Raw genomic sequence first — 57671 nt, 5'->3', positions numbered from 1 at the left:
CGGGGTGGAGACCCTCGCGGGCGCCGAGCGACTGATCGCCGGCTGGGCCGACGACGCCGCGGCCGACCGCGCCCACACCTTCGCCGTCGTCGACGGTCGCGAGATCCTCGGGCAGATGCGGGTGATGACCGAGATGCGCGCGCACAGCATCGGCTGGGTCTCGTACTGGACCCTCGAGAAGCACCGCGGCCGAGGCGTCGGCAGCACCGGCCTCAAGCTCCTCGCGAAGCACTGCTTCGACGAGCTCGGCCTCTTCCGCCTCGAGACCGGCCACCGCCTCAACAACCCCGCCTCCTGCGGCGTCGCCACCTCCGCCGGCTTCCTCCCAGAGGGCATCGAACGCCAAAAGCTCCTCTACGACGGCGTCCGCTACGACACCGAGACCCACGCCCGCCTCGCCACCGACCCCGACCCCGCCTGACGAGAAGTCAGTTTGGTCGGTCGAGACGGCACGTACGTCGGTCGAGACGTCAGTTAGGTCGGCCGAGACGGCACGTACGTCGGTCGAGACGTCAGTTAGGTCGGCCGAGATGGTACGTACGTCGGCCGAGAAGTCAGATTGGTCGGTCGAGACGTCAGTTGTGCAGATCGAGTCGTCACCAAGTGCCATCTCGGCCGACGGCACTGACGCTTCGGCTGTCGTACCTGCCGTCTCGGACGACAGAAGCGACGTTTCGGCCGTCGTAAGTGACGTCTCGGCCGACAGAACTGACGTCTCGGCCGACAGAGGTGCCGCTTCGGCGGGGGCGAGTCAGTCTTGTACGCGGCCGCGGAGCTGTTTGGTCTGGCTGCGCTGGCGTTTGGCGTCGAGGCGGCGTTCTTTGGAGCCGCGGGTGGGTCTGGTGGGGCGGCGGGTGGGAGGGGGTGGGGCTAGGAGCTCGCGGATGCGGGTGGCGAGGCGTTCGCGGGCGGCGATGCGGTTGCGGTGCTGGGAGCGCTGCTCGTGGGAGACGACGGCGATCGGGCCGGACGTGCGTGAGCGGAGGCGTGCGAGCTGAGTCTCGGAGAGGGCGGCGGAGGTGGCCGGATCCCAGGAGAGCTCGACGCGGGAGTCGGTGGTGTTGACCGACTGGCCGCCGGGGCCGGGGGAGCGGGAGAAGCGTTCGACCAGCTCGGAGTCGGGGATGAGGAGACCTTCGGGCAGCCCGGGGCCGGGCGGTACGCGGAGGTCTTTCACCTGATCAACCCTAGACCGATTAGGGTTTGCGCCGTGAGTGGAGACCTCGTGCGTTCGGCGGCAGAGCTGGAAGAGGTCGTCGGCTCACGTCCGGCGGCGACGATCCTCAAGGTGATCGACCATCTCGACGACCACTGCCGGGAGTTCCTGAACCGCTCTCCGTACGCGGTCGCCACCGTCTTCGACGACAGCGACCCACTCGGTGCTCCCCGCACCGAAGGTGTCGCCGACCCCTCATCCTCTTCCCCGGACCGGCTGGACCTTCCCGGTCTCACCCACGGCGCCGAGGGTGCTTCGGTGGGGGTGGTGGCGCTGGTTCCTGGCTACGGCGAGACGGTCCGGGTGAACGGCCGGCTCGGCCTCGAGGGCGGCCCCCACGTACGCGTGGAGGAGGCCTATCTGCACTGCGCGAAGTGCGTGATCCGCTCGAAGCTGTGGGCCGACGTCCCGGAGGACCAGAAGGATCTCGACGCCTCACCGAGCAAGGGCGCCGACCTGGACGCGGTCCCCGGCGCACGCGAGCTCCTCGCCCGTTCGCCGTTCGTCGCGCTCGGCACGGTCGACGCCTCCGGCGGCGCCGATGCCAGTCCCAAGGGCGACCCGGCGGGCTTCGTCGAGATCCTCGACGCGACGACGCTCGCGGTCCCGGACCGGCCGGGCAACCGGCGTACCGACACGTTCCACAACCTCGTCGAGCGACCCGAGATCGCGATGCTCGCGGTCGTGCCCGGGCTCGAGACGGTCCTGGAGATCCGCGGCACCGCTCGGGTCAGCCGCGACGAGGAGCTCCGCAAACGGATGGTCGTCCAGCGCAACGTGCCCAAGGTCGCCGTGCTCATCGACGTGACCGAGGTCGAGCTGCGCCCCGACCCGGCGATCGCCCGGCTCTGGGCGGCCGAGGAGCGGATCGCTCCCGGCGACCTGCCGCGCGCGGCGCGGATCTGGACCGACCATCTCGCGCTCAACCAGACATCGGGCGAGCCGGCCCCGGTCGCCGAGATGTACACCGCGGAGCAGGCGCTCGCCACCGGGCTCGAGCAGGACTACACCACCGGCGTCTACTGAGGCAGGCGGCTCACCGGACGGTGCCGTGGACCTCGCTGCGGAGCCGGGCCATGGTCGCGTCGAGGTCGGCCGCGGTGCGGGCCGCGGCGCCGAGCTCGTCGCGCAGGGTGGTCGGGACGGTGCCGTCGTACTTGTAGTAGATCGAGTGCTCGACGCTGGCCCAGAAGTCCATCGCGATGGTGCGGATCTGCAGCTCGACCGGGACGTCGACGGCGCGGTCGGAGAGGTAGACCGGCACCTTGATGATCAGGTGGAGGCTGCGGTAGCCGTTGGGCTTGGGCTCGGCGATGTAGTCCTCGACCTCGACCACATCGACGTCGGACTGGCTGCCGAGCATCTCCATGATCCAGTAGACGTCGGAGACGAACGGGCAGACCACCCGGATGCCGGCGATGTCGCGGATCTGCTCCTCGAGCGCCTCGAGGGTCAGCGGGCAGCCGATCTTGCGGGCCTTGGCGAAGAGGCTCTCGCGTGACTTGAGCCGGGTGCGTACGTGCTCGATCGGGCTGTGGTCGTGAGTGTGCTCGAACTCCTCGCGCAGGATCGCGATCTTGGTCGAGACCTCGTCGATCGCGAACTTGTAGCGCATCCGGAAACGGGCCAGCTCCCGCGCCATCTCGTCGCCGCTGGCCGCAACGAGATCGACCAGCCCGTTGACCGGGCTGTCGTCGACTGTGGTCATCGTCCCCTCCTGATGGACCCCATCTTTGCAGGCAACGGCAAGCCCGATAGATTGACACCCCTCGGGGGATCGATGACTGTGTACGGCAACCCCACGACTAGGAACCTCCCCCACATGCGCATTCTGCTGCTCGTCTCGGCATTCAACGGTCTGACCCAGCGGGTCTGGTGTGATCTGAAGGAGAACGGCCACGACGTCGGGGTCCTGCTGGCGCCGGTCCACGACGAAGCCTCGATGACCGAGGCCGTCGACGAGATCGCGCCCGAGCTGATCCTGTGCCCCTTCCTCAAGCACCGGGTTCCGGAGTCGATCTGGGGCCGCTACCCGACCGTGGTGATCCACCCGGGTGCGGTCGGCGACCGCGGCCCGTCCTCGCTCGACCACGCGACGCTCGACGGGCGCGACCGCTGGGGCGTCACCGCCCTCTCCGCCGTCGAGGAGATGGACGCCGGCCCGGTCTGGGCGACCAAGACCTTCGCCATGCCCGAGGTCCCGATCGCGAAGAGCGCGCTCTACAACGGCCCGGTCGCCGACGCCGCGATGGACTGCGTCGCCGAGGTCCTCCGGATGGTGGCCGCCGGTGAGCGTCCGAAGCCCGCCGAGGAGTGGCCGGTCGAGGTCGCGGGCACCGGCGAGCTGCCGCTGCTGCGCCGCAAGGCCTTCGAGATCGACTGGTCGGCCCCGGCCACCGAGATCGCCCGTCGGATCGCCGCGGCCGACGGCGCCCCGGGCGCCCCCGCGACCATCGACGGCATGACCTACTGCCTCTTCGATGCCGCCACGACCACCGAGGACAACCCCGGAGCCACCCCCGGCACCGTGGTCGGCGTGGACACCGACGCGGTCGCGATCGCCACCGGTGAGGGCACCCTCTGGGTCGGCTACGCCGCCACTCTCGCGGCCAAGCGCGGCCCCAAGCTGCCGGCGGCGTGGGTGCTCGAGACCGAGCACGCTCCGTACCGCGCCATGCCCGAGGCCCTTGCCGAGTCGACCTACGAGCGCGAGGGTGACATCGGCTACCTGACCATCCGCTCCTACAGCGGCGCGATGCACACCCAGCAGTGCCACCGGCTGACCGACGCGGTCCGCAAGGCGCTCGTCGAGGACACCGCGATCCTGGTCGTACGCGGCACCGAGCACGCCTTCTCCAACGGCATCCACCTCGGCGTCATCGAGGCGGCCCCGGACCCGGCGGCCGAGGCCTGGGACAACATCCGCGCCATCGACGAGCTCTGCCTGGCGCTCGCGGAGGCCGAGCAGCTGACCATCGCGGCGTTCACCGCCAACGCCGGTGCCGGTGGTGTGATGGCCGGCCTCTGCGCCGACATCACGGTGGCCCGCGAGGGTGTCGTGCTGAACCCCTACTACGACATGGGCATCTTCGGCTCCGAGCTGCACACCTGGGGCCTGCCGAGCCGGGTCGGCAACGAGAAGGCCGACGAGCTGCTCGGTGCGAAGCTGCCGATCTCTGCGGCCGAGGCCGCGCGCATCGGGATGATCTCCGACCTCGGCCCGCGCGAGGCGGCCGCGTTCGACGGCTGGCTGCGGGCGCTCGCGAAGAGCTACGTCGAGCCCGAGGCGTACGTCCCGGCTCTGGCGGCCCGCGAGTCGCGCCGTGCCTGCGCGATGCCGATGTCCTACTACCAGAGCATCGAGCTGGCCGAGATGGCCCGCGACATCTTCGACGACCGCTACGGCTTCGCCGCCAAGCGGAAGGCGTTCATCACCAAGGCCGCGCCCACCGAGACGCCGGCCAAGATCCGCTTCTGACCCTTCCTTCCAGGCCGAGGCGTCACGTACGCCGGTCGAGATGGCACTCAGGTGACCACTCGGCCGACGTGGGTGACGCCTCGGCCTGTTTGCGTGACGCCTCGGGATCTCAGGATCCGAAAACACCAAAATAGTTAATCTCGACTGACTTACTCTGGTTTGGATGGACCAACCCAGAGGAGAGTCATGACGATCCGCCCCACACCCCAGCGCTACACCGTCATCGCCGCCGTGCTCGCGGCCCTGCTCCTGGGGCTGACCGCCTGTGGGGGCGGCGGCGCCAAGGCCACGCTCGCCGCGGACGCGGCGATCCCCGACAAGGTCCCGGAGGGGACCGTCCTGCGCCTCGGCCTCCCCACGACCGAGGTCGCGCTGAAGGCGTCCGGCCTGATCGACGAGGTCGAGGGCTACGAGATCGAGTGGGCCAACATCTCCGGTGGTCCGAAGAGCATCGAGGCGTTCCGTGCGGGTGCGCTCGACGCGAGCTCGGTCGCCGACATCCCGCCGCTCTTCGCGACCTGGACCAACACCCCGGTCAAGATCGTCGCGGCGACCGAGAACCCCGACCCGCTCGAGAACCCCATCTACGAGCTCGGCATCGCCCCGAAGGCGAAGGTCACTTCCCTGAAGGACCTGAAGGGCAAGAAGATCGCCTACTCACCCGGCCAGGCCCAGGGTGCGCTGGTGCTCAAGACCGTCGCCGCGGTGGGCCTCACCCAGGACGACGTCGAGCTCGTCGAGATCCAGAGCGTCGACGACACCTTCTCCAACGCGCTGGCCTCCAACCAGGTCGACGTCGCCCCGCTGGGTGGTCCGCAGCTGACCTCCTACCTGGCCAAGTACGGCCGGGACGGGGCCACCTCGATCCGCACCGGCATCCGCGACGACGCGACCGTCGTCTACGGGCCGGAGGAGACCTTCGAGGACGCCGGCAAGGCGGCCGCGTTCCGGCACTTCCTCGGACTGTGGGTGAAGGCCGAGAAGTGGATCACCGAGCACCCGAAGGAGTGGATCCAGGCCTACTACGTCGACCGCGAGGGGCTGACCTTCGAGGACGGCAAGAAGGTCTTCGAGACCTCCGGCCAGCGGATCATCCCGGAGAGCTGGGACGGGGTCATCGAGCGTCACCAGGAGACCGCGGACATCCTCGTGAAGGAGCAGGGACAGCCCGAGATCGACGTGGACGACCTCTACGACCGGCGCTTCGAGACGGTCATCGCCGGGGCAGTGAAGGGCGGTCGGTGATGGCGAGCGCAGCAGTCGAGGCGCCCGTCGACGCCATCTCGCCGAAGACCGTCGACCAGCGCGTCGTCCGCCGCCGTCTCGGCCCCGGGCCGCGGATCCTCGGCACGCTCTGGATCGGGCCGGTCCTGCTCCTGGGCCTGTGGGTCATCACCTCGGCGACGGGCGTGCTGGATCCGCGTACGTTGTCGGAACCGTGGGTGGTGGTCGAGACCGCTCAGCGGCTGATCGCCGACGGACGGCTCACCGACGCGCTCGCCACCTCGGCCTACCGGGCCTCGCTCGGGCTCGTGATCGGGGTCGCCGTCGGTCTGGCGCTGGCGCTCCTCTCCGGGCTCAGCCGGGTCGGGGAGGCGCTGATCGACGGGCCGGTGCAGGTCAAGCGGGCCATCCCGAGCCTGGCGCTGATGCCGCTGCTGATCCTGTGGCTGGGGATCGGGGAGCCGATGAAGGTGATCACGATCGCCCTCGGCGTACTCATCCCGATCTACATCCACACCCACAACGGTCTGCGTGGCATCGACAGCCGCTACGCGGAGCTCGCCGAAACCGTCAGCCTGCGGCGGGGCCAGTTCGTCCGGCACGTGGTGCTGCCGGGTGCGACCCCGGGCTTCCTGCTCGGGCTGCGGTTCGCGGTGCTGAACGCACTGCTGTCCCTGGTGGTCGTCGAGCAGGTCAACGCGACCAGCGGCATCGGCCACATGATCACCCTCGCGTCCAGCTACGGCCAGACCGAGATCATCGTCGTCGGCCTGGTCGTCTACGCCCTGCTGGGCCTGGTCACCGACGGCATCGTCCGCTTCATCGAGAGAAAGGCACTGGCATGGCGACGCACGCTCGAGAGTCACTGACATCACCCGAAGGACCGGCCGTACGCGTCGAGGGGCTGCGCCGCAGCTTCTCCGAGGCCGGCGGGGTCCTCAACGGGCTCGACCTGACCATCGCCCGCGGCGAGTTCGTGGCGCTGATCGGGCGGTCCGGCTCCGGAAAGTCCACCCTGCTCCGCGCGCTGGCCGGGCTCGACCGCTCGGTCTCGGGGTCGGGGGTCGTGGACGTACCCGAGCGGGTCTCCGTGGTCTTCCAGGACTCCCGGCTGCTGCCCTGGCGGCAGGTGCTGGACAACGTGATCCTGGGGCTGTCGGCTCCCTCGGCTCGGGACCGTGGCCTCGAGGCGCTCGCCGAGGTCGGCCTCGAGGGGCGCGACAAGGCCTGGCCCCACGAGCTCTCCGGGGGTGAGCAGCAGCGCGCGGCACTGGCCCGCTCGCTGGTCCGCGACCCCCAGCTGCTGCTCGCCGACGAGCCGTTCGGCGCCTTGGACGCGCTGACGCGGATCAAGATGCACAAGCTCCTCCAGAAGCTGTACGCCGCCCACAACCCCGCCATCCTGCTGGTCACCCACGACGTCGACGAGGCGATCGCGCTCGCCGACCGGGTGATCGTGCTGGTGGACGGCGTCGTCGGCTCGGACATCCGCATCGACCTCGGGGGCAGGCGGAGCCCTGGCGACCCGCGGTTCGCGGCGCTGCGTACCCAGCTGCTCGCCGAGCTCGGCGTGGTCGAGGAGGAGGTGGCCTGATGGGTGCGCGACAGCTCCACTTCAACCTGTTCCTGCACGACACCGGCCACCACGAGGCGTCCTGGCGGCTGCCCTCCTCGGACCCGCACGCCAACCTCTCGCTTGAGGCCCACCAGCACCTGGCGCGGGTGGCCGAGGACGCCAAGTTCGACTCGCTGTTCCTCGCGGACTCGCCGGCGATGTTCGGCGAGCCGGGGCGCCGGCCGGCGGGACGGATCGAGCCGACCGTGCTGCTGGCCGCGCTGGCGGTCTCCACGCAGCGCATCGGCCTGATCGCGACCGCCTCGACCTCCTACAACGAGCCGTTCAACCTGGCCCGGCGGCTGGCGTCGGTGGACCATCTCTCGGGCGGGCGAGCGGGGTGGAACATCGTCACCACGGCCGGGGACGCCGCGGCGCGCAACTTCGGGCTGGAGGGGCAGCCGCTGCACAAGACTCGGTACGAGCGGGCCGACGAGTTCCTCGACGTCGCCACCAAGCTGTGGGACAGCTGGGCCGACGACGCGGTCGTGGCCGACAAGGAGGCCGGCGTGCACACGCTGCGCGACCGGGTCCGGCCGATCTCGCACAGCGGGGCGTACTTCTCGGTCGAGGGGCCGCTCAACCTGGCCCGCCCGCCGCAGGGCCACCCGCTGCTCGTCCAGGCCGGTTCCTCGGAGGACGGCAAGGAGTTCGCGGCCCGTTGGGCGGAGGCGATCTTCACCGCCCAGCCGACGCTGGCGGAGAGCCAGGCGTTCTACGCCGACATCAAGCGTCGGGTCCTGGCCGCGGGCCGCAACCCCGATCATGTGCTGGTGCTGCCCGGGATCGTCCCTGTCCTGGGCGAGACCGAGGCGGAGGCGCGCGAGCTCGAGGAGGAGCTGGACCGGTTGATCGCACCGGAGTACGCGATCGTGCAGCTGGCTCAGCTGCTGCGGGTGGACCCGGACCGGCTCGACCTGGACGCCGAGCTGCCCGACGACCTGCCCTCGGAGGAGGCGATCGAGGGCGCCAAGAGCCGACGTACCCTCGTCGTCGACTGGGCCCGCCGCGACCGGCTCACCGTGCGCGAGCTGATCGGGAAGCTCGGCGGCGGCCGCGGGCACCGCACCTTCACCGGCACCCCGGTCCAGGTCGCCGACACCATCCAGCACTACTTCGAGAACGGCGCCGCCGACGGCTTCAACATCATGCCCGCCGTGCTCCCCTCGGGCATCGAGGCCTTCACCTCATCTGTCGTACCGATCCTCCAGGAGCGCGGCCTCTTCCGCACCGAGTATGCCGGCACCACCCTCCGCGACCACTACGGCCTCCCGCGCCCCGCCAACCGCCTGGACCCGGCTGCAGAGGAGGCAGCCTCGTAACTCCCCCCGATCGCCGAGTCGGCGCATCTGCCCCGCTGGGGGATGCCGAGTCGGCGCATCTGCCCCGCTCGGATGCGCCGACTCGGCGCGTATTTCTGGGGCAGTTGCGCCGACTCGGCGGGATCTGGGTCGGCGGCGGGCGGCGTGGCGCGCTTTCCCGCCATGGCGGGAAAGTGTCGTCCTGCTGATGTGGCGCGCGTACGGCTGGTGAGGGCGAGCAGATTCCCGCCATGGCGGGGAAATGGGCCCCGGTGAGCAGCGTTCGGCCAGGTGCAGGGTGAAATTTCCCGCCATGGCGGGAAATTGCCCGCCCATCCGCCCCGGGTGCGGGGGCGTGGTGCGGAACCCCGTCGTGGCGGCAAAATGCCCCACCCTGTAACAGCACAGTCTCGGGGCAGATGCGCCGACTCGGCGCGTATTTCTGGGGCAGATGCGCCGACTCGGCGGGGGGGGGGGGAGGTTCGTCAGCGGACGACGTCGGGGGGGGGGGGGGGAGGTTCGTCAGCGGACGACGTCGGGGGTGAGGAGGTCTTGGTTGTCGGCCGCCCACTGCGGCATGCGGTCCTCGCGGACGGCGCGCCAGAGGGAGCGGTCGCGGGAGGGGTCGAGGCGTACGACGGACTGGTCGCCGACCATGCCGGTGCCGTCGGTGGGGACGGTGAGGTAGCTGATGTCGCCGGTGCGCAGGTTGCGCAGGGAGGCGGCGAGGCGGGCCATCTGGGTCGTGGACCAGTCGTCGTCGACAGAGGCGTGCTCGCCGAAGAGGGTGAGCAGGTCGAGGACCCTCGCGGGGTCCTTGCGGAGCTCCTGCTCCAGGGTCTGCTCGAGGAGGGTGCGGAGGAAGGCCTGCTGGCGGGCGACGCGGTCGAGGTCGCCGTCGCGGAGGCCGTAGCGCTGGCGTACGTAGAGGAGTGCCTCGTCGCCGTCGAGGTGGTGGCGGCCGGCCTCCCAGCGGACCCCGCGGGCGGAGTCGTAGACGGTCTTCGGGATCTCGATGTCGACGCCGCCGATGGCGTCGGTGAGCGCTCGGAAGCCGTCCCAGTCGACGACGGCGACGTGGTCGACGCGTACGTCGGTCATCTTCTCGACCGTCTCGATGGTGAGGCTCGGGCCGCCGAAGGAGTAGGCCCAGCTGACCTTGCCCTTGCCGTGGCCGGGGATGTCGACCCAGGCGTCGCGCGGGATGGAGATGACGGAGGCGCCGCGGCGGTCGCCGTCGAGGTGGACGAGCAGCATCGTGTCCGAGCGCGCCTGCCCGGGCTTCCAGCCCGGAGCCTCGGCGCCGGTGGTGGGGGTGTCGGAGCGGGTGTCGGTGCCGAGCACCAGGATGTTCATCGCGTCAGCGGCCGACCCGGAGGTCGGCTTTGCCGGCCGGTCGGCGAGTTCGGCGAAGGGGTCGGGCAGCCGCTGGATGCTGCCGTCCACCTTGGCGTGGAGCCATAGCGCCCCGCCCAGCGCAACGGCGCCGAGCAGCAGGAGACAGACCAGCAGACCGATCAGCGGCTTGCGTGCGCGACGCCATCCGCGAGGCCGGTCCGGCGCCGGATCGGAGTGCGTCGGATCGGACTGAGCCGGATCGGGCGGCACGGGGGGATGCTCGAGGAGGGCCACCGGAGTATCCGACCCGCCGGACCCCTCTTCCAGGGTCCAGATGCTCGCCATTCCTCAATTTCAGGCACCAGTCGGTAACGGCTGGTAACCAAAAATAGGTAGGCAATACGACAGGCATCCTGAGTGAGTAAAGTCCGTGTGCTGTACAGCGCTGCACATGTCGGAAGTGGGGGTCCGCTCGTGTTTGCAGCCGCGGGCCGTGTCTTGGGAGGGCTCGGTCGAAGGTGTGACCAGGGGAGAGCTGTGTCGATGTCAAGAGTCGGAGCCGATCGTGCCCGACTGCACGAGGCTGCCTCGACGCTCGCGGGCGTCCGGGCGGCGACGACGCTCCTCCACTCGCTCGGGGAGATCGGGGAGATCGCGAAGGAACGACGCGCCGCGATGGCGGCGATGGTCGAGAGCGAGCTGGAGAGGCTCGAGCGGATGGTCCGCGAGGAGCAGGACGCCGCGAAGGTGGCGGTCCCCGGACCCCGCACCGACGAGCCGCGCGCCGAGGTGATCGACCTCGATGCGGTGGTCTCGACGATGGTGCTCGCCCACGAGGCCAAGGGCACCGACGTACGCTGGCGGCCCAGCAGGATGCTCGCGCTGGGGGACTCCGACCAGCTGACCGAGGCGCTCAACGTGCTCCTCGACAATGCTGCGGCGCACGGCGCCGGCACTGTCCGGATCGAGGTCCGCGCCACCGAGCCGGCGAGCTCGTCGGTCGAGATCGCGGTCTCGGACGAGGGCCCCGGCGTCCCGCCCGAGCTGCGCCGGCGGATCTTCGCCTGGGGCGTCAGCCGGCCGGGGTCGACCGGTCAGGGCATCGGCCTCCACGCCGCCCGCGACCTGATGGAGCGTCAGGGCGGCTTCCTGGAGCTGGCCGAGGCGGACGAGCGCACCACGTTCGTCCTCGGCATCCCGATGCTCGGCTGTGCCGACGAACGCCCCGACGACCGCCCCGGCGCACGCGCCGACGAGGGCACGCAGGAAGGCGCCGACAGGCGCGACGACCCGAGACATCGAGGCCGCCGTGGTGTCGCCGCGTAAACGGGTCAAGGTCGTCATCGTCGAGGACCACACGCTCTTCGCCGAGTCGCTCGAGCTGGCGCTCACCTTCGAGGGCTACGACGCCGAGCGCGTCGACCTGCCCGAGGAGCCGGCCTCGGAGACGAAGCTGACTTCGATGATCATGCGCCCGCAACCGCGCATCGTGCTGCTCGACCTCGACCTGGGCCATCACGGATCGGGCGTACGCCTCGTCTCACCGCTCGCCCGCGCCGGCGCCGACGTCGTCGTGGTGACCGGGTCGAACGACGAGTCGCGGTGGGGTCACGCCCTGCACTCCGGGGCGCGGACGGTGCTGTCCAAGCGGGTGCCGCTGGGCGAGATCCTCGGCACCGTTCGCCGGCTCAACTACGGCAACAGCGTGCTCGACGTCGACGAGCGCGAGCGCCTGATCCGCGCGTGGGTGGGCCAGGGGCAGGACCTCATCGAGACCCGCCGCCGGCTCGCCCAGCTCTCCCGCCGCGAGACCCAGGTGCTCGAGCACCTGATGGACGGCTTCACCGTCGGCGACATCGCCAAGATCCGTGTCGTCTCGGAGGCGACCGTCCGCACCCAGGTGAAGTCGATCCTCTCCAAGCTCGGCGTCTCCTCGCAGATCGCGGCGGTCAGCCTCGCCCACAAGGCGGAGTGGCGCGCCGCCTGAGCTGCTCGGAGCCCGGACGAGCTCAGGCGGCGACGAGCCCGTCGTCCTCGTGCGGCCCGCGCTGGACGTAGAGGGTCCCGGTCTTCGGACATCGCCAGGCGTCCCCCTGCTGGACCAGCGGCGCGCCCGCGTGGCCGACCCAGCCGACCTGCCGCGCCGGGACCCCGACGACGAGCGCATGGTCGGGTACGTCGCGGGTGACCACGGCGCCAGCGGCGACCATCGCCCAGGCGCCGATGGTGACCGGGGCGACGCAGACGACGCGGGCGCCGACGCTGGCCCCGGTGCGTACGGTCACGCCCACAGCGTCCCAGTCGTCACCGTCCTTGAGCGTCCCGTCGGGGTTGACGGCGCGGGGGAGGTAGTCGTTGGTGAAGACGACGGCGGGCCCGACGAAGGCGCCGTCCTCGAGCACGGCCGGTTCGTAGACCAGCGCGTGGTTCTGGATCTTGCAGCGGTCGCCCACGACGACCCCCGGACCGACGTACGCCCCGCGGCCGATGATGCACTCGCTGCCGACCCGGGCGTGCTCCCGGACCTGTGCCAGGTGCCAGACCAGGGTGCCGTCCCCGATGGAGGCACGGTCGTCGACGTCTGCGGAGGGTTCGATGATGGGTCGGGTCCGGCGCGCGGCGCCGGTCTCCTCGATGGTCATCCCCTCAGGAAAGCGGGAGCGGGCGGCACGCGGGGGAGAGCCCGGGTCACGTACCCGAATCAGCGTAGGACCGCGGGGGAGGAGGCCTCCGGGACGAGCACGCGAGGGGTCGCGGAGGCGGAGGTGTCGAGGGCCCACACGTCGCTGACGGCCTCACCGTCGCGGGCCAGCCCGTAGAGGACGGTGTCGTCGTCGAGCCACTCGATCTGGTCGTCGACGCTGTGGGTCTCGCCCGCGAGGACGGTACGCCGGCCGGTGGCCAGGTCGAGGACCGCCGGGGTCCAGCGGGTGCCGTCCTCGTCGGCCTCCTTGAAGGCGATCCGGGTGCCGTCGGGCGAGAGCGAGGGGCACTCGACGCGGTCGGCGATGGTCGTCAGCCGGCGGGCCTCGAGGTCGCCGCGGGCGAGGTGGGTCCGTCCGCCGGTGGCGACCGTGGCGTAGAAGGTGCGGTCGTCCTCGGCGAACGTGATCCCCCAGATGTTGCGGTCGACCGGAGCGACCCGGCGGCCGTCGATGACCAGGGTGAACTTCTCCAGGTCGCCGTAGCTCTTCCCGTCGATGCGCCGGATGACGGTGCGGGTGGAGAAGCCGCTGACCATGTAGGAGTCACCGTTGACGAAGACGGTCGAGGAGACCAGCCGGCCGTCAGGGGAGATCCGGGTGCGGCTCGGCATGCCGGGCAGGTCGGCGCCGCCGACCTCCTGCCATGCCTCTCCGGGCTCCGAGATCGCCAGGTCGGTCGCACGGTAGCGGCTGACCACCCCGCGCTCGGTCGCCAGGCAGGAGATCGAGCGCGCCTGGGCGTAGACCCGGTCGCAGCTCAGGTCGGTGACCGCCCGGGCGCCGCCGGGGTCGTCCAGCGCCACCGCACCGACGTGGCCGTAGTCGGCGTCCGTCCCGGTGTGCCGGAAGAGGATCCGGGGACCCTTCTCGATCTGCGCCAGGGACGTGGTCTCGGCGGCGGTCGCCCGGGACGTACGCCGGTCGTCCTCAGCGATCGCGGAGAGGGCGTACGCGGTCATGGCGGCCGTGACCAGCACGACGAGCGCCCCGAAGAGCGTGGAGCGGCGGGTCACGGCCTCACCTCAGCAGGCTCTGCCAGAGACCCGCGGCGGAGCACGGCGAACCCGACCGGGATCGCGGCGACCAGCACCGCGCAGACGAGGAGCATCGCGACCTGGGGGCCGACGGCGTACCAGAGCAGGCCGAAGCCGGTAGCGGCCAGGAGCCGGGCGATCGCGGTCGCGGTCTGGGCGGTGGCGATGCCGGTGGAGCGTACGGTCGCCGGGACCAGCTGGCCGGCGACCGCGGCCAGGGTGCCGTCGGTCGCGGCGTAGAAGACGCCGAGCAGGAGCACCGCGGCGCAGGTCGTCCAGAGCGCCCCGGAGCCGCTGGCCGCGCACAGGTACGCAGCGGCGAGCGGGAGGTGGCCGAGCACCAGGACCCGGGCGCGGCCGACGCGGTCGGCGAGGCGGCCCATCGGGACGGCGAGGGCGAGGTAGGCGAGGTTGGTGCCGACGTAGAGGACGGGGAACCACTGGGCCGCGAAGCCGCCGGTCTCGAGCAGCGCCAGGTAGACGAAGCCGTCGCCGACGGTGAGCAGGGCGAGCGCCCCGGACACGCCGGTCACGCGCGTCAGGCCGGGGGTCAGCACGCTGCGCCAGCGGACCCTGACGCGTGGTTCCCGGCGCTCGCGGCGGAGGGCGACGCGGCGGACGGCGCCGGTGCGGAACGGGACGAAGAACGCCATCGTGGCGACCCCGAGGACGGCGAAGCCGAGCGAGACGACCAGCACCGTGTCATAGCCGTCGGCGATCCGCCACAGGATCACGAAGGCGAGCAGCGGGCCGAGCGTCGCCCCGATCGTGTCCAGCGCGCGGTGGACGCCGAAGCTGCGGCCCAGACGGGCCGGGTCGCTGGAGGCGGCGATCATCGCGTCGCGCGGGGCGGTGCGTACGCCCTTGCCGACCCGGTCCAGCGAGATCGCCGCCGAGATCGTGCCGAAGCCGCCGGCGAAGATCAGCCCGAGCCGGGCCACCGCGCTCATCGCGTAGCCGGCCAGCGCCACGGGCTGTGGCCGGTCGGTGCGGTCGGCGGCCCAGCCGGCTGCGATCCGCACCAGCGAGGAGACGCCCTGGTAGAGCCCGTCGATGAGGCCGTACGCGACCGGCGAGAGCCCCACGACCGCGGTCAGGTAGAGCGGCAGGATCGCCGAGACGGACTCCGAGGAGATGTCGGTGAGCAGGCTGACGATGCCGAGGGTGACGACGGTGCGCGAGACCCGTCCGCCGTGAGGCTGCGGCTCGGCGCTCTTCGTCGTGGTCGGACGGTCGCTGAGGGAGAGGTACACCGGCGCTCAGGTCTTCGTGTGGAGCATGGCGATCAGGGCGAACTCGACGGTGCGGCGCGTCGTCTTGGTGACCGAGATGCTCACCGACTCCTCGCCGCGGCGCAGCGAGGCCGCGGGGACGTTCTCGACCGAGCTGGCCGCGATCTCCTCGAAGCCGTGCTTCGCCAGGCTCGCCCGGTAGTGGCGGAGCACGTCGCACGGCCGCCGGCAGGTCGCGGTCAGCGCCACCTGGAGCACACCCTTGGACGGCGAGACGCTGGAGATCTGCACGCCGGCGCGGGAGGGCGGCTCCAGCGCGTCCGGGTAGCCGGCCACGAGCGCGTTCTTGCGCATCGCCTGCTTCGGCAGCGGCTCGGAGATCAGCGCTGCCGGCTCGGTCTTCGTCTTCGGCTTCGTGCTCAGGCCGGGCAGGCCCGACTCGGTCGGGCTCGAGGCGGCCTTCGGGAGGGCCTCGGTGGCGCGCTTGGAGTCCGTCTTCGACTTGTCTCTTGATCCGGACTTCGATCCGGACTTCGCTCCGGGCGAGCCGTCGGCCCCGGGCGCACCGGACTGCGAGGAGCCGGCCGCCGGGGCCTGGCCGTCGTCGCCCGAGGAGGAGTCGGCGAAGCGCCCGGGCACCCAGAAGATCGTGAGGCCGACGAGCACGCCGAGCAGCACGAGAAGTAGGAGGCGCTTGGGGTTCACGAGACCAGTCGAAGCGCTGCGAGGGCCGGTCTCGGCCGATGGGTGGGCTGCGTACTCAATTTCAGGCAGCCTGTCGAAGCGCCTGCGAAGCGCCGCGGCGCATCGTGCGACCTTGCGGGTGCCGGGAACTGTCCCGGCCGTAGCATCCCGGGGGACGGGCCACGTTGAACACAGCCGACTTTCTTCTCGAGCTATCGCCGGAGGAATCGATCGCGCTCGCCGAAGCGGGTCGTGAGTACACCTTCGAAGAGCTGCGGGCCAGCGTGTCCATGCTCAGCGGCCGGATCTCGGTGCTCGGTCTGACGCCGGGTACGCCGATCGGGATCATGGCGCCCAACGGGCTCTTCTGGGTCTCGGCGTACATCGCCGCGCTCCGGCTCGGTCTGGTCGTGGTGCCGCTGGCGGTCACGCTGCCGCCCGAGGAGGTGGTCGCGCGAGTGCGCTGGGTCGGTGCCGACGCGCTGCTGGTCGGACGGTCCCAGGCACAGGCGCTGCGGCTGAGCCTGCCCCGGAGCTTTCCGATGGTGGTGGAGCGGAAGGAGCGGCTGATCCCGAGACAGCGGTCCGCGTCGGTCGACCTGAGCGAGGCGGTCGACGTCGACCCGGACCAGGACGCGCTCTACATGTTCACCTCCGGCACCACCGGCGAGCCGCGCGCCGTGCGGATCACCCACCGCAACATCCAGGCCAACACCACCTCGATCCTCGGCTACCTCGACATCACGCCCGAGGACCGGATGCTGATGGTGCTGCCGTTCGGGTACGCCTTCGGCCTCTCGATCCTGCACACCCACCTGCGCGCCGGGGCGGCGATGATCATCCAGCCGACCTCCGTGCCCCCGCAGGCCGTCGTCGACCGGATGGAGGCCGCTCGCTGCACGGGTTTCGCCGGGGTGCCGTCGACCTTCGCGATGCTGCTGCGCGAGAGCACCTTCGGCACCGCGGCGGTCTCCTCGCTGCGTACCGTGCAGGAGGCCGGCGGCCGGCTCGCGCCCGTGCTCATCGACCAGATCGTCCGCGCGCAGCCGCAGGCGAGCCTGTTCGTGATGTACGGGACGACCGAGGCGACCGCTCGGCTCTCGTATCTGCCGCCTGAGGAGGTCGGCCGGCGGCCGGAGTCGATCGGGAAGGGCATCCCGGGCGTCGACCTGCGGGTGCTCGACAGCGACGGGGTTCACGTCGAGCCGGGTGCGGTCGGCGAGATCTGGGCGAGCGGGGCCAACATCTCGCCCGGTTATCTCGACGACCCCGAGGCGACGACGCGCAAGATGCCCGGCGGGATGCTGCGTACCGGGGACCTGGCGAAGGTCGACGAGGACGGCTACATCTACGTGGTCGACCGGATCGAGGACTTCATCAAGTCCCGCGAGCACCGGATCGCGAGCCTCGACATCGAGGGCGTGGTGCTCCAGCTGCCCGACATCGTCGCGGCGGCGGCCGTGGGGGTCCCGGACGAACTCGCCGGCGAGCGGGTCGAGGTGGTGGCGGTGCGGCGGCGCGGGTCGGTCCTGCGCGGAGCCGACGTCATCGCGCACTGTCGCGAGCGGCTCGCGAAGCACATGGTCCCCGAGGTCGTCCGGTTCATGGACGCCCTGCCGATGAACGCGGCCGGGAAGGTGCTCAAGCGAGAGGTACGCACCATGTGCATGCGCATGGCCGACGAGCCGGGTGGCGGCCAGGAGCGTGCTGACGACGCCGACGCCGACGACGACTGTGTCGGTGTATCAGGGTGAGCTGAGATGTCCGAGGGGAAGGTGCCGGCGTCGGTGCAGCTGCTGGTCGGGGTGTGGACCGCGGTCCTGATCGTCGCGCTCGCCCTGGCAGGGACCTGGTTGACGAGGAGCCCAGGAGTGAACGATCCGGTCGCGGTCTCGTGGCCGTCCGAGCGTGAGCTGCGGACGGTCGGGGAGACCACCGTGCTCTTCGGTCACCAGTCGGTCGGCGCGAACATCCTCGACGGGGTCTCCCGGGTGTACGCCGGGTCGTCGGTGCGCGCGCCGGTGATCGCCGACGTCACGGGAGGCGTCTCCGGCGGCGCGGGGGTCGCCGGGGTCTCGCAGGTGCAGACCGGGGCGCTGCGGAAGGCGGGCTTCAGGCACGTCCGCCTCGGGGTGAACGGCGACCCGGCCAGCAAGCTCGCCGCGTTCACCGAGGTGATGGACGGTCCCGTCGCCGACGGCGTCGATGTGGCCCTGATGAAGCTCTGCTACGCCGACGTCTCCGCCTCGACCGATGTACGGGCCGTCTTCGACGCCTATGTGTCGACGATGGCCGCGGTCGAGGCAGCGCATCCCGGCGTACGGTTCCTCTACACGACCGTGCCCCTCACCGCAGACCGCGGCTGGAAGGCCAAGGTCGGCGCGGTCCTGGGCCGCGACGACACGATGGGTCCCGCCGACAACGTCGCCCGTGAGCGCTACAACGCGCTGATCCGCGAGAAGTACGCCGGCACCGGCCGCCTCCTCGACATCGCCGCCGTCGAGGCCGAGGGCACCAGCGAGCGCAGTCAGGACGGCAACGTCTACCACGTGCTCAACCGGCATCTGACCGCCGACCGCGGTCACCTCAACGACGCCGGCTCGGAAGCGGTCGCTGCCGAGCTGCTCAAGATGGCGGCGACCCAGAGCCCGGTCGGCTGAGATGCCGACGCGAGGGGAGACGGTCATGAGCCTGCAGGGCGTCGGCATCGATGTCGCCGACATCAGACGCTTCGCCCGCCTCCTCGGCATGCGCGGCTCCGCCTTCGCTGCCCGCTGGTTCACCGAGGCCGAGATCGCCCAGTGCATGGCCACCGCCACCCCCGCCACCGCCTTCGCGATGAGGTACGCCGCCAAGGAGGCCGTCTGGAAGGCCCTCGGCCCCGGCGAGTGGACCGGCCCCCTCCCGTGGCGCGGGATCAGCGTGCTCGAGGAACCCTCCGGGACCCTGGTCGTCACCCTCGACGGCCCCGCCGCCGAGCTCGCTGCTCTCGCCGAGGTCACCGTCGTACGCGTCGCAACCGTCCCCGGCCCGCGGATGGCCATCGCCACCGCTGTCGCCGAAGGACGCGCCACCCGCCGGCCCTGACCCCCCACCCGCCGAGTCGGCGCATCTGCCCCGCGGTGGGTCGTCGAGCCGGCGCATCTGCCTCATCGACAAACGCCGAGTCGGCGCAACTGCCCCGAGTGGTCGATTCGGAGCGCGAGTGTTTGGCGCAGTTGCGCCGACTCGGCACTTGTATGTGGGGCAGTTGCGCCGACTCGGCACCTGTACGTGGGGCAGATGCGCCGACTCGGCACCCGTACGTGGGGCAGTTGCGCCGACTCGGCACCTGTACGTGGGGCAGATGCGCCGACTCGGCACCCGTACGTGGGGCAGTTGCGCCGACTCGGCACCCGTACGTGGGGCAGTTGCGCCGAGTCGGGGGGATGGTGGTCTCGGTCAGTCGGGGGAGGGGGTGTGGTTTTTGCGGCGGGCGCGTTTGATCTCGGTGTCGAGGGCGTCGAGGTGCTGGGTCCAGAAGTGGCGGAAGGGGGTGAGCCAGGCGTCGACCTCGGCGAGGGGGCCGGTGTCGAGGGAGTAGATGCGGCGGGTGCCTTCGGGGCGTACGTTGGCGAAGCCGTTCTCGCGCAGGACCTTGAGCTGCATGGAGACGGCCGGCTGGCGGATGCCGAACTCGGCGGAGATCGTCTCGACGACCTGGCCCGAGGTGAGGTCGCCGGCGGCGAGGAGCTCGAGGATGCGGCGGCGTACGGGGTCGCCGAGGACGTCGAAGGCGTGCACGCGCCTACTCTGGCATCGCGGTGTAGGCGGCGACGCAGCGGTCGCCGGCGGCGCGCGCCTGCTCGGGGTCGGTGCCGAAGGCGATGTCGGCCTCGACCCAGGCCGCGGCGGAGCCCTTGGTGTGCTCGATCATCGCGGGCAGGGCCTCGGGGGACATCGGGTCCATCTTCTCGGCCTCGGGATCGGGGAGGTGGAGGGCGAGGCCGAGGAGCATCTGCTCCCAGCCGATGCCGACGGCGCTGGGGCCGAACTCCATCCACTGGTCCGGCGGCACGGGCGCGGAGTGCTCGACGCGGAGCAGCGTACGGCCGCCGGCCCCGGTCAGGGTCGCGTCGACCCAGGAGCTGCGGCCGCCGTAGTCCCAGGTGATCGAGAGCAGCTTGGGGCGGTCGCAGGCGAGGATCTCGCCGCCGGCGTTGCCCTCGAGCTGGTAGTGGCCGCCGACCTCGAAGTCGCCGCTGACCGGCATCAGCCAGCGCGGGATGCGCTCCTTGGTGGTCAGCGCGTCCCAGACCTCGTCGGGGTCGGCGTCGTAGCTGCGCTCGACGATCAGCACGCGCAGCTCCTCGCCGCCGCGGGTGGTCGTGGACAGCGCGCGGTCGACGGCGCCGAGGTGGTTTGCAGGGATGAAGGGTGGTGTGCTCATGCCTGCGACGTTATATCAAGACTCCTTGATATTCAATGGCACCTCGTCGACGAGCATCGGAGCGGAGTGGAGATAGGCGGTCGTACGCCGCTTCTGCACGATGTCGCGGTAGACGCGCTCGACCTGCTCCACGGTGAGCCCGGTCGCCTCGGCGACCTCGGCGGTCGCGATGCCGTGGTTGAGGCCGTAGAGGCACAGATCCATCCGCTGGTAGGGCAGCGAGAAGTAGAACTCCTCCTGCGACTGCTCGAGCGAGTAGGTGTCGGTGGTGGAGGGTCGCGCCTGGATCTCCGCGGGTACGCCGAGGTGGGCCGCCATCGCGTAGACCTGGGTCTTGTAGAGGTGCGCGATCGGCTTCAGGTCGGCGGCGCCGTCGCCGAGCTTCACGAAGAACCCCTGGTCGTACTCGAGCCGGTTCGGGGTGCCGGCGACCGCGTAGTTGAGCCGGTCGGCGTGGAAGTACTCCAGCGCCTTGCGCACCCGCTGCTTGAAGTTCGTCGCCGCCACGATCTCCAGGTAGGCCTCGGTCGTCAGCCGGTGGGTGCTCTGTCGGCCCTGCGGATCCTCGACGACCACCGAGAAGAGCCGGTACGCGTCGGAGTCGACCACGCTCGGCAACACGATCTTCGACTTCCAGCCGGGGCCGTACTCCGGCACGACGCGGCGGACGGCGTCGTCGCGGCGCTGGTAGGCGCCGAGCCCGATCAGCACCGGGGAGATTTCCTCCAGCACCGAGTCGATCCCGAGGGCGTCGGTGAGCATCGTGCTGAACCCGATCGTGTCGTCGGACGACTCCTGCTCGGGCATGTGCAGCGCGAGCACGCGCTCGGGGCCGAGCGCCTTGACCGCGAGCGCGGCGACCACGCTGGAGTCGATCCCGCCGGAGACCCCGAGCACGATGCCCTTGCGCTTGTTGGCCACCAGATAGCGGCGCATCGCCTCCCCGATCCGGATCGCCTCCGCCTCCTCGTCGTAGCTGAGCGTGTCCGGTCCGTAGGCAGCCTGCGGGCTGGTGTCGATGGTCATGCTGGGGTCCTTCCGATGGGCTCGAGGGTGTGGTCGAAGACGGTGAGCGGCTCGGGCGGCGGCGCCGAGGCGAAGACCGAACCGGTGATGAGCTCGCTGTGCAGCAGCTGCGTGGACAGCACGGCGACGAGGCGCATGTTGTCGGTGTTGCCCAGCCCCCGCCCCCGGGTGCGCCGGGCTTTCTCCAGGAGCCGCTGCACGAGCTCCGGGCGGAACATCCCGGCGGCCTCCAGCGCGGCGACGGAGGTGACGTCGCCGACCCAGTCGGGGGTGCCGCCGGCGAAGAACGCCGCGGCGTCCGGCGCCCGGTAGGGCTGCTTGGGCCGGCGCAGGATCTCCTCGGGCACCAGGTCGGCGAAGGCGATCTTCAGCAGGTGCTTCTCGTCCATGCCATGGATCTTGTGGTCCGCGGGCACCCGGCCCGCCAGCTCGGCGACGTGCGGGTCCAGGAACGGGAACCGGCCCTCGATCGAGTTGCCCATCAGCATCCGGTCGCCCTGCGAGGCCAGGATGTAGCCGGGCAGCAGGGTGGTCATCTCCAGCCACTGGGCGCGGGACAGCGGGTCCCACCGAGCGCTCTCGGCGGGCATCACGGCCAGGACCTCGTCGGCCGGGCTCCGGTCGCACGCCGCGCGCACCGCCGGGGTGAGCATCGAGCGCAGCACCGAGGTGGAGTCCCACCGCGGCCGGTGCGAGATCGCCGGGTCGCCGGCGACCAGGTTGCGGCCGAAGAAGCTCTTCGCGAAGGCCGGCGCCTGGTGCGGCGAGCGCTTCATCCACGGGTAGAGCTGCTCCACGGCCGCCTCCGCGGCGGCCGGGTCCCGGGTCCACAGCTCGCGGATCTTCCCCTCGCGGAAGATGTCGTAGCCGCCCAGCACCTCGTCGCTGCCCTCCCCGGTCACCACGACCTTGAAGCCGGACTGGCGCACGAGCCGGGAGAGCAGGAACATCGGCGCCGGGCCGGTCCGCAGCAGCGGCGACTCGGCGTGGCGTACGACGTCGGGGAAGACCTCGGCGATGTCGCGCTCGCGCACCACGACGTCCTCGTGGACGGTGCCGAGCCGCTTCGCCATCAGCGCCTGGTAGCCGCCCTCGTCGAACTCGTCGTCGGCGAACCGCAGCGAGAAGGTGTGCAGCGGTGCCGCCGTGCTGTGCCCGATCCTCTCGGCTGCTATGACTCCGGCCGTGACCGCCGAGTCGATCCCACCGGAGAGGTACGCCGCCACCGGCACGTCGCTGCGCTCGAACCGCAGCCGGGTGGCGGCCACCAGCCGCTCGCGCAGCGCCTCGGCGTTGGCTGCCAGGTCGGTGAGCGGCTCGGCCCCCTGGGGTGAGAAGCCAGGTGCCCAGAAGCGGGTGCTGGTGGACGCGACGGCGCTGCGGCCGAGCACGGTCGGGAAGGTCAGATAGCTGCCCGGGGGCACCTGCCGGACCCCGCGGAAGACGGTCTGCGGCGCGACCGTCGACCACAGCGTCAGCACCTGGTCGATGCCGGCGGGATCGAGCTCGCGCGGCACGTCCGGGTCGGCGAAGAGCGCCTTCACCTCGGAGGCGAACAGCAGCTTGCCGCCCGAGCGCGTGTAGAAGAGCGGCCGCACTCCGAACCGGTCCCGGGCGAGGACCAGGTCGCCGCTGCGCCGGTCCCAGACCGCCAGCGCCCACTGGCCGTTGAACCGGTCGAAGCAGCCTGGTCCCCACTCCTCCCAGGCGTGCACGATCACCTCGGTGTCGCTGCGGGTGCGGAAGCGGTGCCCGCGGGCGCGCAGGTCGGCGGCGAGCTCGACATGGTTGAAGATCTCGCCGTTGAAGGTCACCCAGACCTGCTGCTCGCCGGCCTCGTCGCAACCGCCCATCGGCTGCACGCCGCCGACCGTGTCGACGATCGCCAGCCGGGTGTGGCCCAGCGCGACCCGCTCGTCCCGGTAGTAGCCGCTGCCGTCCGGCCCGCGGTGAGCCAGGACGCCCAGCATCCGGCGTACGAGACCGGGGTCGGGCGCCTCAGCGGCGGAGTGGACCCCGCAGATTCCGCACATGGCTCTCCTCGGTAGACGTCTGCGCGTAGGCCGCCAAGGCTTGTCGCCGCGACGGGGCCCGGGAGCCGCCACCACGGCGTTTATCACCCAATGTCGGCATGTTTCGTGCCGGTCACCGCACCCTCCGGCGCTCGGTCAGAACAGTGGACGTGCAAGCACCCGGCCGGCTGACGCCGGCCGGAATCACGTACGTGACCAGGGAGAGAGCAGACATGGCAGACCTACAGCGAACGATCGAGGCGTTCATCCTCGACAGCCTCCTGCTGGGCGACGAGGAGCGGCTGCCCGCGCCGACGGACTCGCTGGTCGAGTCCGGAGTGATCGACTCGACCGGGATCCTGGAGCTCATCGAGTTCCTCGAGGCGGAGTTCGAGATCACCGTCACCGAGGCCGAGACGGTGCCGGACAACCTCGACGGCGTCGCCAACCTGGTGGCCTACGTGGCCCGGAAGACGGCGGCGGACTCCCTTGCTGGGTAGGTACAGCCTGGGTGAGCACGGCCTGCGGGGTGAGCGCAGCGACTTCGCGGTCGACCTGGCCAAGATGTACGCCATCGTCCTCGGCGGGCCGCGGCCCTCGCTGCTCGCCCGGCTGAGGTTCTGGCTGACCGACTACGAGCTGCGCTGCGTGGCCTGCTACCGCTTCGGCCGCTGGGCCGGAGGCGTCCGGGATCGCCACCGCCTCCTGGGCGTGGGCGTCCTCGGCATCTTCTGGTTCTGGAACCGTCACAACATGCGGATCCACCACGCCGACATCGGCCGCCGCGCGGACATCGGTCCCGGGCTGCTGGTGATGCACCGCTCCGGGGTCATGATCGGCCCGGCCGTGATCGGCAGCAACTGCGTGCTCCACCACAACGTCACCATCGGTCAGCGGATCGCCGCCGGCGACCACGGCGTGCCGACCATCGGCGACGACGTCTGGATCGGTCCCGGCGCGGTGATCTCCGGGGCGATCACGGTCGGCGACGGCTGCACCATCTCCGCCGGCACCGTGCTGTCCAAGGACGTGCCGCCCCGCAGCCTGGTCGGCGGCAACCCCGGCCGGGTCCTCGCCCGCGATTACGACAACGCCGACATGATCAACTTCGTCCTCCCCAACCGGACACTCGACCGGGTCCCGGACGGACCGTCCCCGGTGGCGCCACGGGTGCCGTCACCGATATTGGGTGATGACTGACATCGCCCGCTCCGACCTGCCACGACGCGGCGATGCTCCGATCATGGAGCGTTCACCGGCTGTGGCGAGCGTGGTCGTTCCCGCGCACGACGAGGCGCTCGGGCTGCGTGGGAACCTGACCGCGCTGCTCGAGGGTGTCCCGCCGGGCACCTTCGAGGTCGTCGTGGTCTGCAACGGCTGCACCGACGACACCGCGGCGGTGGCGCGCTCGGTCCCGGGCGTACGCGTCCTGGAGACCGCCTCGGCGTCGAAGGCGCTCGCGGTCGAGCTCGGCAACGCGGCCATCTCGCTCTTCCCCAGGATCCACCTGGACGCCGACGTACGCCTGCCCGGCCCCGACGCGCTCCGCCTGGTCCGGGCGGTCGCGGAGCCGGGCGTCCACGCCGCCGGGCCGGCCCGCGAGGTCCCGACAGAACGTTCGTCGTGGCAGGTGCGTGCGTACTACCGGGTCTGGGAGAGCCTCCCGAGCGTACGCAGCGGCCTGTTCGGCCGCGGCGCGTTCTGTCTCTCGGCCGAGGGCCAGGCCCGGGTGGAGGCCCAGGCCAGGCTCATGAACGACGACCTGGTCGTCTCCGAGACGTTCGCGCCCTCGGAGCGTCGGATCGTCACCGACGCCCGCGTGGTGGTGCAGCCGCCGCGTACCGTCGCCGACCTGCTCCGCCGCCGCACCCGCGTGGCGACAGGCAACTCCCAGGCGGACCAGCACGCCGTCCGCCAGGCGTCCACATCCGTCTCGGATCTGCTCAAGCTCGGGCTGCGTCAGCCTGCGGTCGGTCTCCGGGTCCCGGTCTTCCTGACGATCACCCTCATCGCGCGACGGCTCGCCCGCAGGGCCGTCCGCACCGGCGACTACACGACCTGGCTGCGCGACGAGAGCTCGCGCGCCTGAAACCAGAAGGGGGAACGTCGCATATGTTGCGTCCCAGCTCGAGGAGCCGCAGGCTCCTGGCACCGTTGCTCGGAGCCGTCCTCACCCTCACCGGTCTCACGGCCGTCACGAGCACGGCGTACGCCGCCGGCGACCCCTGCGGCGCGGGCGGCAACAAGATCGCCTGCGAGAACTCCAAACCCGGATCCCCGCCGAGCGAATGGGACATCGACGGTGCCGGCGACGACTCGATCCAGGGGTTCGCGACGGACATCAGCGTGAACGTCGGCAGCTCGATCGACTTCAAGGTCGACACCGACGCCTCCGCCTACACGATCACGATCTACCGCACCGGGTGGTACGGCGGCGACGGCGCTCGCCGGATCGCCTCGGTCACGCCGTCGGCGAGGCTGCCGCAGATCCAGCCCAACTGCACGCGCGAGGCCGCGACCGAGCTGGTCGACTGCGGCAACTGGGGCGTCTCGGCGACCTGGCAGGTGCCCTCCACCGCGGTCTCGGGCGTCTACGTCGCGCTGCTCCACCGCGCCGACCGGAACGAGGCCAGCCACATCACCTTCATCGTCCGCGATGACGCCAGCCACTCCGACGTGGTCTTCCAGACCTCGGACACCACCTGGCAGGCGTACAACCTCTACGGCGGGTCCAGCTTCTACCACGGTGGCGAGAACGGCCGGGCCTACAAGCTCAGCTACAACCGCCCGTTCGTGACCCGGCACAGCCCGGCACGGGACTTCTACTTCGCCAACGAGTACCCGCTGGTGAGGTTCCTCGAGCGCAACGGCTACGACGTCAGCTATCTGGCCGGGGTCGACACCGACCGTCGCGGCGAGCTGCTCACCAACCACAAGACGTACCTCTCCGTCGGGCACGACGAGTATTGGAGCGGACGCCAGCGCGCCAACGTCGAGGCCGCCCGCGACGCAGGGGTGAACCTGCAGTTCCTCAGCGGCAACGAGGCCTACTGGCGCACCCGCTACGAGTCCTCGCAGTACGGCGAGACCGGGAAGAAGGCCTACCGGACGCTGGTCACCTACAAGGAGGCATGGGGTGCCGAGGACCCCGCCGAGGAGAACACCTCGACCTGGCGCGACCCGCGCTTCGCGCCGAAGAGCCAGGGCGGTGGTCTGCCGGAGAACGCGCTGACCGGCACCATCTTCATGTCCAACTACACCGACCTGCCGCTCACGGTGACCCGCGACCAGGGCAAGCAACGGCTCTGGCGCGGCACCGGACTCGACCAGATGACCGGCGCGTCCAGAGCCCTGGCTCCGCACACGGTCGGGTACGAGACGGACGAGGACCAGGACAACGGGTTCCGGCCACCGGGGCTGATCCGCGCCTCGGAGACGAAGGGATTCATCGAGGGCGTGTACATGACCGACTTCGGGCGCAGCACCGGAGACGGCAACACCACCCACTCGATCACCCTCTACCGCGCCGCGAGCGGGGCGCTGGTCTTCGGAGCCGGCACCGTGCAGTGGACCTGGGGGCTCGACAACACCCATGACAGCGCCTTCAACGACACCGCGACGAGCCCGGCGATGCAGCAGGCCCAGATCAACCTGCTCGCCGACATGGGCGCGCAGCCGACCACGCTGATGGCCGGGCTGCAGCAGGCCACGGCGTCGACCGACACGACCGGCCCGACGGTCACGATCACCAGCCCCGCGGCCGGATCCAACCAGGCCAACGGCGCCAAGGTGACGATGACCGGCACCGCCACCGACTCCGGCGGCGGGATCGTCGCCGGGGTGGAGTACTCCACCGACGGCGGCACCACCTGGCACCCGGGTCAGGGCGGCGCGTCCTGGACGATCGAATACATCCAGCACGGAGTCGGCAACACCCCGATCAGGGTGCGCGCAGTCGACGACAGCGCCAACGTCGGCGCCGCGGTGACCCGCTCGTTCAACGTCTCCTGCGGCTGCAGCATCCTGGGCCAGAGCCCGGTCCCGACCACCTGGGACGCCGTCACCGGGCCGGCGACGGCGTCGGCCGACGACCCGAGCTCCGCCGAGCTCGGCCTGCGGTTCACCCCGCTCACCGACGGGTACGCAGCGGGTGTCCGCTTCTACAAGGGCGCCGGCAACACCGGCACCCACACCGGCTCGCTGTGGAGCACCAGCGGAGAGCGGCTGGCCCAGGTCACGTTCACCGGGGAGACCTCCGGCGGCTGGCAGCAAGCGCTCTTCACCTCACCGGTCGCGCTGAGCGCGGGGACGACCTATGTCGTCTCCTACACCGCGCCGAACGGGCGCTATGCGGTGCAGCCGTGGAAGTTCGCGGCGCAGGGGCTCGAGGCGTACCCGCTCGACGTCGCCGGGGGCCACGGGGCGGAGCCGGCCGGCGTCTACGCCAACCCCGGCACCTTCCCGACCAGCTCCCACCAGAACTCCAACTACTTCGTCGACGTCGTCTTCACGACCACCGACGACTCGCCGCTCTCGGCGATCAACCCGTGGCCGCTGGCCGACTCGTCCTCGGTGCCGCGCTCGACGACCATCAGCGCCCGCTTCTCCAAGCCCGTGGTCGCGTCCTCGGTGCAGGTCACGGTCAAGGACGCGCTCGGGGCGACCGTGCCCGGCACGAAGAGCTATGACGCGACCACCAGGACGGTCACCTTCACGCCGTCGAGCCCGCTGGCCGGCTTCGTGAAGCACACCGTCACGCTGGCGGCGACCGACAACCAGGGCACCGCGCTGAGCGGCGGGAAGAGCTGGTCGTTCGTGACCGCGAAACCGCCGGCAGCACCAGGAGTCTGCCCGTGCTCGATCTACGACGACGATGACGTGCCGACGGTCCTGGAGGACTCCGAGCACGCGTCCCTGACCCTGGGCATGCGCTTCACCCCGAACGTGACCGGCACGGTGACCGGCGTGAAGTTCTACAAGGCGGTCAACAACACCGCTCCGCACGTCGGCACGCTGTGGTCGAGCAACGGCACCGTGCTCGCCCAGGGCACCTTCGCCGACGAGAGCACCACCGGCTGGCAGACGCTGACCTTCGCCCAGCCCGTCGCGGTCCAGGCGGGGACGGAGTACACCGTCTCGTACCACACCAACGGGGCCTACTCGGCGTCTCCGAACGCCTTCGCGGCGGCGAACCTGTCCAAGGGTCCGCTCAACGTGACCTCGAGCGCCGGAGCGTGGTCGAGCGGGGAGAGCTTCCCGGGCAACTCCTCGGCGTCGAGCTATCTGGTCGACGTGGTCTTCGAGAAGGGTGCGCCGACGCTGACCATGACGGCACAGAGCCCGGCGCCGGGCGCGGTCTCGGTGGCGCGCGGCACCAACATCACGGTCGGCTTCTCCAGCGCGATCACGACCGGCTACCAGCTCACCCTCTCCGGGCCGAGCGGACCGATCGCCGGGACCACCTCGCTGAACCAGGCGGCGAACGAGATCACCTTCGACCCGACCGGGGCGCTGCCACCGGATGCGAACATCACGGTCAACCTGACCGGGGTGACCTCGGTCGACGGGGCCAGTCTGGCGGCGAAGAGCTGGACGTTCCGCACCCGCGCCCAGGAGGCCGTGAACGAGCAGACGCTCTTCGGTGATCAGACGCCGACCACGCTGGCCGAGAGCGATGCCTCGCCGATCGAGGTCGGCACCGCGTTCAGCTCGTCGCGCGACGGCCGGATCACCGCGATCCGGTTCTACAAGGGGCCGGGCAACAACGGCACCCATGTCGGCTCGCTGTGGTCCGCCACCGGCACCAGGCTGGCGACGGTCACGTTCGTCGGCGAGACCGCCTCGGGCTGGCAGGAGGCCACGCTCGACCAGCCGGTCGCGGTGACGGCGGGGGAGACGTACGTCGTCTCCTACTACGCGCCGCAGGGTCACTACTCGGCGACCGGCGGGTTCTTCAGCACGGCCTGGACCTCGGGCGACCTGAGCGCCCCGGCCACCACCGCCGGACGCTATCGCTACGGTGCCGGCGGCGGGTTCCCGGAGAACTCCTTCGGTCAGACGAACTACTTCGTCGACGTGGTCTTCGAACGGGCCGCCGCGACGATGAGCGTCACCGCACGCGATCCGAGCCCGGGCGCGACGGGAGTGGAGACCTCGGCCAGACCGGCGATCACGTTCTCGGACGACGTCGCCACCGGCTGGAGCATGTCGGTATCGGCGGGCGGCTCCGCGGTCGCCGGGTCGGCGGCACTCTCCGCGGACGGACGTACGCTGCGGTTCACGCCGACCTCGGCGCTGCCCGCGAGCACCCAGGTGAGCGTGCGGGTCGAGGGAGTGGTCTCGACCGAGGGGGCGACCCTGCCGACACAGACGTGGTCGTTCACCACGGCCGCGGCCGGCACCCAGTCGTTCTCGCTGTTCGACACCCTGACCCCGCAGACGGCGTCGTCGAACGACAGCGACGCGGTCGAGCTCGGCACCGCGTTCACCTCCTCGGTGGCCGGCACGGTGACGGCGATCCGGTTCTACAAGGGGACGGGCAACACCGGCACGCACACCGGGTCGCTGTGGAGCTCGTCGGGCCAGCGGCTCGCGACGGTGACCTTCACCGGCGAGACCAGCAGCGGCTGGCAGACCGCGACGCTGCCGACACCGGTCGCGATCACGCCGGGGACGACCTACGTGGTGTCCTACTACGCCCCGAAGGGGCACTACGCGGCCACGCCGTCCGGTCTCGGCCAGGCGCGGTCGGTCGGCCCCCTGACGGCGCCGGGCGGCGCCAACGGCAGGTATCGGTACGGGACCGGAGGGGGATTCCCGGACCGTGCCTGGAACTCCACGAACTACTTCGTGGACGTGCGGTTCCGCCCGGCGTCACCGTAGGCCGTCGAGGCCTGCCGGAGACGGCGGTCCCTAAATGGGGGGATAGGTGGGGCGAGGCTCTTCGGGGCCTCGCCCCTCGCCGTTTCGATGGTCGACATGACTGATGGGGAGCCGCTCGGCGTGGCAGTTGTCGGCGCCGGATACTGGGGTCCGAACCTGGTCCGGAACTTCCGGAACGCACCGGACTGGACGCTGGTCGCCGTAGTAGATCTGGACGTGGCCCGGGCCCGCGAGGTGATCGGTGGCGGCACGGACGTGCTGGCCACCGCCGACCTCGACGAGGTGCTGGCGCGAGACGACGTGGACGCGGTCGCGGTCGCGACCCCGGCCGGTACGCACCGGGTGCTCGTCGAGCGCGCTCTGCGGGCCGGGAAGCACGTCCTGGTCGAGAAGCCGCTGGCCGACGACGTGGAGTCGGGGCGCAGCATGGTCGCCGCTGCCGAGGCCGGCGGGCTGGTGCTGATGGCCGACCACACCTACTGCTACACGCCGGTCGTGCAGAAGATCCGCGAGCTGGTCGAGGACGGCTCGCTCGGCGAGATCCTCTTCGTCGACTCGGTGCGGATCAACCTCGGCCTGGTCCAGCCCGACGTCGACGTCTTCTGGGACCTCGCCCCCCACGACCTCTCGATCCTCGACTTCGTCCTCCCCGGCGGGCTGCGCCCGACCGGCGTGGCCGCGCACGGCGCCGACCCGCTCAAGGCCGGCAAGTCCTGCGTCGGCTACCTGACCCTGCCGCTGGAGGGCGGGGTGATGGCCCACGTCCACGTGAACTGGCTCAGCCCCACCAAGATCAGGCAGATGGTGATCGGCGGGAGCCGGCGTACGTTGGTCTGGGACGACCTCAACCCGCAGCAGCGGCTCAGCGTCTTCGACCGTGGTGTCGACCTCGTCCAGCAGAGCGTGGACCGCTACGACCGCGCTGCCGCGACCGTCTCCTACCGGCTGGGCGACACCTGGGCGCCCGCGCTGCCCGAGTACGAGGCCCTGGGCCGGATGGTCGGCGAGTTCGCCGAGTCCATCCGCGAGGGCCGCTCTCCACGCACCGACGGAGCCGCCGGGCTCCGTGTCCTCTCTGTCCTGGAGGCGGCCCAGACCAGCCTCCGTGCCCGTGGCGCCCTCGTCGAGGTGGCCGCCGAGACCCCGATCCTGGAGCTGATCCGATGACTCACCCCCGTACCCCCGATCTCGACGGCGCGAACGTGCTGGTCACCGGAGGAGCCGGCACGATCGGCTCCACCATCGTCGACCAGCTCCTCGACGCGGGGGCCGCGCACGTCGACGTGCTCGACAGCCTGATCCGCGGCCGCAAGGCCAACCTGGACGACGCGCTGGCCTCCGGCCGCGTCACCCTGGTCGAGGGCGACATCCGCGACCGCGACCTGGTCGGCGATCTCACCGCCGGCAAGGACCTGGTCTTCCACCAGGCCGCCATCCGGATCACCCTGTGCGCCGAGGAGCCGAGGCTGGCCAACGAGGTGCTGGTCGACGGCACCTTCAACGTGGTCGAGGCGGCCGCCGACGCCGGCGTCTCGAAGCTGGTCTACGCCTCCTCCGCCTCGGTCTTCGGGCTGGCCGAGGAGTTCCCGACGCCGGAGGGCCACCACCACAACAACAACGACACCCTCTACGGCGCCGCGAAGTCCTACAACGAGGGGCTCGTGCGCGCCTTCCGGGCGATGCGTGGGCTCGACTACGTCGGGCTGCGCTACTTCAACGTCTACGGACCGCGGATGGACGTGCACGGCGCCTATACCGAGGTGCTGGTGCGCTGGATGGAGCGGATCGCCGACGGGGAGCCGCCGCTGATCTTCGGCGACGGCCGCCAGACGATGGACTTCGTCTGCGTGCCCGACATCGCCCGCGCCAACATCCTCGCGGCCGCCTCCGACGTGCGCGAGGGCGTCTACAACATCGCCTCCGGCACCGAGACCTCGCTGCAGGAGCTGGCCGAGGCGCTGCTGCGGGTGATGGGCGCCTCCTCGCTCGGCATCGAGCACGGCCCGGAACGGGCGGTCAACGGCGTCACCCGCCGGCTCGCCTCCATCACCGCCGCCCGCGATGACCTGGGGTGGACGCCGACGATCGGGCTGGAGGACGGGCTCCGCGAGCTCGTGGAGTGGTGGCGACCGTTGCGCTCCGAGATCGCGGCCGGACGCGAGCTCCAGGGTCGTGTCTCATGAGCCGCGTCGACGTCATGCAGCCCTGGCTGGGCGAGGAGGAGATCGAGGCGGTCGCCGCGGTGCTCCGCTCCGGCTGGGTGGCCCAAGGCCCTCGCGTCGCCGAGTTCGAACGTCGCTTCGCAACCTCTCAGCACGCTGCTCACGCGGTGGCGACCTCGAGCTGCACCACGGCGCTCCAGCTCGCCCTGACCGTCGCAGGCGTACGTCCCGGCGACGATGTCGTCGTCCCGTCCTACTCCTTCATCGCGACCGCCAACGCGCCCACCTACCTCGGCGCGCGGCCGGTCTTCGCCGACGTCTCCGCGGAGACCGGCAACCTCACCGCCGAGACCGTCGCGGCCGCCCTGACCCCGCGGACGACAGCCGTGATCCTGGTGGACCAGGGTGGGGTGCCCGCCGACCTGGACGCGGTCCGCGAGGTCTGCGACCCGCTCGGCATCGTGGTCGTCGAGGACGCCGCGTGCGGTGCCGGCTCCACCTACCGCGGCCGGCCCGTGGGTGCCGGCGCGGAGATCGCGGCCTGGTCCTTCCACCCGCGCAAGATCCTCACCACCGGCGAGGGTGGGATGCTCACCACCTCGCGGCCCGAGTGGGCCGAGCGGGCGCGGCGGCTGCGTGAGCACGCGATGAGCGTCTCCGCCGCCGACCGGCACGCCAGCCTGGTCTCGCCGCCGGAGTCCTACGACGAGGTCGGGTTCAACTTCCGGATGACCGACCTGCAGGCTGCCGTCGGCATCGTGCAGCTGGAGCGGCTGCCCGAGGTCGTCGCCCGGCGTCGCGAGCTGGCTGCGGTCTATGTGAAGGCGGTCGCCGAGATCGACGGTCTGCGCGCGGTCGCGGACCCGGACTGGGGCACGTGCAACTTCCAGTCCTTCTGGGTCGAGGTCTCGACAGGCTCGACCACCGAGCGGGCGTACGGGTTGGACCGCGAGGGACTGCTGGTCGCGCTGGCCGAGGCCGGCATCTCCGCGCGGCGCGGGATCATGGCGGCCCACCGGCAGCCTGCGTACGCCGATGCCGCCGGTGAGGCGCTGCCGGTCACCGAGCGGCTCACCGACAACACCGTGATCCTGCCGCTCTTCCACCAGCTCTCGGACTCGGAGCAGGCGCGCGTCATCGACGTACTCCGCGAGGGGGGAGTACGCCGGTGACCACGCTGATGCTCGTCGCCGCCAGCGGTCTGGCCGGTGAGACGGCGGCCGCAGCGAGCGGCTACGACGAGGTCGTGGCGGTCGACGACGACCGCGAGCGCTGGGGTACGGCGGTCGGCGGTGCCGAGGTCATCGGACCGGTCGAGCTGGTCGTCGACAGCGGCGCCGACCTGGCGATCTGCACCGGAGCGGGGCGGGTGCGCCGCCGGCTCATCGAGCGGCTCCTCGACTACGGCGTGACCGCCGACCGGTTCGCCACGATCATCCATCCCGACGCGACGGTCGCCGCCGGCTGCGAGGTCGGGCGGGGCAGCATCCTGCTCGCCGGCGCGCGGCTGACCTCCCAGGTCACGGTCGGCCGGCACGTCGTGGTGATGCCCAACGTGGTCCTCACCCACGACGACATCGTCGGCGACTTCGCCACGATCTGCGCCGGCGTCGCCGTCGGTGGCGAGGTGGTCGTCGGTGAGGGCGCCTACCTCGGGATGAGCTCCTCGGTGCGCCAGCGGCTCACCGTCGGCTCCGACGCCGTCCTCGGCATGGGCGCCGTGCTCCTGCAGGACCTCCCGCCAGGGGAGACCTGGGCCGGAGTCCCCGCCCGTCCGGTCCGGGTGTCGGCCTGATGCGCAGGTTCCATCGTCCGCGACCGCTGTCGACGCGCCCCTCGGTCAGCGTCGTGATCCCCTGCTACAACTACGGCCGCTATCTGCCCCAGGCGGTGGCGGGCGCCCTCGACCAGAGCGGCGTCGACGTCGACGTGCTGATCGTCGACGACGCCTCCACCGACGACAGCGCCGACATCGCGCGCTCGCTGGCCGCGGCGGACCCCCGCGTCCAGGTCCTCGTCCACGAGCAGAACGCGGGCCACATCCGCACCTACAACGACGGGCTCGCCCTCGCCCGCGGCGACTACGTCACGCTCGTCTCCGCCGACGACGTGCTGATGCCCGACGCGCTCACCCGGGCCGCCGCACTGATGGAGCACCACCGCAGCGTCGGCCTGGTCTACGGCTACGCCCGCTCGTTCACCGACGAGCTCCCGACCGGTCCGACGCGTACCCGCAGCTGGTCGGTCTGGGCGGGCCGGGACTGGCTCGCCACCGCCGCCCGCCAGGGCCGCTGCTTCCTGGCCAGCCCCGAGGCGGTGATGCGCCGGGAGGCGCTGGAGCAGACCGACGGCTACGACCCGCGGCTGCCGCACTCGGCCGACTTCGACATGTGGCTGCGCACCGCGGTGCACTGGGACGTCGGCCGCGTCGACGGCCCGATCCAGGCGGCCTACCGCGTCCACGCCGCCAACATGCACCTGACCGAGTACTCCGGCTGGCTCACCGACCTCCGCGAGCGGCGGCGCACCTTCGACATCCTCTTCGACGAGCGAGCACCCGAGGTCGCCGAGGTCCAGGCGCTGAAGCCGTACGCCATGCGGGCCCTCGCCACCGAGGCGATGCGCCGCGGCCGGGAGGTCGCCCACGGGGACTCCGCGACCGTCATCGACCACCTCCGGTTCGCCGCCGAGACCCATCTCGCCATCCGGCACACCAGGGCGTGGAGCCGCGCCTGGGCGGAGGCCGTCGAGGGTCGCGCCCCCGAGCCGGGGCCGTGGGCTCGCGCCACCGGCAAGGTCCGGCACCACCTGCGGTGGCGGTTCGAGCGCAGGTACGGGACATGACTGCGACGGTCAGCAGCGGGCCGGCGGCCGGCCGGGTGAGCAGAGGTCTCGGCTGGAGCCTCGGCGGCACCATCGCGATGCGGGTCGGCAGCGTGCTCTTCGGCATCCTGGTGGCCCGGCTGGTCGCGCCCGCCGAGTTCGGCGTCTATGCGGTGGCGCTGACGGTCTGGACGATCCTCACCACCCTCGCCGACCTCGGCCTCGGCTCCGACCTCATCCGGGCCCGTGACATGGAACCGCGGGCGCCGACGGTGGCCACCATGGGGCTGGGCGTCAGCGTCGGGCTCGCCACGACGATGGCGCTGGCCGCGGAGCCGATCGCGCTCGCGTTCGGGAGCGCCGAGTCGACCGGCGTGATCAGGCTGATGGCGGTGAGCATCGCGGTCTTCGGTTTCACGATCGTGCCCTCCGCCCGGCTGACCAGGGACTTCCGCCAGGGCGCGCTGTTCGGGATCAACGGGCTCGGCCTGCTCTCCTCGGTCGTCGTCGCGCTCACCATGATCCTCGCCGGAGCCGGCGCCGAGGCGCTCGCCTGCGGTCAGATCGCCTCCCAGAGCGTGATCGCGCTGGGGCTCTACGTGGTCACCCGCACCGTCCCGCGGCTGGGCTTCGACCCCGCGCTGGCTCGTGAGTCGCTCGCGTTCTGCCTGCCGCTGGCCGCCGCCAACCTGCTGTCCTGGCTGCTGCTGAGCATCGACAACCTGATCGTCTCCCGGACGATCGGTCCCGAACAGCTCGGCCTGTACGTGCTCGCCTTCAACATCTCCTCCTGGCCGATGAGCGCGCTCGGCGCGGCGATCAGGGTGGTCGCGCTGCCCGCGTTCTCCCAAGCCGCCACGCCCCGGGCACGCAACCGTGGCCTGGTGCTCTGCATGGCGCCGCTGGTCACCATCGCCACGGTGATCTCGCTCGGCCTGGCCGCTGCGGCCGTGCCGCTGGTGACGCTGGTCTACGGCGAGCGCTGGGAGCCGGCCGCGGCCGCGCTCACCGGGCTCGCGGTCTTCGGTGGCATCCGGGTGCTCTTCGACCTGGTGGCCACGTTCCTGATCGCCGCCGGCGAGACCCGGGCGGTGCTGGCCGTGCAGGTCGCCTGGGTCCTGGCGATGGTCCCGGCGATGATGATCGGCGCCGATCGCTGGGGGCTTGCCGGTGCCGGCTGGGCCCACGTCGCGGTCGTGGCCGTCGTGGTCGCACCGCTCTACCTGCGCGCGCTCGCCCGGGTCGGGGTCCGCACCGGCGACCTGCTGCGCCCGGCCGCGCTCCCGATCCTGGCCGCCGTCCCGGCGGCCGCCGTGTCGGTCTGGGTCGGTGGCCTCGGCGCCGGCCGCCTCCTGACGCTGGTCGGGGTTGCCGGCGTCGTCCTCGTCCTCTACGCCCTGCCGCTGCTGCCCTGGTGGCGCGCCCGGTTCACCCGGCTCCGCCGGCTCGAGCCGGACCCTCTCCCGGAAGGAAACCCCTCATGACAGCTCATGCACACCCCGCCGAGCCGCGCGCCGGCGTCCCGTTCGTGGACCTCCGTCCGCAGAACCAGGTCATCAACGCGGACGCGGTGAGCGCCTTCGCCGAGATCTGCGAGAGCGGCGCCTTCGTCCTCGGGCCGCAGGTGCGGCGCTTCGAGGAGGAGTACGCGGCCTTCGCCGGTGTCGAGCACTGCGTCGGTGTCGGCAACGGCACCGACGCGCTCGTGCTCGCGCTGCGCGGAGCGGGCATCGGGGCCGGCGACGAGGTGATCGTCCCGGCGAACACCTTCGTCGCCACCGCCGAGGCGGTCGCGATGGTCGGCGCCGACCTGGTGCTCGCCGACTGCGACGAGGACTTCCTGATCGACCCGGACGACGTCGCTCGGCGGATCACCGGCCGCACCCGGGCCGTCATCGGGGTCGACCTGTACGGACAGGTGGCGCCGTTCGAGCTGCTTCGCGAGGCGGTCGGGGACGGCGTACTGCTGCTGGAGGACGCGGCCCAGTCGCAGGGGGCGAGCCGCAACGGCCGCCCCGCGGGCTCCTTCGGGGAGGCCGCCGGCACCAGCTTCTACCCCGGCAAGAACCTCGGCGCCTACGGCGACGCGGGCGCGGTGACCACCGGCTCGGCGGACATCGCCGACCGCGTCCGTGCCCTGCGCAACCACGGCGGCGTCGCGAAGTACGAACACCTCGACATCGGCACCAACTCCCGGCTCGACTCCGTCCAGGCCGCCGTCCTCTCGCTCAAGCTCGAGCGCCTCAAGGGCTGGAACACCGAGCGCGACGAGGCCGCGCAGCGCTACGCGGCGCTGCTCGCCGACCTGCCCGGAGTCACCCTGCCGCGTACGCTGCCGGGCAACCAGCACGTCTGGCACCTCTACGTCGCCCGGGTCGCCGAGCGTGACCGGGTGCTGAGCGAGCTCCTCGAGGCCGGCGTGGGCGCCGGCATCCACTACCCGGCGCCGGTGCACCTGTGGCCGGCCTTCTCCTGGCTGGGGCAGGGCCCCGGGTCCTTCCCGGTCGCCGAGGCCCTGGCGCAGGAGATCGTCTCGCTGCCGATGTTCCCCGGCATCACCGCCGAGCAGCAGGAGATCGTCGCGGACGCCCTGGGCAGGGCGGTGCGTCGGTGAGCGGCAGCGCGCTCGGCATCGTCGGCAAGCTCCGCCGCGAAGGAGCCCGCGGCGTGGTGCGTCGTGCGGTCCGGCGGGCCTACCAACACCTGGACGCCGGCGCGCTCGACTTCGGCCTGCTTCCCGAGGACATCGCCGACTCCACGCGCCTCGTGCTGCCGCCGGCGCCGCCGGTCCCGGACGGGCGGCCGCTGGTGATCGGCTGGCTCACCACGCCGCCCGCGGCCGGCTCGGGCGGCCACACCACGATGTTCCGGATGGTCGAGGCGCTGGAGGAGGCGGGCCACCGCTGTGTGGTGCTGCTCTACGACCGGCACCACGGCTCGACCGCGGCTCAGGCCGCGGTCGTCCGCTCCGCCTGGCCGCAGGTGCGGGCGGAGGTGCGCTCGGTCGACGACGGCTTCGACGGCCTGGACGCGTGCGTGGCCACCAGCTGGGAGTCGGCCCACGTGCTGGCCAGCCGGGCGACCCGGCCGCTGCACCGCTTCTACTTCATCCAGGACTACGAGCCGCTGTTCTCGCCGCACGGCTCGGAGCACCAGCTCGCTGCCGACACCTACCGGTTCGGTTTCACCAACATCGCCCTCGGCGAGATGGTGCACCGGCGGCTGCGCACCGACTGCGGGGTCGACTCCGAGATGGTGCCGTTCTCCTGCGACACCACCGTCTACTCCTTCAGCAACCGCGGGGAGCGGTCCGGGATCGTCTTCTACGCCAAGCCGGGCCAGGCCCGGCGGGGACACCTCCTCAACTGCCTGGCGCTCGCCGAGTTCCACCGGCGTCATCCCGAGCAGCCCATCCACGTCTACGGCTGGTCCACGCCGGACCTCGGCGTCCCTGTCGTCGACCACGGCCGGCTGACGGCGGAGGAGCTCAACGCCCTCTACAACCGTTGCATCGCGGGCCTGGCGATGTCGTTCACCAACATCTCGCTGGTCGCCGAGGAGATGCTGGCGGCGGGCTGCGTGCCGGTGGTCAACTCCTCCCGCGACTCCCGCGCGGACCTGGACAACCCCCGCGTCGGGTGGGCGCTGCCCACCCCGGGCGGGATCGCCGACGCCCTGTCCGCCGCGGTCGAGGCGGCGGACGTCCCGGCCCGGGCGGCGGCTGCCGCCGCGAGCGTGCGCAGCGATGACTGGGCTATCCCGCGCGAAGGCGTGCGCCGGATCATCGAGCGCACGGTCCGCGGTGAGGCTCCCGTGGATTGGGTAGCCACGGCGGACGCCGCCGGCACCGGGTCGAACCGTTCCTAAGGTCGTGAGATGACCACCTCAGCCCCAGGGTTCGCGGCCGTCTCGGCGGCGGGCGCCGGTCCGCCGGCGCTCGCTCCTGCGGCGCTCGCCGTGGCGCCCGATGCGTCCTGCGACGGCACCCGTGGCGGGCTGCAGACCGCGACCTGGGGCGGCTTCGAGCCGTTGGCCGACGGCCGGACGCTGATCCTCTCCCGCGAGGTGAGGCGCCGCAACCAGCCGGTCGGGCCGGAGGAGGTCGCCCGGATGCTCGCGACCGGGGACCGGATGGCGCTGGCGCAGATGCTGCCGACCTTCGGCGCGGTGCAGCAGCGCGGACATGCCGTGATCGCGACCACCGACGCCCTCGGCTTCCGTCATCTCCACTACCGGGTCGGCGACGGCTGGGCCGCGGTCTCGACGTCGGCTCGGGTGCTCGCCGGGCTGGAGCCGACCGGGCTGGACCACACCGGGGTCGCCGTGCAGAGCCTGCTCGGCTGGCAACTGCGCGGGCACAGCCTGTTCGAATCGGTGACGAAGGTGCCCGCGGGCCGGTCGGTCGAGATCCGCGACGGCCGCCTCCGCATGGACGCGTTCATCGAGGATCCCGCCCAGCCGGTCGAGCGGGTCGGGATCGAGGAGGCGGTCGAGTCGACGAGCACCATGCTCCGCGGCTATCTCGACGCCTACCTCGACGACCACCCCGACGCCATCCTCCAGCTCTCCGGCGGCCAGGACTCGCGCCTGCTGCTCTCCGCGATCGACCCACGGAGACGGCCCGGGCTGCGGGTGATGACCCTCGGCGCGCCGGACTCGCCGGACGTGCGGATCGCGACCGCCATCGCCCGCCGCTACGGGATGCGCCACGAGATCCTGGGCGTCGACGGCCTCGACGAGCTCGAGCCGGAGGAGGCGTACGCACTGTGCGTGGCGGCCGCCGGCGCGACCGAGCTCTGCGCCGACCCGCTGGCCTGGGCCGCCCTCGAGCTCGCCGAGACCAGGGCGATGCCGGGACCGCGCATCTCCGGCGTCGGCGGCGAGGTCGCCCGCGGCTTCTACTACCACGGCCGCGACGGCAGCGGCCCGGTCACCGAGGCCCGCGCCCGGCGCCTCGCCGACTGGCGGATGTTCGTCAACGAGGCCGTCGAGGGTGCGGCGCTGCGTACGGAGTTCCGCGAGCGTGCCCGGGAGGCGGCCCACGCCGAGGTGCTGGCCGCGCTCGCCGAGGGTGGGCGCTCGTGGTTCGACGCGACCGACGAGCTCTACCTCGGTCAGCGGGTGCAGAACTGGGCCGGAGCGACCGAGTCGCCGGTGAGTGCGGTCCGGCGCATCGTCAACCCGATGCTGGACGACCGCTGGGTCTCGACGATTCGCGCGGTCGACCCCGAGGAGAAGGCGGGCTCCCGCTTCATCGCCCGCGTCCAGATCGAGCTGGACGCCGACCTGGCGCGGATCCCGCTCGACGGTCGTCCCTCGCCCGCGGCCTACGTCGCGCCCGGCTGGCGCAGCGCCTGGCAGCGCGGGTCCACCAAGGCGACCAAGGTCGGACGCAAGGTCCGGCAGCGGGTCCGACGCAGCGGGCGGCCTCCGGTCGGCGGCCAGATCCTCGCCGAGGCGGTGACGACCTACTGGCGCGCCCACCCCGAGGCGGTCGCCGGTCTCGCGGCCGGTGACGTCGTGGAGCCGCGATGGCTCGACGACGTCCTGGCCGGCAGGCACCAGCCCGCCCCCAGCACCGTGGCGTTCCTGCTCAACCTCGTCGTCGCCACCGGGGTCGTCCGCGGGGCCTCGGTCACCGCTGGGAGATGAGCTCCCGTTCGACTGCGGCGACCTGCTCCGGCGGACGCGAGCGGCGCGCCGCGCGGGCCCGGGAGAGCCGCTCGACCCCGATCACGGCGACCACGGTGAGCGACCCGCCGAGCAGGGCGAGCCCGCCGGCCGTACGCGCCCGGCTGCCGGTGATCTGCTGGACGACCACGTCCTCCGGGGCCATCTCGGTGGACATCCGCGACCTGGGGCGGACGTGGAGCTCGCTCTGCCGCCGGTCGAGGATCCGGTCGAGGTCGCCCGCGATCCGGGCGGCCTCGGACTCGACCCGCGCCGCGTCGGGGTCCACGATCTGCACGTCGATCACCGGGTGGTCGTAGATCGGCAGCCACTGGTTGCCGACGTTGCGCATCCGCACGCGCTCGCCGCGGGTGAGGCCCTCGCCGTAGAGGGTGGTCTCGGTGGTGCTCATGTTCAGCGGGTGGTGGCCCTCGTTGTACTCCTCCACCAGCAGCCCCGCCATCGGGACCATGCCGTAGGGGTCCTCGCGGAGCGTGTTGGGGTTCACCGTCTCGTTGGGCGGCAGCAGCACCACCTCGAACTGGGTGTAGTAGACCGGCGGCCGGTCGAGCAGCAGCAGGCCACCTACCGCGGTGAGCAGCGCACAGACCACCACGACGTACCACCTGCGCAGCAGCAGTCCGACGAGCTCCAGAGCGGTCACAGCCACCACTCTGAGCGCGGGAACAGGCCGGTGACCTCGATCGATGCGGTCGTACCACGTCTTGGGTATGGCGCAACGGCTGCGCCGCAGAGCACCGCCGAGGACCTGACGATGGGTGTGGCCGGCACAGCGATGCCTTCACCCACTCTCGAGCGAAAGCGACCGGAACACATGGAACTCAGCGCGGTGTGGAAGGCCTTGGCGCGTCGCTGGTATCTCGTGATCGTCACGTTGGGCATCACCGTCGTCGCCGTCGTGGTGATGATGGGGAGGGTCGGTCCCTCCTACACGGCGCAGGGCACGCTGCTCCTGTTCCCGCCCGAGGGCACCACGCGAGCGGGCGAGCGCGTCGAGGGCAACCCCTACCTCTCCCTGGGCGGCCTCAATCCCGCCCGCGACATCCTCATCCGGGCGATGACCGCGAAGTCGGCCCGGACGGACCTCGAGAAGAGCCATCCCGGGGTCGGCTACGAGATGTACGCAGACATGGCGGTGAGCGGCCCGATCGTCGTGGTCGACGTGACCGGTGACGACGAGGAGGAGACGATCGCCGCGCTGAACTCGCTGTTCGAGACCGTGCCCGGCGTGCTCGCCGACCTGCAGTCGGACCTCGGCATCAAGCGCCGCGAGTACATCACCATCCAGAAGCTCACCATCGACGAGAAGGCGGAGAAGGTCACCAAGGACCAGCTCCGTGCCGGGATCGTCAGCGGTGGTGGCGTGCTGGTCGGTGGCCTGCTCGGCATCGGCCTGCTGGACGGTCTGCTGCTCTCCCGCGCCCGTGCCCGACGCGAGCGCGAGCAGGAAGCGGGCACCGCTGAGTCGCCCGGGCGGTCCGGGCCGTCCCGGCCGTCCGGGCCATCCGGGCCGTCCGAGGCGCCCGAGGCGCCCGAGGCGCAGGGGTCACCGCCCCCGCCGCCGCACAGGCCCGACGGGCGGAACGGGCCGAAGGGCCCGAACGGCTCGAACGGCTCGAACGGGCGGCCGCTGCCCGTACGCAACGGCTATGCCCAGATGGGGACGCGTGGTGAGCAGTCTTCTGGTGCGCAGCGTAGATGAGTCGGCCTCAGGCGTACGCCGGTCGATCGATGCCGCGACCATCCTGACCGTCTACGTCGTCGTCCTGCTCTCGATCCGCTCGGTGCTGGTCGTGCCTGCTCTCGGGACCGCGGGCGCACCGGCGACGATCGTCGCGATCGGCGCCTTCCTGTGGTGGGTCTGGTATCACGTCCAGCGCGCCTACAGGATCGACCTCGGGTTCCAGCCGCTGCGTATCGCCGTCCTCGGTCTCCTGCTCGCGGTGATGGCCTCCTACGTGCTGGCGATGTCCGGCCCGATGCCCGGCAACGAGCTGACCCCGGCCGACAGCGGCCTGCTGCGGATGATCGGGTTGGCGGGGGTGGCCATGATCGCCGCGGAGGGGATCTCCTCGCTCGACCGGCTGCACGCGGTGGCGCGCCGCCTGGTGACCGGGATCGGGCTGGTCGCGATGCTCGGCCTGGCGCAGTTCGTCACCCGACAGCCGCTGGTCGACCGGATCAGCATCCCGGGGCTCTCCGCGCGCGGCATCGAGATCGGGCTCTACGAGCGCAGCGGCATGCCGCGCCTGAGCGGTACCTCCACCCACCCGATCGAGTACGGCGTCATCCTCTCGATGGTGCTGCCGCTGGTGATCGTCTACGCCCTGCACGCCCCGACCCGGCGCTGGTTCTACCGGGTGCTGCTGCTCTGCGTCGCGATCGCGATCTTCATGGTGCTCTCCCGCTCGGCGATCCTGTGCACCGGCATCGCGATCCTCGTGCTCGCCCTGCGCTGGTCCTGGCGGATGCGCCTGGTCGGCCTGAGCTGCGTCGCGGCGGTCTCGGTGCTGGTCTACCTGACGGTGCCAGGGATGCTCGGCGTCCTCACCGGGCTCTTCGTCGGAGCCGGCGACGACGCCAGCGTGGCGTCGCGGACGGGCTCGTACGGTGTCGCCTTCCAGTTCATCGCCCGCGACCCCTGGCTGGGCAGAGGCCCCGGGACGTTCCTGCCGCAGTACTGGATCCTGGACAACCAGTACCTGGGCCACACCATCGAGACCGGGCTGATCGGGATGGCTGCGCTGCTGGCGGTCATCGTCGTCGCGGCGTTCACCGCCCGCAGCGCCCGCAACGCGGCGACCACCGACTTCGACCGCGAGCTCGCCCAGGGGCTGCTGGCCGGGGTGCTCGCCGGAGCGACCGCGATGGCGTTCTACGACCTGTTCGCCTTCCCGCAGTCCTCGGGCTGCTTCATCCTGATGGTCGGGCTGGCCGGCGCCCTGCACCGGCTCGTCCGGAGGCCGCCCGCGGGCCCTCAGCCCGGAGGGACGACGCCGCCGTCCGACCAGACGTTGCCCCGCCAGACGTTGCCGGGCGCCGAGGTGTCGAAGGACGCAATCGGGAACCAGTAGCCGCAGTTCGGCCGCGCCGCGGTGCGCTGGAAGACGTTGTCGACGAAGCGGATGTGGTCGGCATCGGGGTAGGCCTTGCCCTCCGAGGAGCCGCCGTACGCGCAGGCACCGCCGGTGGTCGTCAGGAAGACGTTGCGCTCGATGAGGTTGTCCCGCACCGGCGCGAAGTCGCCGTAGCCGGTCAGGCCTGCCGAGCAGCCGGCGTCGGGCGGGACGTCGGGGGCGTCGCAGGTGATCGTGTTGTGGCGGATCACGCCCCCGGAGCCCATCCGGATGCCGGACTCGTGGGCGACCCCGGTGAGGTCGGTGAACTGGCCGTGCACGAAGGAGTCGCGGACCGTGCAGTCGCGCCAGCAGTTGATCGAGCGGTTGCCGCCGGTGACCTCGACCCGGACCACGGTGAAGCCGACGTTGCTGATGCCGGTGCCGCCGCGGTTGCCGATGCGTACCTCGCTGTCGATGATCTCGAAACCGAGGCCGTCGGAGTCCTCGTCGTTGTAGACGGTGCCGTTGACGACCGAGTTGCGGATCGTGACATCTGCCGCGCGGATCTTCAGCGCGCAGTTCACGGTCTTGCCGTCGATGACGGTTCCGGCGGTGGTGATCGTGCACGGGCCGGTGTAGGGGGAGAGGCGTACGCCCTCGGGCACGCCGGTGCTCGCGGCGTCCGGGAAGCCGGCGGGCACCGAGGTCGGCGGCAGCTTGCTGTCGGTCTCCGCGGGCGGGGTCGTGGCCGGAGGCGCCGAGGAGCTCGGAGCGGAGGACGGGGCCGAGGGAGACGGGCTCTGCGACGGGCTCACGGACGGAGCGGGCGAGGTCGAGGCGCTCGGTGACGGCGACGTCGAGGTGGAGGGGCTGCTCGATCCGGTCGGCCGCACCACGATGTCGACCGCGTAGCTGGTCGCACCGAAGGTGCGGGTGGGGAAGGTGCCGGGCCGGTAGGAGTAGACCCCGGCGCTGACCCCGGCGGAGATGGGGCCTCTCGAGACCGGGCGGGCGAAGAGGTTCTGGTCGGCGGAGTAGCGGCCCTTGGGGGCGGTGTAGGAGACGACGTAGTCGCGACCGGGCCGGAGGAGCACCTGGCGGTCCAGGTCGGCGACCTGGAGGCCGCGCCGGGCCTCCCCGGCGAACCGTGCCTTCGCCAGCTCACGGCCGCTGCCCGACCACAGCCTGCCCGTGTGCGGTCCGGTGTTGGCAGCGCTCTTGTAGAACTGGATCGCGACGGCCGCGACCGGCTCGGTCACCCGGAAGCGCATGCCGAGCTCGACCGGGCGCCGGTCCTGCTCGGTCACGACCGCGGGGACCGCGTCGTCCGGGAAGAGACTGACGGTGTCCGCCCGGCTCTGCGAGACCGGCCAGAGCACCCACGCGGCGATGGCGACCACCGTGATCAGGGCGCTGCCGAGCAGGCCGAGACGACGTCGGCCCGAGCGGAGGCTGAGCGCAGGTCGGAAGGTACGACTTACCGAGGTTTGCATGTGGTTGCACCGATCGGGGGTAGGCAGCGCCGTTGCACTACCCGACCCTGCACAGATCCGGACGGCACAGCATCCTCCATTCACGGTATGTCGGCTCATCTGAGCCGTTTGACCAGTCCTGCCGCGCGTCGCTCGACGCGCTTGGTGAGCGGCTGCGGGATCAGCAGCGTGCTGACGCTCGCGGCGTCGTCGGTCGCGGTGACGCTGAACCGCGGCTGCAGCCAGGCGCCCGGGGCCGCGTGCGTGCGGTCGCTGGTGTGCACCGCCCGATAGCCGAGCGCGCGGAGGTGTCGCAGGGTGGTGCGGTCGTACTGCCCCCGCGGCAGCGCTGCCTCCTCCACCACGGTGCCGGCCGCCGACGCGATCTGGGCGCGGGCCTCCATCAGCTCGCGGCGTACGCCTGAAGGGGTCAGGCCGCGCCAGCTGATGTGGTCCATGCCGTGGGTGCCGATGCCCATCCCGGCGGCGCGCAGGTGGGCCACGTCGTCGCGACCGAGGCTGCCCGGCTTCCCGAACCTGCCCGCGAGCACGAAGAAGGTCGCGGTCAGGCCGCGCTCGAGAAGACCCGGGAGCCCGATCGCGATGTCGGACCGGTTGCCGTCGTCGAAGCTGATCCGCACCTCCGGCCGTCCGACGACGAGGTCGAGGATCGATTCGTACGCGTCGCGGCTGACCCAGTAGCGGGCCTCGCCCGGCTCGAGGTAGCGCTCGGGCTCGCCGATGCCGTGGAAGCAGAGGTTGGTCAGGTTCACTCCGCCACGCTAGGCAGGCGGGCCGGGCATCGAGACGGGCTCGTGCGGGGGCCTACCTGATACGGGGGATAGGGGCCGTGATGGGCCGCCCGCGCGGGCGGTCCGGCGTTGACGATTGCCGGGTGAAGCTCGAGCTGCGTTCCCGACTGGTGGACTCTCCCGCGTCCCTGGGCGCCGCGCTTCGGCTACGTCGCTGGGAGATGTTCACGGCCCTCTTCCCCGACATCGCCGACATGAAGGTGCTCGACGTCGGGGGCACCGCCGAGTCCTGGCTGCGTGCTCCCGTACGCCCGGGCCACGTGGTCGTGCTCAACCTGAACGATCCCGGCGACTGCGACGAGGGCTGGCTGACGCCGGTCACCGGCGACGCCTGCACGGCGCGCACGGCCCTGGAGCGGGCGGCGGCGCCGATGGCGTACGACCTGGTCTTCTCGAACTCGCTGCTCGAGCACGTCGGGGGTCACGCCCAGCGCGTGCGGCTGGCTGCGGAGATCCAGCAGGCCGCGCCACTGCACTGGGTGCAGACGCCCTACCGCTACTTCCCGGTCGAGCCGCACTGGCTCTTCCCCGGGATGCAGTTCCTGCCGATGGCGCTGCGCGCCCGCGTCGCCGAACGGTGGCCGTTGGTGCACACGCTCCCGGCCTCGAGGGCCGAGGCGATGGCGGACGTGCAGTGGACCGAGCTGATCGGGATGACCGAGATGCATGCCTACTTCCCGGAGTCCCGGATCCTCCGGGAACGGGTGCTCGGGATGACCAAGTCGATGATCGCGGTGAGGACACGATGAGGACCGCCTTCCACTCCATGCTGGCCGAGCACGCGGCCGCGCGCCCGGACGCCCCGGCGCTCACCTACAAGGGCGTCACGCAGACCTACGCCGAGGTGTGGGCCGAGGCGGGCGCCGTCGCCACCGGGCTGACCGCGCTCGGGCTGGCCCGTGGGGACCGCTGCGCGGTCTTCCTGGAGAAGCGGCCGGAGACCGTGGCGTCGATCTTCGGCACCACGCTCGCCGGTGGCGTCTTCGTGCCGGTCAACCCGCTGCTCAAGGCCGGCCAGGTCGCGCACATCCTCGACGACTGCTCGGTGAAGGTGCTCATCACCTCGCGGGAGCGGCTGGTCATGCTCCGCGAGGAGCTGAAGGGGTGCGAGGCGCTCGACCACGTCGTGCTGGTCGGCTCCGAGATGCCCGAGGAGGTGGCGCTGGAGGCGGAGGTGCAGGTCTGGACCGAGGTCGTCGCGGAGGCCGGTGGCGTGGCCGGGCCTCCCGGCGGGGTGACGATCGACCAGGACCTGGCCGCCGTCCTCTACACCTCGGGCAGCACCGGCAAGCCGAAGGGTGTGGTGCTCAGCCACCGCAACCTGATGGTCGGGGCCGAGAGCGTCAGCGACTACCTCGGCAACGGCCCCGAGGACGTCATCCTCTCCGTGCTCCCGCTCAGCTTCGACGCCGGCCTCAGCCAGATCACCACCGCCTTCTCGGCCGGTGCCCACGTTGTGCTGATGAACTATCTGCTCCCCGGCGAGGTGCCCTCGCTCTGCGCCCGCCACGGCGTGACCGGGCTGACCTGCGTACCTCCGCTGTGGCTGCAGCTGACCGGGGTCGAGTGGCCGCCGGAGGCGCGCGAGCGGCTGCGCTACTTCGCCAACACCGGCGGCCGGATGCCGCGGGCGACGCTGCAGCGGCTCCGCGAGCTGTTCCCGGCGGCGTCCCCGTTCCTGATGTACGGCCTGACCGAGTCGTTCCGCTCCACCTACCTCGACCCGGCCGAGGTCGACCGCCGGCCGGACTCGATCGGGAAGGCGATCCCGAACGCCGAGGTCCTGGTCGTACGCCCCGACGGGACGCCGTGCGAGCCCGGCGAGGAGGGGGAGCTCGTCCATCGCGGCGCCCTTGTCGCGCAGGGCTACTGGGGCGACCCGGTACGCACCGCCGAGCGGTTCCGGCCGCTGCCGCGGGAGGAGGCGCCGTGGCGTACGCCCGAGCTGTGCGTGTGGTCGGGTGACCGGGTCGTGGCCGACGAGGAGGGCTTCCTCTACTTCGTCGGGCGGCTCGACGACATGATCAAGACCTCCGGCTACCGGGTCAGCCCGACCGAGATCGAGGAGGTCGCCTACGACACCGGCCTCGTCCGTGACGCCGTCGCGCTCGGCGTGCCCGACGAGCGGCTCGGCCAGCGCATCGTCCTGCTGGTCACCCCGCCCGCCGGCGAGACGGACTTCGAGGCCGACCGGCTGCTGACCGCGCTGCGCCGCGCGATGCCGCCCTACATGGTGCCGTCGACGATCGACGTGCACCCGGAGCTGCCGCGCTCGCCCAACGGCAAGTTCGACCGTGTCCTGATCCGAACGGTGCTGGCCTCGTGAGCCGGGTGCGGAGCATCGCCGTCGTCGTGGTGACCTACAACAGCGCTCACCTGGTCGCCGACCTGGCCGCGACCCTGCCGGTCGCGCTGGCCGGCTTCGAGTCGGAGCTGGTGGTCGCCGACAACGCCTCGACGGACGCGACCGTCTTCGCGGTACGCCGCCTGCTGCCGTCGGCGCGGATCGTGGAGATGGGGCGCAACGCGGGCTACGCGGCCGGCATCAACGCCGGCATCGCCGCCGCGACCCCGGGCTTCGACGCCGTCCTGGTGCTCAACCCGGACGTACGCCTCGAGCCGGGCTGCATCGACGCGCTGGCCGCCGAGGTCGGCGCGGACGTGGGGGTCACCGTGCCGAGGCTGGTCGACGGCGAGGGCCGGCTGATCGAGTCGATGCGCGGCGCGCCGAGCCTGCTGGGCGCGCTCGCCGACGCCGTGGTGGGCGCCCGGCGGGCCGGGCGGGTCCGGTGGATCGGGGAGGTCGTCACCGACCCGGCCGAGTACGAGCGCCGTCAGGACACCGACTGGGCCGAGGGCTCGACGCAGCTGATCAGCGCGGAGTGCTGGGCGGCGTGCGGGCCGTGGGACGAGAGCTTCTTCCTCTACTCCGAGGAGACCGAGTTCCACCTGCGCGCTCGCGACCGCGGCTTCCGGGTCCGCTACGTGCCGTCGGCCCGGGCCGTGCACCTCGGTGGCGAGTCGACGACCTCGCCGGGGCTGTGGTCGCTGCTGGTCGCCAACCGGGTCAAGCTCGTCGCCGCCCGCCGTGGGCAGGCCTGGGCGGCGGCCTACTGGCTCGTCGTGCTCGCCCGCGAGTCCAGCCGGGCGCTGCTGGGGCGGGCGACCTCGCGGCGAGCGGTGCGCACCCTGGTCAGCCCGCGCCGGATGAGCGCGCCGCGCGGTCCGGAATGGGTGGCGAGCGCATGAAGGCGGCGCTCTCGCCGATCACGGCCGAGGACCTTCCGGCCGTCTCCCGGTTCATGCACCGCCAGCTGAACCCGAAGGTCGAGGAGCTCCAGTGGGCCCAGGCGCTGCGGGTGCCCTGGGACGTACCTCAGCCCAACCACGGCTTCTTCCTCGCCCAGGGCGAGCGGGTCGTCGGGGCGTACCTCGCCTACTACTCCGAGCGGCAGGTGGCCGGAGAGACGTTGCAGGTCTGCAACCTGGGCGCCTGGTGCGTGCTCGACAGCCATCGCCATCAGGGGCTGCGGCTGCTGACCACGCTGCTCAAGCAGCCCGGTTACGAGTTCACCGACTTCTCGCCCTCGGGCAACGTCGTCCCGCTCAACCGCAAGCTCAAGTTCACCGACCTCGACACCACCACCTCGCTGGTGCCGGGGGTGCCGCTGCCGCGGGGGCGTGGCGTGCGGGTGAGCAGCCGTCCCGACGTGCTGGACTCGGTCCTGCAGGGTGAGGAGCGGGAGCTCTACGCCGACCATCGCGCCGCGGCGGCCGCCCGCCACATCGTGCTGAGCACCGGCTCCGAGCACTGCTACGTAGTGGCGCGCAAGGACACCCGCAAGGGCGTACGTGCTTTCGCCTCGGTCCTCTACGCGAGCAACCCGGAGCTGCTGCGGCGGCATGCGCCCCGGCTGGCCACGCACCTGCTGACCCAGCACGGTGCCGCGGCCACCCTGATCGAGCACCGGGTCGCCGGTGGGGCGCCGACCGGCTCCCATCGGCTCTCGCGGTCGCGGCCGAAGATGCTGCGCAGCGAGGCCCTCGACCCGGCGCGGGTCGACTACCTGTACAGCGAGCTGACATGTCTGGAGTGGTGAGATGACGTACGTCGGGGGAGTCCCCGTCCGGTTGCTGGCCGAGCGGGTCGGGTCGACGCCGTTCTTCGCCTACGACCGGGCCGCGATCGACGCCCGGGTGGGTGAGCTGCGATCGGCGCTGCCCGCCGACGTGCACCTGAGCTATGCGGTCAAGGCCAACCCGATGCCCGCGGTGGTGCAGCACTTCGCGCAGGCCGTCGACGCGCTCGACGTCGCCTCCGGGGCCGAGATGCGGGTGGCGCTGGACACCGGGATCGAGCCGGGGGCGGTGAGCTTCGCAGGGCCGGGGAAGTCGGTCGCCGAGCTGACCTCCGCGGTCGCCGCGGGCGTGCTCGTCGAGATCGAGTCGCCGCTCGAGGCCGACCGGCTGGTCGAGGCCGCGGAGCGGCTGGGTCTTCGGCCGCGGGTGGCGGTGCGGGTCAACCCCGACTTCGAGGTCAAGGGCTCGGGGATGCGGATGGGTGGCGGCGCCCAGCAGTTCGGCGTCGACGCCGAGATGGTCCCGATGCTGCTCAAGACGCTGCACGAGCGCGACGTCGAGGTCGCCGGCTTCCACGTCTTCTCCGGCTCCCAGAACCTGCACGCCGACATCCTGGCCACCGCCCAGGAACGGACGGTCGATCTCGTCCTCCGGCTCGCCGACGACCTGCCGGGGGAGGCGACCTATCTCAACATCGGCGGCGGCTTCGGCATCCCCTACTACACCCAGGATCAGCCACTCGACGTGGCGCTGGTCGGCTCGCGGCTGGAGGCTCTGCTGGCTTCTCGGGTACGCCCCGCGCTGCCGTCCGCGCAGGTCGTGATCGAGCTCGGCCGGTATCTGATCGGCGAGGCCGGGGTCTATGTCACCCGCGTCGTCGACCGGAAGATCTCCCGCGGCAAGACCTTCCTCATCGTCGACGGCGGCATGCACCACCAGCTCGCCGCCTCCGGCAACTTCGGCCAGGTCATCCGGCGCAACTACCCGATCTCGGTCGTCACTGCCTCTGGTCCCGCGGATGTCGCGGAGGAGACGGTCCAGGTCGTCGGCTGCCTGTGCACGCCGCTGGACCTGCTCGGCGACAAGGTGAGCCTGCCGCGGGCGGAGGTGGGCGACCTCGTCGTGGTCCATCAGGCCGGTGCGTACGGCCTCACCGCCAGCCCCACCGCCTTCCTCAGCCACCCGGCGCCGCTCGAAGTGCTCGTCTGAACCCCACCACGAACCGAAGGAGTCCCACCCCATGACCATCGACACCACCGAAACCACCCTCGACCAGGTCGGCGAGGCGATCACCGACGTGATCGGCCCCGACCACAGCGCCGGCGTCCTCACCGCCGACACCCTCCTCTTCGGCTCCCTCCCCGAGCTCGACTCCCTCGCGCTCGTCGAGCTCATCACCGTCCTCGAGGACCGCTTCGGCTTCGAGATGGACGAGGACGACATCAACGCCGAGGTCTTCGAGTCCGTCGGCTCGCTCGCCGAGTACGTACGAGGCCAGCTCGCCTGACCGCCAGCGATTCGCCGAGCCGGCGCATCTGCCCCAGATTCTCGCGCCGAGTCGGCGCATCTGCCCCGCTGTACGTGCGCGAGTCGGCGTATCTGCCCCGGGAATCAGCGCCGACTCGGCGGTTCTAGATGGGGCAGATGCGCCGACTCGGGACTCCTGGGTGGGGCAGATGCGCCGACTCGGCGGTCCGGCGGCGGGGTCAGCCGGCTGCCTCGGCGAGCAGCTGAGCGGCGGCCTGGTCGATCTTCCCGTTGCCGAGGCGGGGGAGCTGGGGGACGGGGACGAGGGTGTCCGGGAGGGAGTCGGGGCGGAGGAGGGTGGGCAGCCGTCGGCGGAGATCGTCGAGCCGGGCGTCGGGGGCTTCGACGAGGCTGACCAGTTCGCCTGCGGGCGTGGCGGCGGTGAAGACGGCGAGCCCGAAGGCCTGCTTGACCTCGGCGTCGAGGGCGTCGAGGTCGACGAAGCTCGCGCTCCGCTTCACCCGGCGTCCCGCACGGCCCAGGCAGAAGAGCTCCGCGCCCACCTTGGCGCCGATGTCGCCGGTGAGGACGCGGTCCGCGCCGTCCCAGCGCGGGAACTCACCGTTCGGAGCGCCGAAGAGATAGCCCGCGGGCAGGTGGGGTGACTCGATGCCGAGCATCTCCTCGTCCACCAACGAGGTACGCCACGCCCCGACCACCCCGCGCCCGATCCCGACGGCGCCGTGGGCCGACGGGAGGCCGTCCCCGGCATCGAAACGAGCCGCGCTGGCGAAGCCGATCGTCTCGCTGGTGCCGTACGTGTTGACGACCGTTGCCACCCCGAGGCCGTAGACGCGCTGCGCGTCGGTGACGGAGAGCCGGTCGCCGCCCGAGCCCCACACCCGCAGGCTCCGCGGGGCGGCGCCGGCCCGCTCGTTGACCGCGAGGTCGATGAACCGCGGCGCCAGCCGGAGGTGGGTCGCCGCGACCCGTGCGCAGAAGCCGAGCGGCCGGAGCCGGTCGCCGAGCGAGGAGGAGACCTGCACCGAGGCGCCGGCGGCCAGCGCGATCAGCAGGTTGGTCATCGCCAGGTCGTAGGAGAGGTGGGAGACCTCGGCCCACACCGAGGAGGCGTCGAGGTCGAGCGCGGCCGCGCCGTGCGGTACGAACTCGTCGATCCCGGCCCAGGCCGACAGCACCCCCTTCGGGCCGCCGCCGGTCGAGCCGGAGGACATCGCGACATAGCCGGCACCGGACCCGGCGCCGGCGCCCTCCCGAGCCGACGACGACTCGACCGCCCGGATCCCCGACGCGTCGAGCACCACGTCAGGATGCAGCGCCTGGACGAGCGAGCGGCGCCGCTCCTCAGGGGCCGACGGGTCGACGAAGCAGACCGAGAGGTCGCCGAGGATCGCGGCCACGAGCGCGACCACCGCATCCGTGGACAGCGGCAGCGCCACCGCGACCAGCGGTTGCGGCACACCGGCGGCCGCGACGAGGGCGTCGCGCAGCTCCTCGGCAGCGTCGATCAGCCCGTCCGCCCCCACCGTCGTACGCCGGTCGGCGATCACGGCGGTGGAGCGGGGGCTGGTGCGTACGGATCGGATGCGCTCGGCCAGCGGGTTCACAGCAAGCGACGCTAGGAGCCGCAGGGCGCCGCAGGACCGGCCTCACCGGCCGCGATCCCCGGATTCGGGGATATGCCGGGCCTCCCCGCCGAGCGGGTCTCGCCGTTCCTCAACCCTGGATCGCATGGTCAATGCCGCCCAGGAAAAGCTCGCCGTCGCCACGGCGCACGTGCTGATCATCGTCCAGAACCTTCCCGTCCCGCTCGACCGGAGGGTCTGGCTCGAGTGCCAGGCGCTGGTCGCGCGCGGCTACGAGGTCAGCGTGATCTGCCCGAAGGGTCCAGGCGATCCCGGACGGCAGCAGCTGAGCGGCGTACGCATCTACAAGTACCGCCCCGCACCGCAGGCCAGCGGCGTGCTCGGCTATCTGCTCGAGTTCGTCTACTGCTGGATTCGCACCGCGCTGCTGGCGAACCGGGTGTGGCGCGACCGCCCGTTCTCGATCATGCAGGCGTGCAACCCGCCCGACACCTACTGGCTGCTGGCGCGCATCTGGAGGCGCCGCGGGGTGCGGTTCGTCTTCGACCAGCACGACCTCAACCCCGAGCTCTTCCTCTCCCGGTTCGGCACGCCGACCTCGCTCTCCGGCCGCGCCCAGCTGGCTGCGCTGCGCTGGCTCGAGAAGCAGACGTACGCAGCCGCCGACCGGGTCATCTCGACCAACGAGTCCTACCGCAAGGTCGCGATCACCCGGGGCGGCATGGATCCCGACGCGGTGACCGTGGTCCGCAGCGGGCCGGACACGTCGGTGATGCGGCCGGTGCGCCCGCACGAGCCTGCTGAGGTTGCTCCGGGGTCCGGCGAGAAGAGCCGCCGGCACACCCTCGCCTACCTCGGGATCATGGGACCGCAGGACGGCGTCGACACCGTCCTCGAGGTGATGGAGGAGCTTGTCCACCGTCGCGGCCGCACCGACGTCGACGCGGTGCTGATGGGCTTCGGCGACTGCCTCGAGGACCTCAAGCGGCGCTGCACCGAGCTCGGCCTCGACGACGTGGTCACCTTCACCGGCCGGGCCGGGTCGGCGCTGATCGCCAAGCACCTCAGCTCCGCCGCGATCGGGCTGTGCCCCGACCTGAAGACACCGCTCAACGACGTCTCCACGATGAACAAGACGATGGAGTACATGGCCTACGCGCTGCCCTCGGTCTCCTTCGACCTGGTCGAGACCCGGGTCTCCGCCGAGGACTCCGCGCTCTTCGTACCCTCCGGAGACGTGGCCGCCTTCACCGACGCGGTCGAGACGCTGCTCGACGACCCGGAGCTGCGGGTCGAGCTGGCGCTGCGGGCTCGGGAGCGGGCGGCGAAGGTGCTCGACTGGGGGCCGCAGTCGGCGGCGTACGTCTCGGTCTATGACTCGATGTGCGCGATCCAGCAGACGACGACGGCGGTCGATGGCTTCGAGTACGTCGACCTGGATGACCCGGACGCGCTGCGTCAGTTCGTCCTGACCCGGGGACCCCTCACAACCTAGCCCATATGGGTGAACGGACGAGCTGTGGCCACATCGGCCGCCGCTGATCCCCTTGGATGGCTCCTTGTGTTGAAAATAGGAGCCATCGGCTCCTAGCAAACTAGGAGTCAACCCCACGTGACCCCCACAGTGCGGATGCTCGGCACCCGCGGAGTTCCTGCTGCCCACGGCGGCTTCGAGACCGCGGTCGAGAACATCGGTCTGGACCTCGTCGACCGCGGCTGGCGCGTCATCGTCTACTGCCAGGACGACGAACCGAGCGCTGACCTGCGCCTCGACACCTGGAAGGGCATCGAGCGCGTGCACGTGCCGGCCCGCCACGACGGCCCGCGCGGGACGATCGAGTTCGACGTCGGAGCGGTGCGGCACGCCGCCCGGGAGGCCGCGGAGGACGGCAGCGTCTGCGTCACCTTCGGCTACAACACCGGTGCGCTCAACTCGGTGCTGCGTGCGCGCCGGGTGCCCAACATCATCAACATGGACGGCATCGAGTGGAAGCGGGCCCGCTGGTCCGGCCCCGAGAAGGCGTTCCTGTGGACCCAGGAGCGGGCCGCCTGCTGGCTGGGCGACCACCTCATCGCCGACCATCCCGAGATCGCGCGTCACCTGGCGACCCGGGTGTCCTCGGAGAAGATCACCACGATCGCCTACGGTGCGCCGCGCGTCGTCGACGCGCCCGAGTGGGCGGTGCTCGACCACGGCCTCGAGCCCGGCACGTACCTCACCTTGATCGCCCGGCCGGTGCCCGAGAACAGCATCCTCGAGGTGGTCCGCGCCTTCTCCAGCCGCCGCTGGGGGCGCAAGCTGGTGGTCCTGGGTTCCTACGACCCTGCCGACGACTATCAGCGCGCGGTCCTCGAGGCGGCCAGCGACGAGGTCGTCTTCCTCGGCGCGATCTACGACACCGACATCGTCTCGGCGCTGCGCTTCCACTCGGTGGCGTACGTCCACGGGCACCAGGTCGGCGGCACCAACCCGTCGCTGGTCGAGGCGCTCGGCTGCGGCAACGCGGTCATCGCCCACGACAACCGCTACAACCGCTGGGTCGCCGACTCCGCGGCGCTCTACTTCTCCGACGAGGCCGGCGTCGTGGCCGCGCTCGAACAGCTGCTCTCCTCCACGGAGCTCACCTCGATGCTCTCCGCCGCGGCTCGGGCGAGGCACTCGGCGGAGTTCACCTGGAGCCGGATCACCGACCAGTACGAGGAGCTCATCCGCGCCCACCTGCGCTGAGGCTGCGTCGTCTCAGACGTCGGTGGCGACCTCGGTCGTCCGGGGCTCGGGCCCGGGCTCGTGGGCGGTGTAGGCGCGGTAGGCGATCACGCAGCCGACGGTGAGGACCGCCGCGACCGCCGCGCAGACGGTGAAGAGGACATACCACTGGTCGCGGTCGGCCGCCGGCCCGGCGACCACGGCCGCGACAGAGCTGCCGATGAAGAGCGAGGCGGCGAAGCAGGCGACGACGGTGCCGCGTGCCTCGGGCACGATCGAGGTCGCCCACGTCTGCAGCGAGGTGTGCAGGAACGCCCAGGTGATCCCGAGCATCACGACCACGCCGATGATCGTCGGCACCGAGACGCGCACCGTCGCCACCGCGTACCCGATCGTCAGCGCCAGCCCGCCGATACCCATCAGCGCCCAGCGGGGGAGCCGCCGGGTCAGCGCCTTGAGCACCTGCGAGGAGAGCAGGACGACCAGTCCGTACGCAGCGGCCGCGAGCCCCGCCCGCGCCGCGTCGACGCCCTGGGCCTGCAGCGCGGGGGCGAGAAGGGTCAGTACGCCGAGGACGAGCCCGCCCTCGACGAAGACGAGCACCCCGACGACCAGCACCCAGCGGTTTCTGAAGGCTGTCCGGAACGAGGCGGCGACACCGTTGTTGGTGGCGCGCGGCGGCTCGGCGAGCGCACGCAGTCCCCAGGCACTGACCAGCGCGACCACCGCCGGCGCGGCGAAGACGACCCGCCAGCCGAGGAGCTGTCCGGTCACGCCCGCTGCAGCCGCGGCGATCGCGGTCCCGACCGCCATCGCGGCCATCAGGTCGGAGAGCGCCCGCTGCCGGTGGGTCGCGGAGACGGTGTCGCCGACGTACGTCAACGACGTCGGCACGATCGCCCCGAAGAACGCCCCCGCCACGACCCGCACGACGACCAGCGTGAGCAGGTTCGGTGCCAGCGCGGAGACCAGCCCGGCGACCCCAGCCCCCACCAGCGCCCCCTGCATCAACCGCACCCGCCCGAACCGGTCCGACAGCGCGCCCCACAGCGGCTGACAGAGCCCGTACGCCAGGTAGTACCCGCTCGCGATCGCCACTGCCTGCCCCACGCTGACCCCGAAGCTCGCCGCCACCAGCACCAGGATCGGACTCACCACGAACCTGTCGAAGCTGCTCACGAACGACGCCACCGAGACCCAACCCGGCGCCCGCCTGACCTCCGTCCCCAGCACCTCCACCACCCCACCAGGCTAAGCCGCCCCCGGCGGTCGGCTGCCCCCGGCGGTCGGCTGCCCTCGGTGGTCGAGCTTGTCGAGACCCCCGACCCGGCACATCTGCCCCATCAAGCAACCCCGAGTCGGCGCATCTGCCCCAGCGTGGGACGTCGAGTCGGCGCGTCTGCCCCGCTTAGGGCCGCCGAGGCGGCGCGAAAATCTGGGGCAGTTGCGCCGACTCGGCGAAACGCTGGTCGAGCCGCCGGAGCCGCTAGGCGGAGGCGTGTCGAGACCAACACAGTCCTGTGAGCGCGGAGGGGAATGTGTTGGTCTCGACACGCTCGCTGGCGCTCGCGGCTCGACCGACGGGGTGAGCAGTTGCGCCGACTCGGCGATGTAC

At 71.6% G+C, this 57671-nt stretch carries 51 protein-coding genes (1 of these 51 running past the window's edge); 35 read left to right on the top strand and 16 right to left on the bottom strand.

From position 1 onward, the window contains the following. Positions 1-421, top strand: the 3' portion of a protein-coding gene (locus IEY81_RS06785) for a GNAT family N-acetyltransferase (RefSeq protein WP_189117711.1). It extends 101 nt beyond the left edge of the window; the window shows 421 of its 522 coding nt (coding positions 102-522); the start codon falls outside the window, past its left edge; it ends in the stop codon at positions 419-421. A gap of 330 nt (positions 422-751) precedes the next feature. On the opposite strand, the gene arfB is transcribed toward IEY81_RS06785, so the two are convergent. Beyond that, entirely contained in the window at positions 752-1177 is a 426-nt protein-coding gene (gene arfB, locus IEY81_RS06780) for an alternative ribosome rescue aminoacyl-tRNA hydrolase ArfB (protein ID WP_189117710.1), read from the bottom strand. 33 nt (positions 1178-1210) lie between these two features. On the opposite strand from arfB, the gene IEY81_RS06775 reads away from it, so the two are divergent. Then, on the top strand, positions 1211-2242 hold the full coding sequence (locus IEY81_RS06775; RefSeq protein ID WP_189117709.1) for a pyridoxamine 5'-phosphate oxidase family protein: 1032 nt from the start codon (positions 1211-1213) through the stop codon (positions 2240-2242). Positions 2243-2252: 10 nt separating this feature from the next. Here the strand turns inward: IEY81_RS06775 and IEY81_RS06770 are convergent, their stop codons facing one another. Continuing rightward, entirely contained in the window at positions 2253-2924 is a 672-nt protein-coding gene (locus IEY81_RS06770) for a GTP pyrophosphokinase (RefSeq protein WP_189117708.1), read from the bottom strand. 114 nt (positions 2925-3038) lie between these two features. Between IEY81_RS06770 and IEY81_RS06765 the strand changes: the two genes are divergently transcribed. From IEY81_RS06765 to IEY81_RS06745, 5 genes are all read left to right on the top strand, one after another. Continuing rightward, the gene (locus tag IEY81_RS06765; protein ID WP_189117707.1) at positions 3039-4694 is read left to right on the top strand and encodes an enoyl-CoA hydratase-related protein; all 1656 of its coding nucleotides are present in this window, start codon (positions 3039-3041) and stop codon (positions 4692-4694) included. A 186-nt stretch (positions 4695-4880) separates the two neighbouring features. Next, positions 4881-5939, top strand: coding sequence for an ABC transporter substrate-binding protein (locus tag IEY81_RS06760; RefSeq protein WP_189117706.1), 1059 nt, complete (start codon positions 4881-4883; stop codon positions 5937-5939). Beyond that, complete coding sequence (locus IEY81_RS06755; RefSeq protein ID WP_229787460.1) at positions 5939-6787, top strand: ABC transporter permease; 849 nt, start codon at positions 5939-5941, stop codon at positions 6785-6787. Before IEY81_RS06760 ends, IEY81_RS06755 begins: the two co-directional genes overlap by 1 nt. Next, positions 6760-7512, top strand: a complete 753-nt coding sequence (locus IEY81_RS06750) for an ABC transporter ATP-binding protein (protein WP_189117704.1) — start codon at positions 6760-6762, stop codon at positions 7510-7512. Before IEY81_RS06755 ends, IEY81_RS06750 begins: the two co-directional genes overlap by 28 nt. Further along, positions 7512-8855, top strand: a complete 1344-nt coding sequence (locus IEY81_RS06745; RefSeq protein ID WP_189117703.1) for an LLM class flavin-dependent oxidoreductase — start codon at positions 7512-7514, stop codon at positions 8853-8855. Before IEY81_RS06750 ends, IEY81_RS06745 begins: the two co-directional genes overlap by 1 nt. 501 nt (positions 8856-9356) lie before the next feature. Here IEY81_RS06745 and IEY81_RS06740 read toward each other — a convergent pair. Beyond that, on the bottom strand, positions 9357-10442 hold the full coding sequence (locus IEY81_RS06740; protein ID WP_189117702.1) for an LCP family protein: 1086 nt from the start codon (positions 10440-10442) through the stop codon (positions 9357-9359). A gap of 273 nt (positions 10443-10715) precedes the next feature. Here IEY81_RS06740 and IEY81_RS06735 point away from each other — a divergent pair, with 273 nt between their 5' ends. Further along, positions 10716-11498: a sensor histidine kinase gene (locus IEY81_RS06735; RefSeq protein ID WP_189117701.1), complete on the top strand. Its 783-nt coding sequence runs from the start codon at positions 10716-10718 to the stop codon at positions 11496-11498. Beyond that, a complete protein-coding gene (locus IEY81_RS06730) occupies positions 11485-12159 on the top strand; it encodes a response regulator transcription factor (RefSeq protein ID WP_189117700.1) in 675 nt (224 codons plus the stop codon). Before IEY81_RS06735 ends, IEY81_RS06730 begins: the two co-directional genes overlap by 14 nt. A 22-nt stretch (positions 12160-12181) precedes the next feature. On the opposite strand, the gene IEY81_RS06725 is transcribed toward IEY81_RS06730, so the two are convergent. The 4 genes from IEY81_RS06725 to IEY81_RS06710 are packed head-to-tail and all read right to left on the bottom strand — an operon-like array spanning position 12182 to position 15848. Then, a complete protein-coding gene (locus tag IEY81_RS06725) occupies positions 12182-12814 on the bottom strand; it encodes an acyltransferase (RefSeq protein ID WP_189117699.1) in 633 nt (210 codons plus the stop codon). Between the two features lie 59 nt (positions 12815-12873). After that, a complete protein-coding gene (locus tag IEY81_RS06720; RefSeq protein ID WP_189117698.1) occupies positions 12874-13890 on the bottom strand; it encodes a TolB family protein in 1017 nt (338 codons plus the stop codon). Next, positions 13887-15164, bottom strand: a complete 1278-nt coding sequence (locus IEY81_RS06715; protein WP_189117697.1) for an MFS transporter — start codon at positions 15162-15164, stop codon at positions 13887-13889. Before IEY81_RS06715 ends, IEY81_RS06720 begins: the two co-directional genes overlap by 4 nt. Positions 15165-15170: 6 nt before the next feature. Further along, positions 15171-15848 carry a hypothetical protein gene (locus IEY81_RS06710; protein WP_189117696.1) on the bottom strand — a complete coding sequence of 226 codons (678 nt, stop codon included), beginning with the start codon at positions 15846-15848 and terminating at the stop codon, positions 15171-15173. A 164-nt stretch (positions 15849-16012) separates the two neighbouring features. Here IEY81_RS06710 and IEY81_RS06705 point away from each other — a divergent pair, with 164 nt between their 5' ends. From IEY81_RS06705 to IEY81_RS06695, 3 genes are read left to right on the top strand one after another with little or no spacing between them, the layout of a single operon-like run. Continuing rightward, positions 16013-17581 (top strand): class I adenylate-forming enzyme family protein, encoded by a 1569-nt coding sequence (locus IEY81_RS06705; RefSeq protein ID WP_189117695.1) that lies wholly within the window; start codon positions 16013-16015, stop codon positions 17579-17581. Positions 17582-17587: 6 nt separating this feature from the next. After that, complete coding sequence (locus IEY81_RS06700; RefSeq protein WP_189117694.1) at positions 17588-18487, top strand: hypothetical protein; 900 nt, start codon at positions 17588-17590, stop codon at positions 18485-18487. 25 nt (positions 18488-18512) lie between these two features. After that, positions 18513-18914, top strand: a complete 402-nt coding sequence (locus IEY81_RS06695; protein WP_189117693.1) for a holo-ACP synthase — start codon at positions 18513-18515, stop codon at positions 18912-18914. A 354-nt stretch (positions 18915-19268) separates the two neighbouring features. On the opposite strand, the gene IEY81_RS06690 is transcribed toward IEY81_RS06695, so the two are convergent. Genes IEY81_RS06690 through asnB form a run of 4 tightly spaced genes read right to left on the bottom strand, consistent with a single transcriptional unit; the run spans position 19269 to position 23315 of the window. After that, entirely contained in the window at positions 19269-19610 is a 342-nt protein-coding gene (locus IEY81_RS06690) for an ArsR/SmtB family transcription factor (protein WP_189117692.1), read from the bottom strand. 4 nt (positions 19611-19614) lie between these two features. Further along, positions 19615-20256 (bottom strand): SRPBCC family protein, encoded by a 642-nt coding sequence (locus tag IEY81_RS06685; protein WP_189117691.1) that lies wholly within the window; start codon positions 20254-20256, stop codon positions 19615-19617. A 15-nt stretch (positions 20257-20271) separates the two neighbouring features. After that, positions 20272-21282 carry an NAD(+) synthase gene (nadE, locus tag IEY81_RS06680; protein WP_189117690.1) on the bottom strand — a complete coding sequence of 337 codons (1011 nt, stop codon included), beginning with the start codon at positions 21280-21282 and terminating at the stop codon, positions 20272-20274. Continuing rightward, positions 21279-23315 carry an asparagine synthase (glutamine-hydrolyzing) gene (gene asnB, locus IEY81_RS06675; protein ID WP_189117689.1) on the bottom strand — a complete coding sequence of 679 codons (2037 nt, stop codon included), beginning with the start codon at positions 23313-23315 and terminating at the stop codon, positions 21279-21281. The genes nadE and asnB overlap by 4 nt, the downstream gene beginning before the upstream one ends. Positions 23316-23527: 212 nt before the next feature. On the opposite strand from asnB, the gene IEY81_RS06670 reads away from it, so the two are divergent. From IEY81_RS06670 to IEY81_RS06610, 13 genes are all read left to right on the top strand, one after another. Continuing rightward, on the top strand, positions 23528-23794 hold the full coding sequence (locus IEY81_RS06670; protein WP_189117688.1) for an acyl carrier protein: 267 nt from the start codon (positions 23528-23530) through the stop codon (positions 23792-23794). After that, complete coding sequence (locus IEY81_RS06665; RefSeq protein ID WP_229787458.1) at positions 23784-24494, top strand: serine O-acetyltransferase; 711 nt, start codon at positions 23784-23786, stop codon at positions 24492-24494. Before IEY81_RS06670 ends, IEY81_RS06665 begins: the two co-directional genes overlap by 11 nt. Further along, a complete protein-coding gene (locus IEY81_RS06660) occupies positions 24487-25383 on the top strand; it encodes a glycosyltransferase family 2 protein (RefSeq protein WP_189117687.1) in 897 nt (298 codons plus the stop codon). The genes IEY81_RS06665 and IEY81_RS06660 overlap by 8 nt, the downstream gene beginning before the upstream one ends. Before the next feature lie 23 nt (positions 25384-25406). After that, entirely contained in the window at positions 25407-30176 is a 4770-nt protein-coding gene (locus tag IEY81_RS06655; protein ID WP_189117686.1) for a DUF4082 domain-containing protein, read from the top strand. A gap of 96 nt (positions 30177-30272) precedes the next feature. After that, entirely contained in the window at positions 30273-31343 is a 1071-nt protein-coding gene (locus IEY81_RS06650) for a Gfo/Idh/MocA family protein (RefSeq protein ID WP_229787457.1), read from the top strand. Then, the gene (locus tag IEY81_RS06645; RefSeq protein WP_189117684.1) at positions 31340-32359 is read left to right on the top strand and encodes an NAD-dependent epimerase/dehydratase family protein; all 1020 of its coding nucleotides are present in this window, start codon (positions 31340-31342) and stop codon (positions 32357-32359) included. Before IEY81_RS06650 ends, IEY81_RS06645 begins: the two co-directional genes overlap by 4 nt. Beyond that, complete coding sequence (locus tag IEY81_RS06640; protein WP_189117683.1) at positions 32356-33510, top strand: DegT/DnrJ/EryC1/StrS family aminotransferase; 1155 nt, start codon at positions 32356-32358, stop codon at positions 33508-33510. The genes IEY81_RS06645 and IEY81_RS06640 overlap by 4 nt, the downstream gene beginning before the upstream one ends. After that, the gene (locus tag IEY81_RS06635) at positions 33507-34133 is read left to right on the top strand and encodes an LbetaH domain-containing protein (RefSeq protein WP_189117682.1); all 627 of its coding nucleotides are present in this window, start codon (positions 33507-33509) and stop codon (positions 34131-34133) included. The genes IEY81_RS06640 and IEY81_RS06635 overlap by 4 nt, the downstream gene beginning before the upstream one ends. Beyond that, complete coding sequence (locus IEY81_RS06630) at positions 34133-35182, top strand: glycosyltransferase family 2 protein (RefSeq protein WP_189117681.1); 1050 nt, start codon at positions 34133-34135, stop codon at positions 35180-35182. Before IEY81_RS06635 ends, IEY81_RS06630 begins: the two co-directional genes overlap by 1 nt. Further along, positions 35179-36645 carry an oligosaccharide flippase family protein gene (locus IEY81_RS06625; protein WP_189117680.1) on the top strand — a complete coding sequence of 489 codons (1467 nt, stop codon included), beginning with the start codon at positions 35179-35181 and terminating at the stop codon, positions 36643-36645. The genes IEY81_RS06630 and IEY81_RS06625 overlap by 4 nt, the downstream gene beginning before the upstream one ends. Beyond that, on the top strand, positions 36642-37775 hold the full coding sequence (locus tag IEY81_RS06620) for a DegT/DnrJ/EryC1/StrS family aminotransferase (protein ID WP_189117679.1): 1134 nt from the start codon (positions 36642-36644) through the stop codon (positions 37773-37775). The genes IEY81_RS06625 and IEY81_RS06620 overlap by 4 nt, the downstream gene beginning before the upstream one ends. Further along, positions 37772-39028, top strand: coding sequence for a rhamnosyltransferase WsaF family glycosyltransferase (locus IEY81_RS06615; protein WP_189117678.1), 1257 nt, complete (start codon positions 37772-37774; stop codon positions 39026-39028). Before IEY81_RS06620 ends, IEY81_RS06615 begins: the two co-directional genes overlap by 4 nt. Before the next feature lie 9 nt (positions 39029-39037). Next, positions 39038-40813 carry an asparagine synthetase B family protein gene (locus IEY81_RS06610; protein WP_189117677.1) on the top strand — a complete coding sequence of 592 codons (1776 nt, stop codon included), beginning with the start codon at positions 39038-39040 and terminating at the stop codon, positions 40811-40813. Here IEY81_RS06610 and IEY81_RS06605 read toward each other — a convergent pair. After that, positions 40797-41495: a hypothetical protein gene (locus IEY81_RS06605; protein ID WP_189117676.1), complete on the bottom strand. Its 699-nt coding sequence runs from the start codon at positions 41493-41495 to the stop codon at positions 40797-40799. The two genes, IEY81_RS06610 and IEY81_RS06605, sit on opposite strands and share 17 nt — an antisense overlap. Before the next feature lie 171 nt (positions 41496-41666). Between IEY81_RS06605 and IEY81_RS06600 the strand changes: the two genes are divergently transcribed. Both IEY81_RS06600 and IEY81_RS06595 read left to right on the top strand, forming a co-directional pair. After that, positions 41667-42554, top strand: coding sequence for a collagen-like protein (locus IEY81_RS06600; protein ID WP_189117675.1), 888 nt, complete (start codon positions 41667-41669; stop codon positions 42552-42554). Beyond that, entirely contained in the window at positions 42538-43926 is a 1389-nt protein-coding gene (locus tag IEY81_RS06595; RefSeq protein ID WP_189117674.1) for an O-antigen ligase family protein, read from the top strand. Before IEY81_RS06600 ends, IEY81_RS06595 begins: the two co-directional genes overlap by 17 nt. On the opposite strand, the gene IEY81_RS06590 is transcribed toward IEY81_RS06595, so the two are convergent. After that, entirely contained in the window at positions 43830-45404 is a 1575-nt protein-coding gene (locus IEY81_RS06590) for a DUF4082 domain-containing protein (RefSeq protein ID WP_189117673.1), read from the bottom strand. The genes IEY81_RS06595 and IEY81_RS06590 overlap by 97 nt on opposite strands. Positions 45405-45499: 95 nt before the next feature. After that, positions 45500-46156, bottom strand: coding sequence for a polysaccharide deacetylase family protein (locus IEY81_RS06585; RefSeq protein ID WP_189117672.1), 657 nt, complete (start codon positions 46154-46156; stop codon positions 45500-45502). A 122-nt stretch (positions 46157-46278) separates the two neighbouring features. On the opposite strand from IEY81_RS06585, the gene IEY81_RS06580 reads away from it, so the two are divergent. From IEY81_RS06580 to IEY81_RS06555, 6 genes are read left to right on the top strand one after another with little or no spacing between them, the layout of a single operon-like run. Further along, the gene (locus IEY81_RS06580) at positions 46279-46944 is read left to right on the top strand and encodes a hypothetical protein (RefSeq protein WP_229787455.1); all 666 of its coding nucleotides are present in this window, start codon (positions 46279-46281) and stop codon (positions 46942-46944) included. Continuing rightward, positions 46941-48521: an acyl-CoA ligase (AMP-forming), exosortase A system-associated gene (locus IEY81_RS06575; protein ID WP_189117670.1), complete on the top strand. Its 1581-nt coding sequence runs from the start codon at positions 46941-46943 to the stop codon at positions 48519-48521. The genes IEY81_RS06580 and IEY81_RS06575 overlap by 4 nt, the downstream gene beginning before the upstream one ends. Then, positions 48518-49444 carry a glycosyltransferase gene (locus IEY81_RS06570; protein ID WP_229787453.1) on the top strand — a complete coding sequence of 309 codons (927 nt, stop codon included), beginning with the start codon at positions 48518-48520 and terminating at the stop codon, positions 49442-49444. Before IEY81_RS06575 ends, IEY81_RS06570 begins: the two co-directional genes overlap by 4 nt. Continuing rightward, positions 49441-50295, top strand: a complete 855-nt coding sequence (locus IEY81_RS06565; protein WP_229787451.1) for a GNAT family N-acetyltransferase — start codon at positions 49441-49443, stop codon at positions 50293-50295. The genes IEY81_RS06570 and IEY81_RS06565 overlap by 4 nt, the downstream gene beginning before the upstream one ends. Position 50296: 1 nt before the next feature. Then, entirely contained in the window at positions 50297-51484 is a 1188-nt protein-coding gene (locus IEY81_RS06560) for a pyridoxal-dependent decarboxylase, exosortase A system-associated (protein ID WP_189117669.1), read from the top strand. Between the two features lie 31 nt (positions 51485-51515). Next, the gene (locus IEY81_RS06555) at positions 51516-51782 is read left to right on the top strand and encodes an acyl carrier protein (protein WP_189117668.1); all 267 of its coding nucleotides are present in this window, start codon (positions 51516-51518) and stop codon (positions 51780-51782) included. A gap of 199 nt (positions 51783-51981) precedes the next feature. Here IEY81_RS06555 and IEY81_RS06550 read toward each other — a convergent pair whose 3' ends face one another. After that, positions 51982-53370, bottom strand: coding sequence for an AMP-binding protein (locus IEY81_RS06550; RefSeq protein WP_189117667.1), 1389 nt, complete (start codon positions 53368-53370; stop codon positions 51982-51984). 124 nt (positions 53371-53494) lie between these two features. On the opposite strand from IEY81_RS06550, the gene IEY81_RS06545 reads away from it, so the two are divergent. Continuing rightward, a complete protein-coding gene (locus IEY81_RS06545) occupies positions 53495-54844 on the top strand; it encodes a glycosyltransferase family 4 protein (protein WP_189117666.1) in 1350 nt (449 codons plus the stop codon). A 117-nt stretch (positions 54845-54961) separates the two neighbouring features. Then, entirely contained in the window at positions 54962-56077 is a 1116-nt protein-coding gene (locus tag IEY81_RS06540; RefSeq protein WP_189117665.1) for a DUF1972 domain-containing protein, read from the top strand. Between the two features lie 12 nt (positions 56078-56089). Here the strand turns inward: IEY81_RS06540 and IEY81_RS06535 are convergent, their stop codons facing one another. Continuing rightward, positions 56090-57247, bottom strand: coding sequence for an MFS transporter (locus IEY81_RS06535; protein WP_189117890.1), 1158 nt, complete (start codon positions 57245-57247; stop codon positions 56090-56092). Positions 57248-57671 lie beyond the last annotated feature (424 nt).

This window comes from Nocardioides luteus, from assembly GCF_014648595.1.
GTDB classification, from domain to species: Bacteria; Actinomycetota; Actinomycetes; order Propionibacteriales; family Nocardioidaceae; genus Nocardioides; species Nocardioides luteus.
Note: the sequence above shows the minus strand (reverse complement) of the source record. Positions and strands in the feature narration are given on the sequence as shown.

Bases quoted from the DNA above. Each gene is read 5' to 3' on its own strand.
- asnB (WP_189117689.1), bottom strand. From the start codon at position 23,315: ATGTGCGGAATCTGCGGGGTCCACTCCGCCGCTGAGGCGCCCGACCCC.
- IEY81_RS06575 (WP_189117670.1), top strand. From the start codon at position 46,941: ATGAGGACCGCCTTCCACTCCATGCTGGCCGAGCACGCGGCCGCGCGC.
- IEY81_RS06630 (WP_189117681.1), top strand. From the start codon at position 34,133: ATGCGCAGGTTCCATCGTCCGCGACCGCTGTCGACGCGCCCCTCGGTC.
- IEY81_RS06590 (WP_189117673.1), bottom strand. From the start codon at position 45,404: ATGCAAACCTCGGTAAGTCGTACCTTCCGACCTGCGCTCAGCCTCCGC.
- IEY81_RS06660 (WP_189117687.1), top strand. From the start codon at position 24,487: ATGACTGACATCGCCCGCTCCGACCTGCCACGACGCGGCGATGCTCCG.
- IEY81_RS06765 (WP_189117707.1), top strand. From the start codon at position 3,039: ATGCGCATTCTGCTGCTCGTCTCGGCATTCAACGGTCTGACCCAGCGG.
- IEY81_RS06760 (WP_189117706.1), top strand. From the start codon at position 4,881: ATGACGATCCGCCCCACACCCCAGCGCTACACCGTCATCGCCGCCGTG.
- IEY81_RS06645 (WP_189117684.1), top strand. From the start codon at position 31,340: ATGACTCACCCCCGTACCCCCGATCTCGACGGCGCGAACGTGCTGGTC.
- nadE (WP_189117690.1), bottom strand. From the start codon at position 21,282: ATGACCATCGACACCAGCCCGCAGGCTGCCTACGGACCGGACACGCTC.
- IEY81_RS06655 (WP_189117686.1), top strand. From the start codon at position 25,407: ATGTTGCGTCCCAGCTCGAGGAGCCGCAGGCTCCTGGCACCGTTGCTC.
- IEY81_RS06685 (WP_189117691.1), bottom strand. From the start codon at position 20,256: ATGAGCACACCACCCTTCATCCCTGCAAACCACCTCGGCGCCGTCGAC.
- IEY81_RS06770 (WP_189117708.1), bottom strand. From the start codon at position 2,924: ATGACCACAGTCGACGACAGCCCGGTCAACGGGCTGGTCGATCTCGTT.
- IEY81_RS06555 (WP_189117668.1), top strand. From the start codon at position 51,516: ATGACCATCGACACCACCGAAACCACCCTCGACCAGGTCGGCGAGGCG.
- IEY81_RS06735 (WP_189117701.1), top strand. From the start codon at position 10,716: ATGTCAAGAGTCGGAGCCGATCGTGCCCGACTGCACGAGGCTGCCTCG.
- IEY81_RS06670 (WP_189117688.1), top strand. From the start codon at position 23,528: ATGGCAGACCTACAGCGAACGATCGAGGCGTTCATCCTCGACAGCCTC.
- IEY81_RS06640 (WP_189117683.1), top strand. From the start codon at position 32,356: ATGAGCCGCGTCGACGTCATGCAGCCCTGGCTGGGCGAGGAGGAGATC.
- IEY81_RS06620 (WP_189117679.1), top strand. From the start codon at position 36,642: ATGACAGCTCATGCACACCCCGCCGAGCCGCGCGCCGGCGTCCCGTTC.
- IEY81_RS06600 (WP_189117675.1), top strand. From the start codon at position 41,667: ATGGAACTCAGCGCGGTGTGGAAGGCCTTGGCGCGTCGCTGGTATCTC.
- IEY81_RS06565 (WP_229787451.1), top strand. From the start codon at position 49,441: ATGAAGGCGGCGCTCTCGCCGATCACGGCCGAGGACCTTCCGGCCGTC.
- IEY81_RS06750 (WP_189117704.1), top strand. From the start codon at position 6,760: ATGGCGACGCACGCTCGAGAGTCACTGACATCACCCGAAGGACCGGCC.
- IEY81_RS06745 (WP_189117703.1), top strand. From the start codon at position 7,512: ATGGGTGCGCGACAGCTCCACTTCAACCTGTTCCTGCACGACACCGGC.
- IEY81_RS06625 (WP_189117680.1), top strand. From the start codon at position 35,179: ATGACTGCGACGGTCAGCAGCGGGCCGGCGGCCGGCCGGGTGAGCAGA.
- IEY81_RS06545 (WP_189117666.1), top strand. From the start codon at position 53,495: ATGGTCAATGCCGCCCAGGAAAAGCTCGCCGTCGCCACGGCGCACGTG.
- IEY81_RS06700 (WP_189117694.1), top strand. From the start codon at position 17,588: ATGTCCGAGGGGAAGGTGCCGGCGTCGGTGCAGCTGCTGGTCGGGGTG.
- IEY81_RS06695 (WP_189117693.1), top strand. From the start codon at position 18,513: ATGAGCCTGCAGGGCGTCGGCATCGATGTCGCCGACATCAGACGCTTC.
- IEY81_RS06560 (WP_189117669.1), top strand. From the start codon at position 50,297: ATGACGTACGTCGGGGGAGTCCCCGTCCGGTTGCTGGCCGAGCGGGTC.
- IEY81_RS06755 (WP_229787460.1), top strand. From the start codon at position 5,939: ATGGCGAGCGCAGCAGTCGAGGCGCCCGTCGACGCCATCTCGCCGAAG.
- IEY81_RS06725 (WP_189117699.1), bottom strand. From the start codon at position 12,814: ATGACCATCGAGGAGACCGGCGCCGCGCGCCGGACCCGACCCATCATC.
- IEY81_RS06650 (WP_229787457.1), top strand. From the start codon at position 30,273: ATGACTGATGGGGAGCCGCTCGGCGTGGCAGTTGTCGGCGCCGGATAC.
- IEY81_RS06610 (WP_189117677.1), top strand. From the start codon at position 39,038: ATGACCACCTCAGCCCCAGGGTTCGCGGCCGTCTCGGCGGCGGGCGCC.